This window comes from Clostridium sp. TF11-13AC, from assembly GCF_003481065.1.
In the GTDB taxonomy this organism is placed as follows: Bacteria; Bacillota; Clostridia; order Lachnospirales; family Lachnospiraceae; genus Otoolea; species Otoolea fessa.
The window spans coordinates 415-58085 of record NZ_QUKJ01000005.1; the positions used below are offsets into that span (position 1 = coordinate 415).

Sequence of the window (57671 nt, forward strand, 5' to 3'; positions counted from 1 at the left end):
GCGGCAACTTTTATAGTTTATCAAAAGTTTTTGCTTTTGTCAACATTTTTTTATTTTTTTTACAAATCCACGTTTTTTTGAAATTTTTCTGAGCTTATCAAGAATCTTCAAATCATTTCTTTCGTTTCGTGTTTTGTTTTTGTCCTTGTCTCAAGGACGTATGTTATGATACCAGAGCATTCCCAGAAAGTCAAGCATTTTTCTAAATTTGCTATTTTATATATTTTTTTGTGATTTTTAAGAATATTCTGGCATCATTTAAACAGAGCTTTTTCTATATTGCTGCTCTTTCTTCTACAATTTTATCTTCTCATCAGCAACCGGAACTGTTCTGACAGGTTCTGCAATCGCGTGCTGTCTGGTTCTATTGATTTTCATTGCTTTCCCGGGTTTTCTTAGCAATGTGTTCCTTCTTTCCCATCCGTTCCGCTATCTTTCTGGCACTCTCGGTCACTGCCAGACCGCCTTCACTTGTCTCGCGTAAAGCAGCCGGAAGCGCATTGCCGATCCGACGCATGGAATCTATGACCTCGTCTGCCGGGATTGCACTCTTGATTCCCGCCATTGCCATCTGCGCACTGACCGCCGCATTGACGGCGCCGGCGGAATTCCGCTTGATACACGGAACTTCAACTAGACCACAGACCGGATCACAGGTCAATCCCAACATATTTTTGAGGGCAAATGCCGCTGCATTCGCGATACACTCCGCGTCGCCCCCCTGCAGATATGCCAGCCCCCCTGCTGCCATCGCACTCGCCGAACCAATCTCCGCCTGACATCCACCCGATGCACCGGCGATGCTCGCATTTTCTGCAATAACCGCACCGATTCCTGCACTGACAAAGAGCGCCTCGACCATCCGGTTCTCCGTTTCCTTACAATATTCCTCATACGACAAAAACACCGCCGGAATCACCCCGCATGCGCCCGCCGTCGGAGCCGCCACGATTCGTTTCATACAGGCGTTGGACTCTCCCATTTTCACCGCTTTTTCCATCACAAGCCCCATGTATCCGCCCGCCAGGCTGCGACCGGAGGCATTGTATGCGTGCAGTTTTTCTCCGTCGCCGCCAGCCATTCCACTCGCCGAGACAATCGAGCCATCGTATCCCTGATCTGCCTGGCGCATCGCCTGATACATCTGCCGCATTGTTTCAAACGATTCTTCCACCGTCACCTGGCGTTCCTGCACATCCGCCAGAAGAACCACCTTCCAAAGCGGAATCTGATATTCGTTCGCTAAGCGGATCAGATCATTCACTGAATGATATAACATTTCCATTTTCCCGTTCCATTCCTTTTCTTATATGAACTCTTCCTATCGAAGACTTAAATACGTTACCTTCCTGATGCCCTCCTGGCGGCGCAGCCACACAAGCCCTTCTTCCGGAATCTCTTGATCACACTCAATAACCATCACTGCCATGCCGCCGCGCGCCGCACGGTAGAGCTGCATCGTCGCAATGTTGATCGATTTGTGCGCCAGCATCGCCGTCACATCCGCCACATGTCCCGGCTGATCGTCATTGTGGACAACCAAGGTTGGATAACTGCCGGAAAAATTGGCATCGATCCCATCAACCTTCGCAATATTAATCCGTGAGCCACCCAGGGATTCACCTACTACCGTCAGGCTGCGCCCAGAAACGCCCTCAAGCTCCAGTTCCGCCGAATTTGGATGCGCCTCTTTTAAATTGGCTTCATCAAAGGAAAACTCAATCCCCTTCTCCTCTGCCAGGTGGAAGCTGTCCGGAATCCGCATGTCATCCGGCGCCATCCCTAAAAGTCCCGCAATCAGTGCTTTCTGGGTTCCGTGTCCGGTTCCCGTTGCCAGAAATGAGCCATACAGACCAATCCTTGCCCGCTTAACCGGTTCCCCAAGAAGCTTCTGCGCCACAAATCCAATCCGAACCGCGCCCGCTGTGTGGGAACTGGACGGTCCGACCATCACCGGACCTACTATATCAAATAGATTCATATTTCTTTCCTTTTCTCTCGTTTACTTCGCCAGATAGCCGCCATCCACCGGGATTACCGCTCCCGTTATATATTCTGCCGCGTCACTCGCTAAAAACACGGTAATTCCTGCCAGATCCTCCGCCTTTCCCCAGCGGTGCATCGGGATCCGCGCCGTTACCTCTTCATACTGACCCGGATTTTTGGCTTTCATATCCAATGTGAGCTTTGTCTCCATATAACCAGGTGCGATCGCATTGACGGTCACACCACGCGACGACCATTCATTAGAGCAGGCTTTCGTGAGCTGCGCCACGCCACCCTTACTTGCCGCGTATGCCGGTATCATCACACTTCCGAAAAAGGATGTCATCGATGCCACATTAATAATTCTGCCGTATCCACGCTGCAGCATATCCCGCGCCGCCAGCTGAGACATCTGGAACATAGCACCTAAATTTACTCGCAGAACCCGATTCCACTCTTCCATCGGAAAATCTTCTGCCACGCACCGGTGCTGAACTCCCGCACAGTTTACCAATATATCCGCCTGACCGTCAAGGCTTTCCACCAGGTGCTTATAGATATCCGGAACCTCCTCTTCTCTTACCAGATCTCCCACTATTCCGTGAACCACCGCCCCGGTTATCCGTGCAAGCGCATCTGCGCTCTCCCGCACCTTCTCACTTGTTCCCAAAATGGCAACCTCCGCCCCCGCTCTGCACAGTCCCTCTGCCATGCCATAGCCGAGCCCTCTGGTCCCGCCCGTGACGATCGCTTTTTTCCCTTTTAAGCTAAATAAATCCATAAAATCGCGCATCTTTCATTTCCCCTTTCAAAAGCCCCCATCTGTAAACAGTCCCTCTGCTGCTGATCGCGAACTATCGATATATTTGTTTTCTATTTTCCATATATAAAAGCTGCCGCGAAACAAGAATTTCATCCTTTTCACAGCAGCTTTTTTACTTTTATTCAATGCACTTTCTTCCGCTGCCTGACTGGCTGCATCGAGCGATCCGCTTATGCCAGCTTTTCGCCGGTCAGCATCTCATAGCTCTGAAGATATTTTTCAATGGTCTTGTCTACGATCTCCTGCGGGAGTGTCCAGTCATTGCCCGGATGAGCGGTCAGCCAATCGCGTGCAAACTGCTTGTCGAAAGACGGCTGAGAATGTCCTGCCTCGTAGCCCTGTGCCGGCCAAAAACGGGAGCTGTCCGGAGTCAGCATCTCGTCACCAAGAACGATGTTGCCACTCTCATCCAGACCAAACTCAAACTTGGTATCTGCGATGATAATACCTTTTTCCAGTGCGTACTCCGCACATTTTTTGTAAAGTGCAATCGTGTATTCACGCAGCTTATCTGCATACTCTTTTCCCTTGCCCGGGAAGTATTTTTCCAGATGATCTACGCTCTGCTCGTAGGAGATGTTTTCATCATGATCGCCAATCTCTGCCTTAGTGGACGGTGTGTAGATCGGCTCTGGCAATTTGTCAGACTCTTTTAAGCCTTCCGGCAATTCAATCCCACAAACTTTTCCGGTCTTCTGGTAACTTGCCCAACCGCTTCCTGTGATATAACCGCGGACGATGCACTCAATCGGAAGCATCTCAAGCTTACGGCACATCATGCTCTTTCCTTCGAATTTCTCCTGCTGGAAGAATTCCGGCATATCTTTTACATCTACAGAAATCATGTGATTCGGGATAATATCTTTCGTAAGGTCAAACCAGAACTTGGACATCTGTGTCAGTACCTTGCCTTTGTTTGTCACTTCATTATGTAAGATAACATCAAAGCAACTGATACGATCCGTTGCAACCATAATCAGACTGTCTCCATTGTCATAGATTTCACGGACTTTTCCTTCTTTAATCGGTTTCATCTCCTGCATTTTTCGCACCTCATTCTTAAATTTTATGGTGGAATCCAGAGCCCCCCTATATCACAAATGTACAGCTCTGTATCCTTCTATCTGATAAATTACCACTTATCCGCCCTTATTGTCAAGACTCGCCTCCCCGTTTCCCCCTTAAATCCCAACAATTCAGCATTTTACCCTGTAAAAGGCAGTTTGGCATGAATTTTTCTACGCCGTTTTCTTCCAAAATGGAATAGCAAAAATGCAGCGTCATCTGCCGTTCTTTCCTGCTTTAAAGAAGAGTTTGCAGATGACACCGCATTTTATCAATTCATTATTTATTATGTATATGTCTCGGATTCTCAGACCGACACACTCTTACTTATTTCAGAGCTGCAAATCCACGCTCCAGATCCTCGATGATATCGTCGATATGCTCGGTACCGATGGACAGACGGATGGTGTTCTGCTTGATGCCCTGATCTGCCAGCTCCTCATCGGTCAGCTGGGAATGGGTTGTGGTTGCCGGATGAATAACCAGGCTCTTTACATCTGCTACGTTTGCTAACAGGGAGAAGAGCTGCAGGTTGTCGATGAACTTATGAGCTTCTGCCTGTCCGCCCTTGATCTCAAAGGTGAATATAGAAGCGCCGCCGTTCGGGAAATATTTCTCATACAGTGCGTGATCCGGATGATTCGGCAGAGACGGATGATTAACGTGCTCTACTAACGGATGTTTGGACAGGTACTCAACAACCTTCTTGGTATTTTCTACATGACGGTCGATACGCAGAGACAGTGTCTCAGTTCCCTGAAGAAGCAGGAATGCGTTGAACGGGGAAATCGTAGCGCCCATATCACGCAGAAGGATAGCACGAATGTAGGTGACGAATGCTGCCGGACCTGCTGCCTCTACGAAAGATACGCCGTGGTAGCTCGGATTCGGATCTGCGATTGCCGGATATTTGCCGCTTGCTTTCCAGTCAAATTTACCGGAATCTACGATGATGCCGCCCAGAGTGGTTCCGTGTCCGCCGATGAACTTGGTAGCGGAATGTACGACAATGTCTGCACCATGCTCGATCGGGCGAATCAGGTACGGTGTACCAAATGTATTGTCAATGACTAACGGAAGTCCGTGTTTGTGTGCAATCTCAGCGATCGCGTCGATGTCCGGGATATCACTATTCGGATTTCCGAGAGTCTCCAGATAGATAGCACGGGTATTTTCCTGAATTGCACTTTCTACCGCTTCCAGATTATGAGCGTCTACGAAAGTTGTAGATACACCGAAATGGGAAAGTGTATGCTCTAAAAGGTTGTAGCTGCCGCCGTAGATGGTCTTCTGTGCTACAATGTGACCGCCGTCCGCTGCCAGTGCCTCGATTGTATATGTAATAGCAGCTGCGCCGGATGCGGTTGCCAGTGCTGCAACGCCGCCCTCCAGTGCTGCGATCCTCTTCTCAAAAACATCCTGTGTAGAGTTAGTCAGACGTCCGTAAATGTTACCGGCATCTGCCAGACCAAAACGTGCTGCCGCATGTGCGGAATTTTTAAATACATAAGAAGTGGTCTGATAAATCGGAACGGCTCTGGAATCGGTTGCCGGATCCGGCTGCTCCTGACCTACGTGTAACTGAAGAGTCTCAAATCTATAGTTTCCCATCTCAAAATACCTCTCTTTCTATTGCTGGAAGTTTATTTCCTAGTATGTAAATTCGTTTTTATTTTATATTCATTTTTTTATTTGAGCAAGCGTTTTTCCATTTGTTTTCAAGTTTTATATAAAATAATTGTTTTTTTCGCAATATTATATTTGCTTATGCAAATGTATATTTAGCTTTTTGGGTAAATAAAAAGCCGGACCGCTTAATCTTCTTTAAGCTCCCGGGCAAATAGCTTGCATCTTAAATCGTTGTCATTCTCTTAAATGGCAGATATGCAAATTTACCTGACCATATAAAATGCCCGGGAATTACACATTCGACAACAACACATCAGATTTCCGTTCCATAAAATATTCTGTCTTGCCATTGTATCTGCCTCCTTTTTATTTTCATGTTCTTTCTGAACTTGATGGCTTAATGATACTCTTATAAACCAACTTTGTCAATAGGTATTAGGAAAAACTTTTTTTCTTTGTTTTCCATGCTTTTCTCCTTGAAAGTCCTATTACCTTGCGTTATAATTGGTTAATAGTAAGGAGGTTACCGAATGATATCGACAAAAGGAAGATACGCCCTGCGCGTTATGATCGATCTGGCGGAACAAAATTCTGCTGGATATATACCACTGAATGAAATTGCCACCCGTCAGCAGATTTCTGAAAAGTATCTGGAAATCATCTTGAAGGTTCTGGTCAAAAATAAATTACTGGAAGGACAGCGCGGCAAAGGCGGCGGTTACCGTCTAACCCGTCCGATTAATGAATATACCGCCGGAGAGATTCTGGAACTGACCGAAGGCTCTCTCTCTTCCGTTGCCTGCCTTGCACCGGATGCGCCGCCGTGCGAACGTCAGACAAGCTGCGTGACCCTGCCGATGTGGAAACGCTTTGATCAGGTTGTACACAATTTCTTCTATAATATTACTTTAGAAGATCTGGTAAAAGAAAGTCAGTCTTTGCCGAAAAGTACGAATTAGCATTTATAAATGAACGAAGGCATTCCATTTTGACCGAATGCCTTTTTATATATAGATTTTTCTATTTATTTCAGATTGAAGGTATCTCAAACGTTATTTTTTGATGCCTTTCCGCTCTTTTGCCCGCTCGAGCAGTTTCCCCGCCTCTTCCAGCGCTCCCGGAAGATACGCTTCCGTCCACTCTTTTCCGGCTTTTTCCTGCTTCTTGATTGCATCCCAATCTGTGATCGGTTCCCCCTGTTCGGACAGCATAGGCTTACCAAACACGTGCGGATGGCGGCGGATCATCTTTTCGCTGGCGCCATCCATGACCTCGCGTATCGTAAACAGTCCTTCTTCCTCCGCGATCTGCGCGTGAAGAAGAATCTGCAGCATTAAATCCCCCAGTTCTTCTTTCAGGTTCTCCGCATCGCCGGTCACCTCCCAGATATTGATACCGCCAATCACCTCTGCCGCTTCTTCAATGCAGTACGGTTTCAGCGATGTATGCGTCTGCGCCCGATCCCACGGACAGCCGTCCTCGGCACGGAGATGGCGGACTACCTCGCAGAAGCGCATGAACGATGCGGCGCGGTCATTTTCTTTTTTTATCTCATTTGATTCTCGTTTCATTCTCTCTATCCATTTTCTTGTCTGCTTTTATTTCTGAGCTTGTTTATATGCCTATTTTGTAGCTGTTCAGTACCTTCACAGCCACAAGCAAAAATCCATTAAAAATTGCCTACGGCAATGGGATTTTTGCCTGCTGACCCATATTTTCGTACGGTCAGCGCAGTAAATGCGCTGACCTACTGAACAGTTACCCCATTTTTTTATTATATTCCAAATTTTGCTTTCTGTCAGCCGTAAAATAAATTTGGAATTGACAGTCTGATATTTTTCATTTACAATATAATTATAACAAAACAGATTCTTTTATTTATCGGGACTCCTGCCCGGATGCTCCCTTCGTAAATAAGAGCCATGAATCTTACAGGATACGTGGGTCTTTTTTTATTGCACATGATTCCGATACAGCTACCATACCGGACTGCTTCCAATCTTTTTTGATTTGGAAATTATCCAGTAAATAAGCGCTCGGATCATCCAGATAGAAAATCCCCTGTCAATTTCTGCACAATGCAGTATACCTGGAGGATTGATACCATGACTTTTTATGAAACTTTAGATTCAATTATGAAACAGGATTTTGGCGGTCGCGGACTTTTAGCATCTCTGCCTGCTTCCCCACTTGCGGCCGTGTCTGCTTCTCTCGCCCATGCGAAAAGAGCCGTTCTTCTGACCGGTTTCCCGGTTCGAATGCCAGACGGTTCTATTACCGGCGAGACGGATGGACCTTCCGGAACTGCCAACCTCGCAGCAGCGCTGACGGCAGCTGGCTGCGGCGTGTCAGTCGTAACCGACTGGTCTTCTTATCCGCATCTGGAAGCGGCTCTCCGCTTCCGCGCTCCGCAGGCAACCTTGATCCGTCTGCCGGAACAGAATACGGATAACTTTATCCGCACCTTTATCCGTGATGCAAAACCGACCCATCTGATCAGCCTGGAGCGCCCAGGTAAAGCTGAAAACGGACATTATCACAGCATGCGCGGTGAACAGCTCGACGACATGATCACGGATTCGGCTCTTTTCCTGTCTGCTGCCAGAGAAGCTGGTGCCACGGTCATTTCCATCGGAGATGGCGGCAACGAGATGGGAATGGGGACCTTCCGCCGTGAAATTCTCGCAGGTGTTCCACACGGCGAACTTATCTGCACCGCAGAAGCAGCAGACCTGACGCTGGCAAGCGGCGTTTCCAACTGGTGGGGCTGGGGCATTGCCTCCCTGCTCTCCCTGGAATTGGGACGGAATCTTCTCCCCTCTGACCGCACCGAGACAGAATTGCTCCGCCGGGTTGTGGCAGCAGGCGGTGTGGATGGATGCACGAAAAAAGCGGAACTGACCGTTGATGCACTCCCTCTGGAGACGCATCTGAGGATTTTGCAGTCTGTCCGCAAATTGACCGATGAAACACTTAAAAAGCAGACAGCAAAGAGAGAAACTCCTTATTTTTACAGAGAGCGGAAGGTAATGGCAGCTGTTTAGGGTCCTTTGGTTTTTTTATTTGTTTTCATTTTCATAAAAAAGACCTGCTTATGTATTTCACTACATAAGCAGGTCTTTTTTGAATGATTGTTTAATGCTCGCTTTTTACGCTTACAATTACCTTTTATCTTCTCTTTATTTGCTCTTACTTTTCTTCTGCAGCCCGATATGCCTGTGTCACATTTTTCGTGATCGCTTCCGCTTTCCGGTCAGCCGCCACAACCACATGACTCAATGCAAGTAATGCCAAAACGTTCGGAATAACCATCAGCGCGTTGAAGAAATCTGCCAGAGCCCATACTAAATTTACCTTTAACATAGAACCAATGACAATACAAATCACAACGATGAAGGAATAAACCTTTGCCGCGCCCTCGCCGAACAGATATTTCGCATTCGTCAGACCAAAGAAATGCCATCCCAGAATCGTCGAAAATGCGAAGAACAGCAGGCAGATCGCAATAAAAATAGAACCAAAGTTTCCAAAACTCTGCATGAATGCCGCCTGTGTCAGCGCTGTACCATCCTTGCCGGAGCTCATCGCATCCGTTGTCAGGACTGCAAATACGGTCAGATTTAAAATAACAAATGTATCAATAAAGACACTGATCATCGCACAAAGCCCCTGATGATGCGGGCTTTCTGCTTTCGCACGTGCGTGAGCATGCGGTGTGGAACCCATACCTGCCTCATTGGAGAAAAGTCCTCTCGCTACACCAAAACGGATTGCTTCGCGGACGGTGATACCAGCACCAGCACCCATTACCGCTTTCGGATCAAACGCGCCCTTGATGATCATCATAAATGCTGTCGGCACGTGATTGATATGAAGACCAATCAGAATCAGGCTTCCTACAATGTAAACGCCTGCCATAACTGGCACAACCTTCTCTACCACAGCTGCCAGACGTTTGGTTCCACCAATGAAAATGAATCCTGCCAGTACTGCCAGCACAAGACCGATCGTGATCGGCGGAATATTGATTCCATATACCTGAAATACCTCTGTAAACGCAGCACCGATCGAGTTGGACTGTACCATATTGCCCATAAACCCAAGTGCTAAAACAATAAAGATAGCAAACAGAGTGGATAATACCTTTCCAAAATTACCTTTAAATGCCGCCTTGATGTAGTAGACAGGTCCGCCTGTCACCTCACCATTTACCTCTGTTTTGTAGGTCTGTGCCAGAACCGCCTCGGAGTAGATGGTCGCCATTCCGAAGAACGCGCTCAGCCACATCCAGAAGATTGCACCCGGACCGCCGCCAAACAGCGCTGTCGCCGCACCTGCCAGGTTACCAGTACCAACCTGTGCTGCGATCGCCGTCATGATCGACTGAAACGGGCTCATTTCCCCTTTTTCATGTTTTTCTCCGTTCAGGCTGAAATGTCCAAACACATGCTTGCAGCCCTCGCCAAATTTTCTTACCTGGATGAATTTGAGACGAATCGTGTAATAGATGCCCGTTCCACACAGCAGAATCAGCAGAAGAAAACTCCACAGAAAATCATTGCCTTTGTTTACCAGTGTCAAAATCGTGTCCATTTTTTATCCTCCTCTATGTTTTCGTTACGATTCCGGCTCTTTTGTAAATCCGGGATCGAGTAATAAAATAAGAGCTGATACAAATCAGCTCTCCAAAGAGTAGAACATATGCATACAATAGAACTCATCCCCTGGTTCCATTGTGATTGGTTGTATGCCCTGTCCTTTTGCCTGAGAGATCAACGAATACCATGGACGTGCATCCGTCTTACACCTTCGGCGCTCCTTCTTGGAGACTCTCCAGAGTGTCCCTGCCTGACTGACCTTCGATCACTCGTCAGGACGGTTCAGTAAACAGGAACGAACTTATGTGAGGTATGCTATCACATTTCTTCTGCTTTTTCAACTGATTTTTATAAATTATACGAAAATCCTCAAAATATTACGGTTCGCGACACGTTTTCCCCCTTTTCATTAAACTGCTCATACTTTTCCCCAATCAAAAGAGAATCCATCTGCGGGTATGCACCATCTTTTAAAATATACGATGGAATTTCCCCTTCTGGCTGCCATCCCGGCTTTTTCCCTCCCCATTCTTCCCGGTTTTGAGCTGCCTCTGCCTCCGTCACTTTCCTCCATGCCGATTCTGCTGCCTGACCACGCTTTCCCTGCTTTGTCAGAGGAATCACTTTAAAATGATATACGCCCGCAGTCTGCATCAACGGTACAAAATCGTACTGTTCAGCACTCGTCCGATGCGGATGTCCGACACGCTTCGCATCCCGGTAAAGCATCACCAAATATGCCGAAGCCCCCGGCGCTTTCTTCCACCTGCCAATTCCTCTTTTCTCCCAGTCTGCTGCATCCACCGTTCCTATTATCTCTCCGGCATCCTGTAATTCGATCGTCAAAAGCAACGTAGTGCCATTATCTTTCCGAACTGCCTTGCTGCATACCGCGCCAAGCCCTGAAAACTGGATGTCCTCCTGGCGAAGGACGGAAAAAGAATCATCTGCGTCGGATTCCAGTTCTATTTCGTATAGAATTTCCGGAGCAGGTTCTTCTGCATGGATTTCTTCTATCTTTCGTTCTTCTAAAGAAACTTCTTTGGTACCTATATTTTCAGAGTCGGCTTGTATGCTCCCTTTATATTGTTCATTTTCTTTTTTTCCCACCTCTGCCCCATCCATCGCCGGTCCGCTTGCCGGATCACCGGAGATTCGTTCCACACCAGTGACGCTATATGCCCTGTCCCGGCTTTCCGCCTCCAAAACAGACATTCCCATTTCATCCAGCTCTTCTGCTGCCAGCCGAATCCTGACCCGATCGATGGATGCTGCGGCAGCGGAGAAACATCCCGCAGCCGTCTGGCTCAGTACGGCTGCTCCGAAGAGCAGCCCTTTCGCCATCTGATTCATAAAATTCCTCCTCTCCCACTTTATGTGCTCTCGAAATCTTTCTGTGCTTGATTTTGTAAAATGTTTTTTGTTAGCCGCAAAAGCAAGTGCAGAAAAGACTCCGAGAGTACATCTTTCTTCTGTTCATTTTTCTCTTATTTTTTTACTCCTCCTTGCCCTTATCATTCCTCTCCATATTCTTTTTTATATTTTCCTCCTTTCTTAGCCGCTCTACGAGCGCCAGTCCAGCCCCAGCGCTCATACATATCAGTCCAATCACCAGTTTCCACTTCCAAATCAGTGAAATCACTTCATTCAGACGCTCTTTTTCGTCCTCAACCTGATAAGCACCTTCTACTTCCCAGGTGGCTGATTCTCCATATCCCATCTTCGGAAGCGGCTTCATCTGTCTGCCGTCGAGAACAATTTTCCCATCTCCACAGATCGACTCTGGCACATGAACTGTTAAATAGCCCTCTTTCAGCTCTTCTATCACTTTCTTTGGATGTTCCGGCTGACCGTGTCCCGGTCGCCCCGGATTCTCCGGCTTCAAGCAGTCATACATCCGCACAACCATCACCGTTCCGCCTTCTGAAACCGTAAATGAAACTGGTTCGGCTTTTTCGTAGCCCTCCGGCGCTTCCAGCTCTTCCAGAATATAGCGGCAGCCCTCCTTTAAAATGCCCTGTATGCATTTCTCCTTTTCTTCAGAAATCCATTCCAATATTACCTTTCCAGTCTCATCAGAAATCCTCAGGCGGGCACCTTTTACAAATTCGCTATCTCCTTTCTGCTCCCTCCATTTCCGCTTCTCCACCTGCACTTCCGTCGGTCTGTCATACATCTTCACCTGATCGACTCGGCCATCCAGTGATACCGTAAATGTCACTTTTTCTGCTTTCCAGTATCCATCCGGCGCTGTTTTTTCTACCAGCACATAGTTTATTCCAGCGTTTAACTTTCCTTTTATCACATGGGCGCCCCGATCAGATACCCACGAATCAACCAAGGTTCCGCCTTCCTTCTCCTCCCAGAGTTCCATCCGCGCCCCCGGCAGTTCCTTTTCTCCCGTCACACTGTATTTTGTGATTTCCACGTGCGTCGGCTTATCCTGCATGGAAATCCGCTCGACCGTTCCATCCTCGGAAACAGTAAACGGAATCTCTTCCGCATACGCAAATCCATCCGGCGCTCCCGTCTCGCGCATTATATAACTCTTTCCCGGTGTCAACGTTCCAATTATCTCATGAGGATGATCCGCAGAAATCCATGATTCGATTACATTTCCAGACTGATCCAGAATCTCTATCTGAGCACCCGGAAGCTCCGTTCCGCCCAGATCTGTCTTTGAAAAGACCAGCTTTGTCGGGGAATCTATCATTCCAATTCCATCTATCTGTGCATCGTCCCACAGAGAAAAAATCATCTGATTCGACTCCACCTCTTCCGTTTTTCCACCGTCCAGTTCCAGCAGTTCAACCAGGCGGTATCTATTCCCACGTTTGAGCACTTCGCGCACCGACCGATCATTCTGATGAAATTCCCAGAGCGCTGTATTTCCCTGCCGAGAGGTTCGTCCCGTGCTTCCTGTACTCTTCCACTCGATCGGCAGTCCATCCGGAGTCTGTGCCGGAACTTGTGCCCGAACCTCATAGTTTGTTTCCCACGGCATTCCTGTCAAAACAACCGATTCGCCACAAGAAAGCGTCAGGCTTCCTCCACTTCGCAGCGTTCCCGATTTAGAACCTGTGTACGAAATCAAGCCTGGAAGCTCTTTTCCCTCCGCATTCTTTAAGTATAATGTATATGTTATATCTACCTGCCTTAACAACGCCGCGGCAGTTCCCGTCACCCGTCCGGCGATAGCAATTGCGCCTGGAGATAGAATTGGATGGAAGGATTCATAGCTTTTGCCCGTTTTTCCCCATATCGTTGCCGTTACCGTCATACCAGAATGATTTTCCTGTCCGTTTTCATTTATATGCTCTCCAACCAGAACAGTCACCCGCAAAATGCCTCCTGATCCGGCTGCCACATTCTCTATATTCCAATACCAGGATTCGCCTATTTGTTCCGCTCCGCCCATCGAAGCCGCTGTCATTAGTTCACACCCAGCTGGAATTTCCAGTCCAATCTTCATATTTTCTTTTTTATCTGACTGGTTCCGATATGTAATTTCATATACAATTACACTTCCCGGCAGCACCGCTGCTCCGTCTTTTCCAATCGGGGAAACGGCGCGGATGCCACATGGGTCGCTGTATTCCGGATTTCGTATTTCATGGATATATCCCAGGCCATCTCTGTTTTCCGGGATCCAGCTTTCCACTTCCCTGCCATCTGTCTCTTTCTGATGATATTCTTCCAGACGATACCTCGTTCCTTTTAATGTTCGAAGCGTCAGCGGATAATGTCCGTTCTCATCCCAATTCAGGCGGAATGTATTTTTTCCTATCGTCCGGCGGCTGCCGTCACTGAACTCAATGATCTCCCGCAGTTCGAAACGATGTCCTTCCGCCACCCCCTCTTTTTCACATTTTTCTCGCTCCAGATAAGGCACAGAAGCTTCCATCAGTGAAGAAAGTACAAATTCTTCCCCACTGTCCAAATCCCACAGTGTTCTCACCAGACGAAGTGCTTTTCTTCCCTGCACCCGCAGAGACGTTATGCTGTCAAATAAACCGTCTGCTGTCTCTGTCTCCAGCGCATTTGCACCATCTCTGGCTGCATTAATCCCCCTGCCTGTATCTGACACCGTGAAAATCATCGGTTTCTGCACAGTGTATCCATCCGGCGCTTCCAGTTCTTTCAGAAGATACGTGTGCCCGGCAATCAGCTTTCCTTCTATCACGTGTGTTTTCCCATCGCAGATCCAGGTTTCCAATGCCTCACCCGCTTCAGTGTACACACCATCCAAAAATCCGGCTTCATACACTGCCAGCTTTGCTCCTGACACAAAGAGACCCGTATCGAAATCCAGCTTGGAAATTTTGATTTTCGTTGTTTCATTCGGCACCGTCAGATCATACGTTAGCACCTCGCATTCCTTCTGATCTTCTATCAGCACCTCGTACACGCGCGGAATAAGTTGATATCCATCCGGCGGCATCGTCTCACGGACTTCGTAATGGTACGGAATCCAGCCTCCATTCTCCCCTATCGTTCCGATTGGCAGAAACGGACTTTCCGCCTGACCGCTCTCGTCTGTCTCCATCTGAACCCTTTCTCCCGTCTCTCTGTTTTTCACTTCAAACACCGCACCTGCCAGTTTTTCCTCTGGCTTTCTCTCATCCACCTTTTCAACCCGAACTCGCCCCTGTTTCAGCGTATTAACCGCTTCGATTGTCTCCTCCGAAGCAGCAGCCACAATAAATTTCCTAGGTTCCATGGGCCGATAACCTGCCGGTGCCGAAAATTCCACCAAATAATAAGCTCCATAGGCAATCGGAGAAATCCGATGCGGCTTCCAGTCCCCTGCCTTCCAGCCTGCCGGAATCTCCTGTTTTTCTGCTTCTTCCTCTGTAAACTTTCCATCCGATCCAGAAATCCAACGTTCCACTAAATATTCTTTTTCCTGCACCAGGCTTCCATCCTGTGCCGCCCGGAAAACAGCAAGCTCTGCGCCTGCCAGATAAATTGCCTCTTCGGATATCTCCCCTGATCTTCCCAGCTTGGAAATATAGACAGACTTTGCCCTGTTTTCCAGCCCGTAAAGCTGAATTTCAGCAGTTTCTTCGACAATTACCGGCTTCGGTGCTGCTTTCTGATAGCCGCTTGGTGTTTTCGTCTCCACAAGAACGTAATAGCCTTTCTTTCTGTTCGAAGCCAAATCATTTTTCGTCGGATTCAGCGGTAAATAATCAATTCGGTGAATCCCATCGGAGGTATCATAACTGACCAGAGTTCCCTCCGCCTGGTAATTCCATCGGAAATCATAGCTGTAGCCTGCTTTTCCATCTAGCTGCAAATTTTTCGTCACCTGAACAAGCACCTGTGAACCATTTCCCAGATTCCAGAGCTGACGCACTGATTCGCCCTGTTCTGTCGCCGTTTCTTCCTGTTTTTCAGCGGTATATCCACACCATGTAACCGTGTTAAACCTTGTATGATATTCTGCATACAGCTTCTGATAGCGGGCTGCAAAGCTGTCGCTTCCTTGGCTGTAGGCTTTCGCATCTTCGGTCTTCCAGCTCGTCACCCGTTTTTCCCGGTCATAGCGCGGTGTTCCATCCGCTTCCATGACAATTCCATTTTCATCTGTCACTGCCTCGTACAGGGTCAGCTCCGCCGCATATGCATTCGGCAGACATTCTTTTTTTCCATCCTTCTCCTCATATTTGAAAAAGGCAGTTTTTATATGATCTTCCTGCATCGTGATGAGCTGCAGCTTAGAAGTTTCCCGGATTTCCACCTCCATTTGATTTGTCAGATATCCCGGAGGCGTCTCTATCTCCCCGAGAATATAATCGCCTGCCGGAATCCCCTCCCATGCCATTGGCGTCTTTCCGACGGTCCATTTGGCAGTCACTGTCTTTTTCTGGTTTCTCTCATCTAGTACCGTCCAGTTCGCCGGAAGTTCCCCTTTCTTTTCCAGATAATACCCGGACGGATGTGCTTCCAAATCATCACTCGCAATTCTTTTTGCTGGATAGAGCGCTAACACGGCTCCTTCCACACTTGAAAACGTATAACCTCCTTTTCCTTCCTCCCAGGTCTTAGAATCCGATTCGTTCAAAATGCGATCATAGTCCCGGACTGGCTGCTGATATTGTTCTGGCTCGTCGATCTTTTCAATCTGCACCGTGATCGGGCGGTTAGTAAGGCGCAGCTCCTGTACTTCACAGGTTTCCTCTACCGTAAGACCTGTCGGCATCCGTTTCGCATAGCCGGATGGGGCACGCGTCTCCTCTAAAATATACACTCCCACCGGAACGCGTTTTAAAACGTCCACCTGCCCATCTCTGATCCGTGTATGGAACGGATCGTTTGGCGTTTCATCCCCGGTTATCCAGCTGTTTTCCATCAGATACGCCTCCCCCTGACGGTGGTACAGCGGTCGATCGTCTTCCCGGTTTTCCGGATCATTTCCAATATCATAGAGCGCTGCCTTCAACTGCAGATCCCATGCATTGGCATTGTAAGCTCTGAGAAGATCGCTGTATCGGTAACGCACATAATCGCCATCCCGATCATAAACGGGATATCCTTTGATATAGGTCTGAGCGGAACGCTGGTAATAAACCGGCAGCCCATTTTCATTCAAAACCGGATTGACATGGGGCTGCAGCAGACCTCCGTCATATGTTCCAATCGTGTACTCCTGTTCCGTATCAGCATACATCGTTGCCACGCGGCCGGTCTTTACCTTATCCCTGGCAATCACATTTCCATAGTGATCCTTAGATACCTGGATCACCCACACCAATGTTTTACCGGTTTTCTCCTCCGTCACATATGCCATTCCCGTGTACGGTTCTACCTCGCTGTCCCGGCTTCCGTCTGATGCCAGATGATAGAATTTCGTCCCGGACGGAACGTATTCAAACCGCCTTTCTTTCCGGCTGTACGCCAGTTCTTCATAGCTTGGGCTTACAATTTCCAGAAATGGAACGCCATCTTTCATCGCATAGATCGGTTCGCTGTCTTTTGGACGCACTGGTTCGCCTTTTTCGTTATAGGCATACCGCACGCCCCGGAGTGTCGTAAATACCTCCAGAGCCCCGAGATCGTAATATAAAATGTCTGTATCTTCGCGTTCAACCCGCTTGAGAATCCATCTGCCTTTTCCCTGGTCGTTGAACCGGTCATCCTGCGTATATCGTGTATAATTGTTATTTTCTCCTTCGCTATCTTCCCCCTCTTGATCTTTATCCCTCACATACAGAAGCCGGTTTCCCGCATAGCCTTTCTGCACATACATCCGGGTCACATTTCCAAACGAATCGCGCACCACATTGACACCGGCATACGCCCGGTCCTCACTGTCCCCGTTCTTCTTTACCTCGATCGCATCATACAGGCGCATTGATGCACCTGGAAGATATCGGTTGAATGCGTGCGCTGTATCTGGAACCCGATGCCAGATCGCCTTTCCAGTAAAAACCTGATCCTCATAAATCAGGTCAATCCACTCCCCGGCTTCCTGTTTTGCCCTCAGACTGTCCAGCCAGCCTTTTGACCACCCGTACCCAAGGAACGTTCCCGACGCATTGTACGCCAATTCCAGATTTTCAAGACCATAACGGTTCGAAAGCTCGGTCAATGTTCCCTCTCGCCGATCATTCAACTCAAACAAAATCTCCGTTTCATCCTGTTTTACCTTCGCAATTTCCAGCCGGATCGGCGTATTTCCTACATAAATCCGCGCTACATCGCCCCAATCCTGCGGCTTATTGCCATTTGGCTCCGTTCCATCCGGGTTCTGGACTGCTTCTCCGTTGCTGCTTATCCGGGTTACCATTTCTCTATACACGGCAGCTGCCACCCGCTGACCGCGCTCTCCGTCCCGATAATACGTCACTTCATCCGAATACACTTCCACCGCTATCGGTTTCGTTCTCACGTATCCTTCCGGTACAGATAATTCACACAACACATAGGCTCCTGCTCCCAGCGGCTGCGGCGTGATCAGATATCCTGTATTCTGGTTGGACGGCAGAGTTTCCCCCAAACCACCAAAATCCTGCAGCGTCGAATAAACCCGGAATGTGCCCGTCCGCGTCCCAAAGGCATCCTGCATCACCACCTGATCGGTTTCACTGCAAATCGGAGTTCCTGCCGGGATTATGCCTGTATATTTTCCTGTATAAGGTGCTTTCCAGGGGTATTTTGACGGAATTAGCGTTTTCAAATCAACCGGCGCGATTTTCTTTGCCCCCATTGCCTCCAAAAATTCCCGGCTGGCTGTCACCTGTGTATCTTTTTCATAAAACTGCACCTCCCCCTCGCTGTACTTCGACGTGTCCCGGCTGGCGGCATAAATAGCGAACACCGCATCATCATGCAGAATATTCTCTCCCGTCTCCGAATCTAGTTTTTCAATCCGAAGCTTTGCAGCATAAAACGTATTCCGGTATTTTCCATCCGCGTAGCCGGTAAATCCCAACGCATCATAGGCGGACTCCACCGCCGGTTCTGTCACACTGTAAGGCACCAATCCCTGAAAATACCGCCCGTCAAACCCGGTCAGCGCCCCGGTGATTGTCCTGACATGATCTTTCAGATAAAATCCAGCCGGATTGTTATCATCCGTCTTCTCTCCATACGGATATTCCACTGAATCTGCCCACCCTGCCTGCTCTGAGATCGAACCATAACGGTAATAGCTTTCTACCTTCTCGTTGATCCGGTACCGGCTGTTTGCATTTTCAGACCGATAAATGTCCTTGTACGGCGCCATTTCCCTCTGAGCGGGCGAAAATCCGCTGTAGTCATAGCTTCCGCCTGGATAGGAGATCGTTCCCTGCCGTTTATCCGCATCCAGACCATACTTATAAATCTCATAATTTCCATCCTGTCCATGTGCGCGGATCACATATTTCCTCAAATCCGCCTGATTTGTATCTCCCCACTCTTCATTCATCCGGATCTGATAGTTCGCCGCCAGCGTTTCCGGCGATGCCGAGGCGTCATATTGATAATCCGCTGACTTTTTTTCCGGAGATACGAGGTTTCCACCTGCCTCATAAACCGACGGGACTTCTATTTCTTTCGGCTGGTCGATCCGATAATGCTGGTTTTTGAAATCTTCCAGTGCTCCCGAATACGGCTGCTGCTCGACTGCCACATAGGTTCCGTAAGGAAGGTATTTCGAAACGCCATAATAATAACTTTCCTCGGATTTTTTTAATTTTTCTGCTGACAACGTTGTTTTGTCCCGATCGGAACCTCCATTTTCCGCGCTGTCCCACTCAATCGCGTATAAATCGTCCAAATCATAGGAGAAAAACGGCTTCAAATATTCCTCTGCTTTTAAAATTGCCTGATATAATGCTTCATCATAGATATAATCCGGATAGCTTTCCTGTTCTCCCGATGCTTGAATGTTCTGCTTCTTTACCTCATTCTTCAAATACCAGTCAATCGCAAACTGACGGACAGCATCCGACCGTTTTGCATTTTCTACGGCTGCTTCTGACGCACGGCTCTGATTCTGTATCGCCGCATTGTTATGATGCACCGGATCTTTTGTTTCTCCGCCGCTGCTTCCAAAAATACCCGTACGGATCCATGCAAACGGCTTAAAGGATGTATCTGCTGCATCTGCCCGCTGCCATTTATCCCGGTTCGCCACCGCCATCGCATCGAAAAATTTCTCATACTGATAGCCTGGAACTTCCCGTACCGCTCCCGCTCCATCTTCCTTGATCCGCATGACTGTCTCAAGAAGTCTTGTATATCCCTGATTGACCTCTTTCGAATCCGCGATCTGCCCGTCTTTTCCATATTCGTACAGACGATCATTTGCCGTCACTGCGCTGTCCCAGACATTGTTATTGACGGAACCAGCCGTCTGGGAATCTTTTTTATGAGTTACCTGCGTGAAAATTTTCTGAACCGGAGCAAAGGATTCTCTAAGCAGCGGAAAATTCTTTTTTACCTCCGGCAACGAGACAACTTCTCCATCCCGATTCATCCACACGATTTCGCCATCCGTATTCCGGTACAGACGTTCCAGATTGGATTTCAAATAGAGCTTAAAACGGAAATTTGGCAGTGCCGAAGCGACATTTTCCTTCCCTCCCTCTTTTTCCGTAAACAGATCGGTATGTCCACTTTCCGCATAAGTGTTATGTGCATAGGTGGTCTCCGGTGTCGTCGCTATATCTTTGATGATTTTTATCTTTTGGCGGATCACACGCTCCAGTACACCCAGCGGTTCTTTTCTTGTCCCGGCATCCTGATAGGTGGTCTCCTGCCCAGGGTATGCCAGTGCCACCGGGACCACATAAGAATCATCCCCTATCAAGCCGGAACGTCCAGAATCGATATATGCCTTTGCCCGCGCCTGTTTTACCCACGTGTAATAGCTGGAACTGTTCATCTGGTGGCCGGCAAAGAAACCATTTCCCAGCATTGCGGCTTCTTCCTCGTTCAGTGTAACCTTCTTCTCTTTCAATACCGCCTTAAATCCCAGCTCTTCCAGCACACCTGCATTTGTTTTTTTTACACCAAAACTATCGGTAAAATTCGCGTTGATCTGCAGTATGTATTTTCCGTCTGCATTCCGGTCTGCTGCCTGATGAACCCATTTTGTCTCCGTCACCTCCCGCTGCTGTGTTTCTGTCTTTTCCTGGTAAATAAATACCCGGATCGGCTGCCCATCCGCATCGTACGGAATTTCCCCGGTTTTGTAATAGACATTTACCTCATTTTCCTTCGGAACAATCGTACCATCTCCCTCAATCACAGCATCGGTCTGCAAAAGTGCCGACGCCATCACCTGATTTCCAGCAGTTGTTTCCCTGTAATCGGTATACGTTCCAAATGCGTCCCGCTCGCGATTATTTGAATATGGTATATACACATAACGCGGACACATTTCCATATTATCCGGCAGCCACTCTGCCCGGTGAAAAATCAAGCTGTCTTTCTCCGGATCACTTCCCAGTACCATAAAATTTTCCGGTATTCCTAAAATTCCTGCATATACCGTAAATTCAAACGAATCCGAATACTCATGCACCGCGTCCAGACCGCCATAGCTGATATATGGATGGGTCTGATAAAAATCCAGAATGGAAGTGATCGCGTCTCCCACTGTCATTGAGATTCCATCTTTTGTTTTCGGCACCGCAATCGTCTGAACCGGAGAACCATACACTGTTTTTTCTGCCTTTTCTCCCGGCGTCACACCGCTGACGCCGTACACGTCCCGCTCTCCTTCCCGGACACCCCGGTCAAATACGCCGGTATAGATACTGGAATATGCATTTCCTCCTGCTCCCGGTATTCTCGGCGTTGTTTTCGCATGTCTACGGAGTACCCGCTCAGCTTTCCCTTTCAGATAACAAAAGTCATCCACATCAAATGTCTTTACCAGCTTGTCCGCATTTTCTTCCTCTGTCATTCCCGTTTCTGCCTGCAAAAGAACTGCTTCCACTGTCTCCGGCACAAGTTCCTGCACCCGGACCTGGCGCATCCACCCCGCCGCATAATCAATCGGAACCTTTTTACTCATCGGCGTGCCATCCGCATTGTACTTTGGATACTGATAGTCGTTCTCTGCCGCTGCCAGTTCCCCGGTATAAACTTTTTCATACTCACCTGTCCCGGCTTCCACCGAAACCGTACCTTTTCCCTCATCTTTTCGATAAAAGCTCACGCCCTCCGGCAGCCCTGACACCACAATCTCATAAACTCCATCTTTCGTGTTCTTCGACTCTGCCGAAAAGAAAATTTCATTCGTATCAGCGCCGCCATCGCCTGCCTGCTCTTCCCCGTACATCTGCATGGAAATATGGGCATATCCTTCTCCCGGTTCCAGGGCCGCTGCCTCCAGATCCTGTCCCAGGTTTGTAACTGCGTGAAGTTTATTTCCAATCGAAAGTTCAAAGCCCTCGGATCGGCTTAATTCCTTGACATAATATTCCCCCATCAGAAGCGGGCGTCCAATCCAGGCATTTCCATTCTTTGACGTATTGTTATAATAAATCCGCTCCCAGGCTTTATCTGCCGTATAATCATCGATCGCCGCATCTTGTGTATACAGATTTCCCGGCGCTTTCTTTCGCCATCCATCCGCTGCATCCGCAATTGTCCCCTTCGAATAATCATAGGTTCGCCCCGGCGCCTCTGTACATGCCAGAAACGAGGCATCGCCATTTTTGTCTGTCGTCGCCACCGCCACCAGATGATTGGCCCGGTAAACTACCCCTGTTTTCCCGTCCGGATGCAGCAGATCTTCTGCTGCAAACAAGCCATACACTGCACCTTCCAGCGTTGCATCCCCCTGTGAGTCCCCAAGCGCATTGTAAGACTCATTTTCGCCCTTTTTCAGATCCAGATCCTTTTTATTGATATGTACCTCGCCCTCTGTCCGGTGATCGTAGATCCTCCAGGCATCTTTCTCGCCGTCTGCCCCATTGCAATGGCTGAAATTGCCAGCACTTCCCGGCTCTATCGCTGAACCCACACTCGCGGAAACAAGCGCCGATTCATAGGCTGGGAAAAATAGAGACTCTGCTGCCGCACCCGCCAGTGTTTCCGTTCTTTGTGACAACTGCGGATTTTGATACAACGAAGAAGGTGAATGCCAGCTTGTATAAAAACCTGCCTCGGTTGTCAATAAATCTGAGCCGGTTGCCATATATCGCCGAATACTTGCACGTTCCGCTTTTTCTGCTTCTTCTAAATCATCATCCGCTTCATCAATAAACACAAAACCTTTCTGGACGCGATTTACCAGACGCTCCGAAATAGAGACTTTCATCTCCGAGGCAGTTGCTTCCTTCTTCTCCTGTGTCAATTTTCTGCCTTTTTCATTTATGTCCTGTTTGTTTTCACTTGTCTTACTCCTATTTCTCCCCGCTTTGCTTCCTGTATCTTGCGGTTTTTCTCCTATCTCCGCCTCCGACGGTGTCCCTTTCCCCAGAAGCGCTGCATCCAATGCCGTAAACAGAACCACCCTCTGCGGCAAAACACGCATTTTTAACGGCCCTGGAAATGCAGGACTCTCCCCCAGAAAAGCCGCTAAATTTTCCCGGATCGTCCAGCCAGACGCACTTCGACGATCCCAGCCATTTTTTTCAGAAATTCCTGCCTTCCCCGCACTTTCTCCATTCTGATTTTCGGAAGCCTCTCCGATGCCCTGACTCTTTCTCACACTCTTCGTTCCCAGCACCACATCACGCGAATATCCGCCTCCAAAGGCTGCATTTGCCCCATGCTCAGATGCATCGGTTGTGATAATCTCAATCGGCAGGTCATCTGCATGTCCATCATGCAGAATATATCCATCCCGCGCTTTAAATTCTTTCCAAGTATAACTGTACTTCATGGAAATGAACTTCTCATACGTCTGCCCACAGTCCTCCTGGCAGCCAGACTTTGCATACGAAGTTTCCCCGTCTGCCCCTGTCGTCGGTCCCGCATCGGGTGTTTCTCCCTCGGAGCCGCCGTCTGACGCGATACCTTCTATCTCCCCTGCATCGACCTCCTCCATTATCCAGTGGAAATGGACGCCCTCAAAGTCTCCGCCCGCCTTTCCTTCACATTCCTCTTCACACAAAAGCCAGCTATTTGCCAGGCGGATATTTTCTGCCTGCGCCGCCTCAATCTCATCCTCATTGATGACTTCTCCCTCTTCGTCCTCCTCTTCCTCTGGAACAGGTACAAAGGCCGGTGCCGGATGACCGTCACAGAACGTCTTATCATAGTGATAACCGTGTTCCACTGTCTGGGAGGCGTAGCCATCGCCATCTGTTACCACCGAACCCGCTTGTCTGAAACCATCCCAGAGAACCGGCTCATCCTGATAATGACTGGCATATGGTTCTCCGCCCTCATACAATTCGGCAGCTCCGTCCCGCTCAGTATTTACCCTGTTTTTATCGTCAAAGCGCTCAAAGAAGCCAAACCGCGCCCCTTTCAGCGCTTTCCCTGTCTCATGATCGTATTTATACATCTGCAGATTATAGGTGGAAGTAAAATCCTCTTCATGCCTAAATACCTCAAATCGAATGCCTCCCTGCTCCGGTACCGGGGTTGGATCGCCCGCCAATGCAGCAAAATAATTGACCGGAACCATTCCGAGCTCCATCCATGCCATCCGCTGATGAATCCACGGATCACTTTTGGCAGGCGTTCCGCCTCCGTGTGTCCCCGAACAGGTCACACACTCCCAGATTTGAAGCGACTGGTCAATCGCCTCCTCCGCCGAAGCATATCCCCCGCCGCCCGAAGCGTATGGGGTTCCTTCCACCCGGAAACGAATCAGGGCTTTCGACGGTTTTGGATTTGGATTTTTAAATACAATCTGCGAGTCGGTTTTTGTATACGTCCATCCATCGGTCGGAACCGGACTGAATGAAACACCGTTATTGTTTGAAAATTCAAGCGGTACAGAACGGATAAAATCCCAATCCGAGCCATCCGGCGCAAACGACAGCGTCAGAGTCGCCGCATCTACCTGTTTTGCCGTTCCCAGCGAGGTGCTGGAAGCTATCACATTTGGAATCTTTCCGCCGCCGACACCGGTATTTTCCTTTCCGCTGCCTCCGCCAGACAGCATTCCTCCCATTTGCATGTACGCCTCACTATTTGACGCAGCTGCCTCCAGCCACGGATATTTTGCCCGCACAGCTGGAACATAGAGGATTGTTTTCAGATCTTCCTCGGACACCATCTTGATAATTTCCGGTTTTCCCTGCGCTTTTGCTGCCACATTGATCGCCCGGATAAATGTATTTGCCTTTTCATCCCCCAGCGCTGCTCTGAGCGAGAGCATCGCCCAAAATACATATTTCTGTTCCTGACTGCTCAGCGGAACGGATGCCTGGGAGGGACGGTGTGCTTCATAGAGATCCCCTTTTTCTGCAATTCCCCAGATCGCATAACCGCCCTTATCGATACAATAAAGCTTGTGTCCCAGCAGCGTATCGCCATGGGCTGTCGTCAGTGTTGTCTGCTGACCGCTCGCAGGTGCCGCTTTCGCCGGAAAAACCGGGAATCCTGGCAAAAAAGCCATTCCTCCCAATATAATTGCCAGTACAAACGCCATCCCCCGTTTCACATTCTCTCTGTACCGATACTCCCCCATAAACTTCCTCCTCGTTTTTACTGCCCGCGCCCCTTAACACCGGCAGTCCCTCGTTTTCTTTATTTTTCAGTTCCCCAAACTGATTTCAGCAGCGAGATAATCCCCGTTTCATACTCCTGTCTTGGTATTTCCTGTCGTCCCCACTTTTCTTCTATCTGCCCCATCGGTGCCTGTATTTTCTCCCAGGCAGCCTCGGAAATCGTCCCCTCTCCCCGCATACTCAAGGTCAGCGCCAGCACATTGGCAAGACTGTCTGGATCCGCTTCATAGTCCTTTCTTCTCTGCTCCCGCTCCTTATTTTCATAGCGGTAAAACTCCGTCTCAAAGTCAACCGGGTACGTTTTCGCATTTGAAAATAGCGGCAGACTGGAGGTCGGATCCGTCGCATACCACTGTGTGCCGATCCGCACCAGGCACGCATCATGGAGATATTCCGGCGTGTAGGTCACACACTCCAGCCCTACGATCCGGCATAGGAACTGAAATTCTTCCGCGAAATCCCGGCAGACGCCAACGCCTCCTTCCAAAACCGGGAAATCCTTTGCCTCTTCCGGCGAACCGTAATGATTCTGGTTAAAACCTCCCTCTCCGTTTGCAATCCGGTTATGCACATACAGAAGACGCGTTTTTTCATCCAAATGAATCCAGTCAAAACTATTGACAAATTTCTGCAGTTCTTCGACCGAAGCCCAGCTATAATTTGCTTTCGGTTCTCCCTTCGTATTCCACCCTGGATTTGCTTCCCCCGGATAACGGACTGCCTCTTTCAGGTAATATTCCGGATCGCTGATCTCTGGGTGCTGCTCTGAAAAAATACTTCCATTTCCATAAAAACTCATCTCTCCATTCTGCCACTCCCATCTCAGACTCTCTGTGTCCTTCCATTCACCGCCATGCGTCCCCTGATTGCCTGCATAAGCGCTGAAACCTCCGGCTGCGATCATGGCTGCTGCCAGTACGGCTGTACATCCCGATTTATTGGTTGTTTTCTTATCCTGTTTCATTTTTTTATACCCCCATTTTTTATTCTTTCCGTGTCATTCCACTTCATTTTCCTGTTTGTCTCTGTTTTCTTCTATCCTCCTCTCTCAGCTTCTCGTCTGTACTATTCCGTCCAGCACCCAGGAACCATCCGCATTGACTAAATTCCCATCGGGGGTGTGCGTATTTCGATACAAACGTCCCCTCATTCCATCAGATTTTTCCTGAAAATAGTAACAATGAAACACTCCATCGCTTCCCGGCAGCCAGTTCCAGCCAGTCAGCATACGCCCCTGTGTTCCATCCATTTCCGTCCAGAGATAATATGTGTTTCCATCCACATCCGTATACCAGCCGTTCACCATCCTGCCATCTGCATCAAATCGGAACCAGTCAAACGTACTCTGCCCCTTTGCCGGATCGGCATATGGATTGTAGACAGCCGCCCATTCAGAAGCATAGCTTCTACCGCCCGCTTCAAACTGCCAGCTTCCATCTGCATTCTTCCGCCAGTTTCCAGCTACTACATATTCCGGTATGGCTGCCGCATCCGCATTCTGCCCGGGGCCTGCCTGTCCTTCTGTCAGATTTCCAATACCCGCTCCTGTCAAATCACTGAACCCCGATGCCGGTCCGGTTGCATTCGCTGCACTGCTTCCTGCCGCTGCCCCCTTTCCAGAAGAAGAGCCTCCACCCAAGCCGCCGCCCGAATGAGAACCTCCGCCCGAATGGGAACCTCCGCTGTATGTCTGATCGACCGCCTCATACTGAATTGTAACTGCCGCCCGGTCCGTGAAGCCACCATCCTCGGTTTTCACGGTCACATATGCCGTATGGCTGCCTGATTTTAAGTATTGACGGTCAAGCTCCTGTATCCAGGAAGCCGTCGTATTGACCGTCACGGTTCCATCCGATGATACATACAGCGAATCATCACTTGCCTGATATGTCACTTTTTGGTTAAACGCCTGCGCCGGAAATACCGACGCTGCCAGCTTTTTCGCACCGGTTCCCGTCCATGCCTCCACCGGACGATAACCCGCCCCCGTCCGGGTGCGTTTGATCTCGTATTGCAGCGTTTTCGGTATAAGGCTGATGCCTTCCACACAAATCTTCGATTCGTCCACTGTCCGGAAATCCACCTGTACTCTGCACGATGCCGTCTGCCGGTTTCCAAGCATATCATCGCCGATCACTGTCACCTTCGTCGTGCGGCTGCCGGAAGCTGTCTGTATTTCATATGGTGTATTCACATGTCTGCCCTGATCTGCCGCGATCAGATCCCGGATCCATTTTGCATCCTTTTTCGCCTGCACACCGGCCGACTTGTCCTCGCCGTCCACCGAAATCAGTGCTGCGTCACCGACAGTCCACGATATATCTTTCCGGTCAAAATAATCGGGTGTGAAAGACGCACTCAAAACCTGCGGTGCCGTAACCTGGATCGTTTCATCTGGATGTTTCCGATTTCCGTTTAATGTCCGCACCACCTCAAATTTCAACTGATCCTGATTTAGTGCCGCACCTTCATTGGCTACATAGGTCTGATCCTTGATCTGGAACGTAACCTCAATCCGCGCATTTCCCCGGCACGGCTTCCCATCAAAGCTCGCCGCCGGTTTCGTCTCTGCCGTCAGCACCGCTACGCCGCCGTTCTGATACCCTGCTCCGTATATGTCGCTTCCGATCGCATACTGGTATCCGCGGTCTGCCTGCTCTTTTTCCAGTTTCCGGACTATATCAGTGATAAACGAACTATTTAAATTTACCTGGACTGACGCGCTCTTTTTCGTATAACCACTTTCCTCATCGTCATTTGGAAGTAACGTAATCAAATCTGAATCATCGATACTCCAGCGCACCGATGCATCCGCCACATCATTATTCCGATCCACAATCGCCCGCACCGTCACCGGCTGCACCTGTGTTCCCGCCTGCAGATTTCCATGGATGTACGTCGCAATTAATTTTCCATTTCCATCCATCACGCGTGTGACTTTCGTCGGATGTTTCCGGTTTCCGGTCCGCTCCTGCACCACCTGGAATTTCGTCACGCCCGGCGTCAGACCGACCGAAACTGCCACCTTTTTATAAACCGCCGACACCTGCGTATTTTCCTCCGGCATCGTAAAACAATACTCGCCGCCATTTACATAAGTAGTATCTTTCCGGCTCTTCCCACGCGTGTACGTCGGAACTCCCTCCATCTGAAAGCATGCTTTTTCCGCCTGCTTTGCCGAGGTGCTGACCGTCACCGTCTTTCCCGGTGCCACCGCACCGCGGTGTTCTTTATCGAGTGTCCGGTAATACGCGCCATTTCCCCGTGCTTCCAGCACTGCCACATCGTAATAATTCGTTCCATTGGAGACGGTATCGACCTGCGGAATTGTAATCAGATAACCACGGACCGGGCGTCCCGCATCATTTGGTGCAAAATGGTCAAGATCATACCCCACCGACTCCGCATCCATCTCCCCGCCCAGCTCTTCATCCACAATCGAGAGAATCCCCTGTTCCAGTTCTTCATAAAAATATCGCTCGTCCACATCCCGCGTGACACCGCCGGATACCAGCGTGAAGAAATTGTCCTTCGCGTGGGAATATCCGATGTGCGCCGCATATGTATACTGGTTATCATCTGAAATGCCGCTTCCACAGACATTGTTTGCGATTTTCGCCTCCGTATCCGCAAACAGGTACGCGATGTCATCCCCATATTTAAAATAATTAGCTGGTGCGCGGTATCCGATGAAGGTTCCTCTGTGTCCGGCAGCCCCGGTTCCCGACTGACCGATCGTTCCCTCAAACCGCCCCACTTTCAAGTCTCCGCTGATTCGTTCTCCAACGAGTCCTCCGACATTCTGGCTGCCAGAACCGCCGATCGTGCCATTTACATAGGTATTGTAGAGAGCCGCCCCATTCTGAAGCCCCACGATTCCGCCGACGGTCGCATCCGTTCCCTGAATCCGCGAGGTACTGTTATCCCCGGTGCGGACCTGGCAGTCAATGATACGAGAATCATCCGCCGCTTCCCCGGCGATTCCGCCCGCAAGCGCCTGCGCTCCGGCTGCACGTCCCGTCGTTCGGACCGTTACCTGTGCCGTTCCATTTTCCACCGTGCTGCCTTCCATGTGCCCGATCATTCCACCGACCGCTCCGGTTCCTTCCACATCGCCTTTTACCTGACAATTAAAAATCTTGGAATTCTTCGCATTTCCTGCCAAAATTCCCACCTGACGCACTCCTTTGACCGGCTTTCCTGGTTCCAGCATCAGATTTCGGATCTCCGCCCCATCCAGCGCACCAAAGAATCCAACATTCGGCGAACTGCCTCCTGCAAACCGGAAATTTGAAATCTTATAACCGTTTCCATCCAGATTTGCCGTAAACGGGTGCGTCACCTCCCCTGAAAATTCTGAATCATCCCGGTAATAACCGATCGGATTCCAGTCCATTCCTCCCAGATCGATGTTCGCCGTCAGCTCAAACCATGCGCCCCGGTAATCCCCCACGATCTCTTCTTCCACCTCGCCGTAATCCGGCTGCATGCCAAACGCCGCCAGGAAGCTAAGTCCCATCAGCTGATGTTTCGTGCGTATCTGATACGGTTTTTGTTTCGTTCCAAGTCCATGTGTTCCATCCAGAAAGCTCAAATCCACCACATCCCAGTTTTCCCAGAGATTTCCGAGGCTGGCGCTGACGCTAACGCGCGGCATGATTAATTGTGAAGGAGTTGCCTCTATGACTTTGGAAGAACGTAATTCAGAGGGAGTTGCCCTCACATCCGCATTCATAAGCTCACTGGACGATGCAGCCCGTTTCTGCCATTCTTTCCGCCTTTTTATGGCATCGTCTGTATCATCCAACTTTTCCTTCCTTTCCGAAATAATCCCCAAATCCCAATCCTCAAACACAAACCCGCTCGCCGCAAACGCCGGCAGCGTCGCCGACAAAAGCATCGTCGTCATCACCGCAAATGGAATCACTTTTTTCATCTTCTTTTTCCCCATACACGTTCCCCTCTTTCCCCAAACATTAGATTGATTTTCCCTTATCCAATCTTTTCTCCTAATCAAACTGCCAAACAGCTTCACTCCCGCTTTCCAAGCTCAACAAGTATTCTTTTTTACATCTGTGACAGTGCAAATGCCGGACGTACTCCATATGTCTCACTGTCCGTCCTCACCGGACGCAGACAGCCATTTACCAGATCAACGCCATAAATCTGCTGATTATAAATGAATTTCCCGTTTTCATCCTGCAAATAAAAAGGCGTCCGCAGATAATATCCCTGTGAATAGGCACTGACCTGACTTTGTGGGTTATCATCCCCGGAATCAAACCGCCATAGATATTCCCGGTACGCAAGTGCCTCTTCCAGTGACAGGCAGAAAAGCTGGTCGTTCATAAGCTGAAAACCAATATCATGACGCGCCAGTTCCCGCCCGGACGTCTGCGAAAATGCACCAGCCGCCGTGCTTCCCATGTACGCGGTCTGGATTCCCGTATGGATCGGTTCCAGACAGAAGCTGCTGTTCTGACTGTTTTTCTGCAGCCATGCGCGCACCTGCGAAGTTTTATAATTATTGTCTTTGCCAAACGAGAAAATGTTCATCTTTTTTCCCGGTGCCGTGTCCACATCCGCCCGGATCACGCGGTCACAGAGAAACAGCGCTGCTTTCCGGTGTTCATTCTGCCAGTCATGGTAATCGTCGTCGATACAGGTAAATGACAAAATCTCTCCGCCCACCTCGCGCAGCTGGACATCGCCCTCCTTCCAGATCACTTTTTCGGGCATTTCACTTTCACTCCAATCCACGCTTCCACAGCGGTCACAGATTTGATCCCCGTTTTCATCCAGGTGCCCCAGCGCCGGAAGGCGCTCTATCTTTTCTTTCTGACATCGTCCGCAGACATACACTGCCCGCCCATTCTTTAAGCAATCATTTTCCTCCCACTCCCATTGGCTCCACTGATGCGTACAAGTACGGTCATCCCAGTTTCTCCGCACCCGGATGCGCGTGATGATATATTCCTTTCCATCCACCGAAAAGGAATCCTCTTCCACCTCAGAATAAACCGCGTCGTATTCCACCCCGATTGTTTTTGCCGATGGTGTAAAATCCTGACCAATCAGATAAAATTCATGCCACGCTGCATCCCCAATCGCAGATACCAGATTCCGGATCCTGGCATCATTTTCCGACTGATTTTGAACGGTCAGACCGGAATCGCTGCCCGATACCGCCGCATCCTCGCGCCCAAATATGGCGCACTCTGCCTCCCATGCCCTCTGTTTCCATCGTTCCAGGCGTTTCCGAAGCGCCAGCATGGCGGCATCCTCCTCTGCTCCCATTTCTGGGACCTTGCCGCCTCTTTCATATTTGATATAAATTTTTTCAGTTCCTGTTCCATACAGTTCAAATATTTGCGGTGACTGTACCGCTGATTTCCAGATATGCCCGTCGCTCCCTATGATTTGCTCTGGGAAAGATACATTCAGAGAAGTTCCTTCCAAAACTTTGCCCGTTTGCGTATGAAATATAAGATGATTTGCATTCTCAGCATCTATAAATGAGACGCTGTAGCCGACTATGACAGCTGTTTCTGCCTGTTTCACTGCATTTTCAGCTGCCAGCGCCATTCTACCGGATGAAAATATCAATATCAGTGATATTCCCAAAATGGTACCATTCCGGCAGCGACGCCCTTTATGAGCCCCCATGTTTATTTTTAACAACTCAAACCTCCCCCCTCAAACCTTTTTCACATCTCTTTTCTTATCCTCTTTCGCAAGTTATATAAGTTCTAATTTATATCAAATTTCTATTCTCTATTTTCATTCTTCTAATTCAAAACACATCCTCACTCTGAGTTAAACAACGGTTCTTTCCGTCTATAAAAAGCTTTCATTTTACATTGCATATATCATATAATATATTGCACATTTTTTATAACGATACAGTTATCCGATTCTCCCAAATTTTCCTAAATCATCGAATTCTGTGCGAAACGCACCTCACAAATTACCAGAATAAAAAGATAAATTAGAACGAAACCACCTGCGACCGCAGTTCATTTCGATAAGATATATTGAGTCTAACACATCTATTCTCTAAATGCAAGAACTCTTTTGGAATTTTCACAACGAAAAACGCCCGCCCCAGAAAATAAAATTCATATCCCAAATTTCATTTTCCAGAGCAGGCACTTTCCCACTAACTCATATATAAATTCCTATTTATTTTATCTCAGCCACATTCTCCCAAGGGTATCCCACATCAATGCCGATGCATCGAGAACGACGACATATCATACGCCTTCAGGTTCTCATGTACTTCTCTTGCATCTGCCTCGGCGATGAGTTTGTCTCTCGACTTCTTCGCCTCCAGCTCGGCTTTGTGCTTGCTCGGTCCGCCGACACAGCCGCCGACGCACGCCATACCCTCGATGAAGTCCTCCGGCAGACGTCCCACTTTCAGAAGAAGAAGGGCTTTCTTACACTCAGCCGCACCGTTGCAGCGCGCTACCTTGATATCGGTATTCTCACCAGACTCCTTCAGACATTCTAATACCGCCGCTGTTACGCCGCCGCCGTTGCCGAAGCGTTTTCCAAATACACTGGCTTCCTGCATACTGTTCTCTTCCGGCTCCAGATTTACGTCTTTCGCCCGCATCATCGCACGGATCTCTCCGTAAGTCATCGCATAGTCCGCATTGCCCTGGATATTCAGATCCAGCGTCTCGCTCTTCTTCGCGATACACGGTCCGATAAAGACAGTGACAACCTCCGGATCCTGCGCCTTCAGCATACGGGAGACCGCACACATCGGGGAAACCGTCGTGGACATATTGTCAAGCAGCTGTGGGAAATGCTGTTTGATCATGTTGACAAATGCCGGACAGCAGGAGGTCGTCATCTTCTTGCCCTCTTTGTAAGCTTCCGCCCACTCTTCTGCCTCGGCTGCCGCGGTCATATCGCCGCCCAGACCAACCTCGATCATATCTGCAAATCCAATCTTCTTTAAAGCTGTTTTCCAACTTGCAAACGTGATGTCCGGTCCAAACTGGCCTTCGGTCGCCGGTGCCAGCATCGCTACGACCTTTTTGCCTGCGTTGATCAGGCGGATCACATCGACCATGAAGGTCTTGGAACCGATCGCACCGAACGGGCAGGAATGGATGCAGGCGCCACACTGGATACATTTTTTCTCATCGATCACACATACACCATACTCATCGTAGGTAATCGCATCCACTGGGCAGACCTTCTTACACGGGCGCTCCAGATGGGCAATCGCATTGTATGGGCATGCCTGGGAACACTTTCCGCACTCGCGGCATTTATCCGGGTCGATGTGCGCCTTGGTATTTCCCATGCTGATCGCTCCAAACGGACAGGAGTTCTGGCAGGCTTTACCCATACATTTACGGCAGTTATCGGTGACTGTGTAGGACGCAATCGGGCACTCCTCACAGGCTGCATTGATAACCTGTACGACGTTGTTTGTATTGCGGTCAGACGGACATTTACCTTCTGCCAGACGGATTCTCTGGCGGACAATCTCTCTCTCCTTGTATACACAGCAGCGGTACTGTGCCTGCGGACCAGGGCTGATTTTGTACGGAATATCGTCTCTTCCGTCCTCTAACTGATCATTCCAGGCAAGCTTTGCTACCTCATAAAGTATCTCATGTTTGATGCGCAGAATTGTCGCGTCATTCGTTACCATGTTTTATCCTCCTTATTAATAATACGTTACCGTAACTTTCTTTCCCATACCTTCGACTGCTTCTTTTAGCTGTTTGACCAGGTTCTGGCGGATTCCCAGATCAAACGCCAGCCCTGGATTCTGGTAGGCGCTGTTCGCCGCCGTTCCCACAAACATATGTAATTCCGTGCAGTCTTCTATCAAAATCTTCGCGATCATGGACGCACCATTTTTCTTGTCCAACTCGCTGAAAAACTCAGAACTTAAATCGCATTCGATCAGATAGCGTTTCAGAAGTTCGATCGCTTTCCGCAGCGTCAGAACTCCCTCCGTCACCAGATCGATGCCTTCCATAAAAGCGATCGGCGGAATATCCGGGTCGCTGTAATCCATTGATACCCGCAGCGGTCGTCCCAGCTCCCGCGACAGGATCGTCGCGCTGGTTCCGCCCGATACAATGTGCTTTGCCGACTCATCTTTCATAAAATCCGCCGTGATCGTCTCATCGTCGTTGCGGTCGAGCGGCGGTCCCGTCATCAGGTTGACCGGTTTCCGGTCAATGATCCGAGCTACCACAACCGTCGTATCATCGCCCGGTTTTCCCTCGTAAATCTGGCTGCATTCCGCACAGAGTGCCGCCGCCATACGTGCCGACGAAAGAGAGGTCAGGCATTGTTCCGAAACAAACTCTGCCACCGACTCCCACGGCCAGCCAAATTTATATTTGCCGCTCTTTCCGACTCCCGCGTGCGTCACGCCGTCGCTGACAAGTACCAGCGCATCACCCTTCTGAACCTGGAACCGGCACTCGCTGATCTCCTTGTCCTTGACAAGTCGCTTGTATTTCTGCAGCTCCACCACATGACCACAGCGCAAAAAAATGCATCGCGGGTTATCATATTCAACTAAATATACCTCGCCGTTGTTGAAAATCTGGAGAATCGAGAACGTCGCATACGCCACCTGTCTCGTCTGACAGATCGGAAGCGTCTGCACAATCGTCTCCACACATTCCTCCAGCGTGGCTCCATTTAAAAACATCGTACCCAGAATCTTTGCCGTAAGCGTCGAAAGAATATTCGCCTTGACGCCGCTTCCCATGCCGTCCGCCAGAATGATAACGTCCGAATCTTCCGTTTTCAGGCACTCTACCGTATCGCCGCACAGGATCTCTGAATACTTATTCAGACTTTTAAACGTGACATCTACGGTTACTCCCATTTATCGGACCTCACTTTCGCTCTCATCGTCAATCAGGGAACAAAGCTTCATCAGGGTTGTCTTCGTCTCCGCCGTCGTCTCACCCAGGAGTCCGGCAATATTCTGTGCAACCATCATCTGTTTGTAAATGACATTCTGTGCCAGATCAATGGTCGCCTTTTTCTTGGCATATTCCTGTTTTGCCTGTTTTTCCTCGCGCGTCACATCAATGATCGTGGCAATGACAAAATTGCCGTCATCGATATACGCAATGTTTTGAAGCGTCACAAGATTCCGATCCGGATAGATCACCTTCCGGCTGTGGACGCTTGTGTGCGTCCGGAATACCTCGCGTACATCCTCGGCGTTGATAAAGTCCTCCAGCGGTTTTCCCTTGATCGCCTCCGGTTTGACGCCGAAATACATTTCTGCCGCCACCGAACACTCTCGGATCCGCATATCATCGTCGATGATCATGATCAGGTTCGGGGATGTATCCATCACCAGATGGGACAGCGACTGCGCCCGGTCATGCAGGTACGGAATACACATATCGACCTCCGCCTTTTTCTGGAAAACAGCGATCGCCTTCTCCCGGCAGGTCGGATAACCGCACGCACCGCAGTTTAATTCCTGCTCCGGCGTCATCTTGCCCGTCTTTTTCAAGATCTCCCGGATCTCTTCCTCGGTCGGAATCGGCTCCTTCTGGGAACGATCCGCAAACGTCCGGTGAACCTCCACCTGGCGCGCCGCCTCATGCATCAGGGATAGATCTGCCGGTTCCTTCGGAAGCATCGCTTCCAGATCCAGCTTAACTTTAAAACTCGACACTGAGGTCGCCGTGGATGGTCCATTGACACAGCCTCCATGACAGGCATTCATCTCGATGAAACAGCCAGCCACCTCGCCGGTTTTCATCGCCTCACAGACATCCAGGCAGTCCTTCACGCCGCTGACGTAGAACTTGCGATACTTGTCCGGTTTCTTCTGAGTCGCCGTCACCGCCGTGAGCAGTCCGCCGCTGACCGGATAACGCAGGTTCGCGCCCGGTTCACGATCCTCGAACGGTTCTTCCTCACATGCTTCGATCTCGATCTGTTCCTCTGACAGCCACTGTTTTAAATCCTCAAATGTGAGGACTGCATCCGGCTTCACAACCCTGTTTTTCTCTTTTTCCGCGATACACGGTCCGATCACGACTACCTTCGCCGCCTCGCCAAACTCCGCATACAGCATGCGCGTATGGATCCCCGACGGAATCAGCACCGGTGCCAGATATTTGATGAGTTCCGGATAATGAATCTCAATCAGGTTCACGATACTCGGACAGGCAGTTGTGATGATATTTTTCATCTCGCCCTGCTCTAATAAACGGACATACTCTTCCGTCGCCAGCGCGGCGCCCTCCGCCGCATCACAAACATTCGTAAATCCCAGCTTTTTTAATGCTGACTTGACCTGCCCCCGCTTTTTATACGGCAGAACCCCCATATAGGAAGACGACAGCGATGCAATGACCGGTGCGCCGCTCTCAATCAGCTTTTTGACCTTGGAAAGTTCGCTCGGAACACGTTTTGCCGACTGCGGGCAGTTCAAAAGGCACTGCCCACAGAGAATACAGCGATTTGGCATGATATATGCATGACCATCCCGGATCATGATTGATTTCACTTCGCAGCCCCGCACACATTTATAACAATGCTTACACATCGTCGCCTTAAAATCAATAATCGGCATAGACTCTCCCTCTCTTTTTGCCGTTATATGTAAACGATTACGCGTTCAGGCGTCCCAGAATCTCCTTCTGGAAAAATTCTTCGGTTGTCTCCGGTTTTACGGAATACAGTTCTCCGTCTATCGTCACACAGACACCTTTACGGCAGTTGCCGCTGCAGAAATCTCCATTTAAATCTACCTCACTGTCCAGATGATTCTCTGAAACCAGCTTCTGCAGCTTCTGGATTACCTCACGGGATCCTTTCAGATGACAGGCACTTCCGATACAAATCGATACTCTCATATAATGACCTCCTCACTATCCGTTATAAAACAGACGCAGCCTTTCACCGGAGATTCCCGGTCAAAAAACTGCCTGTTCACATGCATCTTCCAGGGGAATTTACTAAAAATGCATCTTTCCCCATTCTTCTTCATTATCTCATATTGTGATATTATTATCAATCAAATTTCTTGCTGATTTTGTATTTTTTTTAGACCATAAGTGCCTGATTCCAAAACCTTTTCACTTTCTTTTCATCAGCTTATGACTCTCCCGGTGTTTTTTAGGAAAATAATCTTTTTATCGGCCACCTTGCACTGCTTTTCTATAATATTTCCATCTCCTCCATGTACGCCCGCAGCCTCTCCACATTCCCGTCCGCAAAACAGTAACCATCCATGCCGCAGCCCTTCGCGCTATCGATGTTATCCTGACGGTCATCGATGAAAAAGCATTCTTCCGCTTTGAGATGAAATTTTTCAAACAATCTCTCATAGATCGCCGGATTCGGCTTCGCCAGCTTCTCCTCCGCTGAGACAAGCGTGCCATCAAAATATTCAATGCCCGGAATCTCATACTCGAACACACGCAGGCGCACGGAACAATTCGAGCAGAGGTAGATGCCGCAGCCCTTTTCTTTCAGTTCCTTCACCAGCTCTCCCATCCCCGGCTTTGCCCAGATGTTGTACTCATGCCAGTGTTCCAGACTTTCCTTCGCCAGCCAGCGCAGATGTTCATTTGGCAGGCGTTTCTGCACCCGCTCCAGCGCCTGTGCATCCGTCAGCGTTCCCTCGTCTAAAAGCGACCACTCCTTCGAATCAAACAATTCGCGGCGCATCCACTCCACATCCTCCGGATTATCTGTGTACTCCCAGCACACCTTGACCGGATCATACTCCAGTAAAACCATTCCCATATCAAATACTATATTTCGAATCATACTTCTGCCTTTCTCTCATCCCGCAAATCTGCCGCCATTCCTGCGGCAGATGGAATTTTCAGTCCAAAAAATTCTCACCTGCAAGCAATCATAATCATTTATATTTTAACATAAATTTCTCATTTTTTTATTTCCATTTTCATAAATTAATGGTACAATAATAGAAAATTTTTCAGGAGGTACCGCTTATGAAAATGATTATCGCAATCATTGGCAGTGAGGACGCCGATGATTTAGTATATGAATTAAACCAGCACTCCTTCTTTGTCACCAAGCTTTCCACGATGGGCGGCTTTCTGAAAAAGAAAAGTACAACCCTGATGCTCGGTGTCGAAGATGAACGCGTCGAGGACGCCATCTCCATCATCAAAAAAATGTCCGGTGCCCGCGAGCAGCTTGTATACACGCCGCCGACCATGGCCGGAAACTGCTGCCCGACCGTTAATATGACCGTTCCGATGAACATGAAAGTCGGCGGAGCAACCGTATTTGTAATAAATGTAGAAGAATTTCAGAAATTCTAATTTTTTGATTTATATTACAAATTCGAATTACAAAAGGGGCTTTCGCTTGCGCGTCTGCCCCTTTTTGATTCCTTGTATAGAAAAAGAAAAACTCCCGGAGAAATCATCTCTGGGAGTTCCACGCTGCACTCAGGTTCTGCAGCTAATCATGCAGAAGAAGGGACTTGAACCCTCATGATGTTGCCATCACACGGACCTGAACCGTGCGCGTCTGCCAATTCCGCCACTTCTGCGTAATTTCTAGTGCGGGCAACAGGACTTGAACCTGCACACTCTCGTACCAGAACCTAAATCTGGCGCGTCTGCCAATTCCGCCATGCCCGCTTGCTTGTCTTTCTGACTCACAAGTGAGTTTATTATAACATAGGGTAGTTCAAAATGGAAGAGTTTTTTTTATTTTTTTGAATTTTTTCGAAAGTTCTTTTTTAAAAAATGTGCGGCAAATTCATCGATACTGAAAGTCCATGTGATCTTTCGTGTGATCCTTGTACCGAAAAGTTTGTACCTATAACGGAATATTTTGTTCCGCTTGAAATCTTAAAAACACAAAAAAGCCTTGAAAACAAAGGAAAAACCAGTGTTTTCAAGGCTTTCTCTATCATGGAGACAACGGGATTCGAACCCGCGACCTTTGCGTTGCGAACGCAACGCTCTCCCAGCTGAGCTATGTCCCCGTCCAAACTGTTATCATTATAGCACAACTGGAATGAATTGCAAGTAGAGAATAAAAAAACGGAAACCCTTGTAAATCAAAGGCTTCCGTTCTTTTCTAGCAGAGCTGCTGACGGGAATCGGACCCGTGACCTCCGCACTACCAATGCGACGCACTACCGACTGTGCTACAGCAGCATCTTTTTGTTTTCGGCTCATCTCTAAGCCTCGATTAGTTTATCATGATACAATCGTTTTGTCAACGGTTTTTTTGAATTTTTTTTATTTTTTTAAATTTCCCGTTTTTTTCATCGGATGCCTCCGTTTTCATTCGCAGACATCCGATTCTCATTTCCTATCTTTTCATATTTTTATATGATTCCAACGGGGAGGGGAGTAGCGGAATCGGTTGCCCGATACCTTTCACTTACCCTACATCATTCTCTGACGCACAATCTCATATGCCAGCACACCAGCTGCCACCGATGCGTTCAGGGAGTCGATATCTCCCTTCATCGGGATCGATGCGATGAAATCACATTTTTCCCGCACCAGACGGCTGACACCTTCGCCCTCATTGCCAATCACCAGACCGATCGGTCCTTTTAAGTCGAGGCGGTACATGCTCTCTCCGCCCATATCGGCGCAAACAAACCAGAGTCCTCTCTCTTTCAGCTCCTCGATCGTGGCTGAAATATTGGTTACCTTCGCCACCGGCGTATAATTCAGCGCTCCCGCCGAGGTCTTAGCAACCGTCGATGTCAGTCCCACTGCGCGGCGTTTCGGGATGATCACGCCATGTGCGCCTGCCAGATTGGCAGTACGGATGATCGCACCCAGATTGTGCGGATCCTCAATGCCATCCAGAATAAAGAGAAACGGCGGCTCGCCTTTCTCTTCTGCCAGCTTTAGCATATCTTCCACCTCTGCATAGCGGTATGCCGCTGCCTGTGCAATCACGCCCTGATGCTTGCCGGTCTCAGAAAGCTGGTCGAGTCTCTCCTTCGCCACATAGTGGATGATCGTATTCTGCTTTTTTGCCTCTCTCGTGATCGTCTTGACCGGTCCATCCTGGCAGCCATCCAGCACAAACAGCTTATCCACCGTCTTGCCCGAACGGAATGCCTCTAAAACGGCGTTTCTGCCTTCGATCATCGTCTCTTCAAATCTATTTTCCTGCTTATTTTCCTGTTCCATCTATCTTCCTCATCATGATTTATAACGATATTAATTCTCCCATCTGTTCCAGCCCTTTTCCCAGAAGTTCTGCCATCCTGTCAAACTGCTCGGTCAGATAGAGATAACCCATCAGCGCCTCAAATCCGGTCGCCATCCGGTAATCCTTCATCGTCGCGTGCTTCGGCATCGTAAAAGATTTCGCATTGCGTCCGCGTCGGTATGCCGTCTTCTCCGCATCCGTCAGCTCTTCCTCCAGTAGCAAATAAAAACGTGCCTGTGCGTCCGCCTTGACCAGGTTCGCCGTCTTCTTGTGCATCTTGTTGACCTGCATATTGCCGCGGTTCATGACAAGGGTACGGATCGCCAGCTCATAGACCGCATCTCCGATATACGCCAGCGCCAGCGGGGAATACTCCCCCGCCTCAACATGTTTTAAATGCAGCGCTTCCTTAAACGCATTTAAGCCCGTTTCCATTTGACGCCCTCTCTCGTATCTTCCAGAATAATTCCCATATCGAGAAGCTGTCCACGGATCTCATCCGCCAGTGCGAAATTCTTGTCTTTTCTCGCCTGCTGGCGTTTTGCGATCAAGTCTTCTACTTCGCTGTCCAGAATCTCTTCCTTCTTCTCCGTGATAATACCGAGCACATCGCAGAGTTTGTCCATCGTCTCTTTGACATAGGAAACGTATGCCTTCGTCGATGCTTCCGAAATAGTGGAGTTGCTCAGGCGTACAATCTCAAAAATAGCTGAAATCGCATCTGCGGTGTTGAAATCATCGTCCATCGCCGTCTCGAACTTCTGAACCAACTCCTCGACTGCTGCCTGATTCTGCTTCTCCTCCGCCGTCATCTCGCCCTCTTTCGCTGCTTTCAGGCAGTCTGCCTGATGCTCTGCCGCAGTGCGGATGCGCTCTAAGCTGTTTTTCGAAGCTTCCATCAAATCCGCGCTGAAATTGAGCGGGCTGCGGTACTGGGCGCTCAGCATGAAGAGACGCAGAACCTGCAAATCGTATTTCTCACTGATCTCACGCACGGTAAAGAAGTTTCCAAGAGATTTGGACATCTTGCGGTTATCGATATTTAAGAATGCGTTGTGCATCCAGTAGTTGGCAAAAGTCTTGCCGTTCGCGCACTCGCTCTGCGCGATCTCATTTTCATGGTGCGGGAAGATCAGATCCTCTCCGCCTGCATGGATATCGATGGACTCGCCAAGGTATTTCTTGGACATCTCGGAGCACTCGATATGCCAGCCTGGACGGCCCTGGCACCACGGAGACTCCCAGAACGGCTCTCCTTCTTTTTTCGGTTTCCAGAGAACGAAATCGGTCGGATCTTCCTTGCCTTCCTCGCCGGTTACCTTGATCTCACGGAAGCCGGACTGCAGATCGTCCAGATTTTTATGGGACAGTTTTCCGTACTCTTTAAAGGATTTGGTGCGGAAATAAACCGTGCCGTCAGCTGCCACATACGCATGTCCTTTTTCGATCAGCGTATTGATCATCTCGATCATACCGCCGATCTCCTGAGTCGCCTGCGGATTCTTCGTCGCCGGTTTGACGTTCATCATCTCCATATCTTTTTTGCACTCTGCGATATAGCGCTTGGAGATCGTCTCCGCATCCACGCCCTCCTCGATGGCTTTCCTGATGATCTTGTCATCCACATCAGTAAAGTTAGATACATAGTTTACTTCGTATCCTTTGTACTCAAAATACCGGCGGACCGTATCAAATACGATCATCGGTCTTGCATTTCCAATATGAATAAAATTGTAAACGGTCGGTCCGCACACATACATCTTAACCTTGCCCGGTTCGATCGGCACAAACTCCTCTTTTCTGCGGGACAATGTGTTGAAAATTTTCATAACCTCATTACTCCTCTTCTATTTTAAATCTGCTTCCGGTGCTGCCTGACAGCCGCCACAGCCGCCGCATCCACCGCAAGCCGCTGCCTGCGTCATCATTTCACTATCATAACAGTAATTCTCCACTTCCGTCAACAGGGTAATCGCCTGTGAGGAAATGCCCTCGCCGCTGCCTGTAAAACCAAGCCCTTCCTCGGTCGTCGCCTTGACACTCACGCGGCTGACCGGAAGCCCCAGCGCATCTGCAATATTTTCTGCCATCTGTGGGCGGTATGCAGCCAGCTTCGGGCGCTGCGCAATGATCGTGGCATCGATATTTTCAATCACATAGCCGCGTTCCTGCAGAAGTTTCCCTACCTTTTTCAGAAGCTCGATGCTCGACGCACCCTCATATTCCGGATCCGTGTCCGGAAAATGCTGTCCGATGTCGCCCAGTGCCGCCGCCCCTAAGAGCGCATCCATCACCGCATGCACCAGCACATCCGCATCCGAATGTCCTAACAGCCCCTTCTCATACGGGATCGTCACGCCGCCTAAAATCAGTTCCCGATCCGGAACAAGTTTATGCACATCATATCCCTGTCCTATTCTCATCGTATTCCAGTTCCTTTCTTGGTCATTTTGTAACTGTCCGGACTGCCCGCAGTTACTTTATTTGATAAATTATTTTATACTTTTGAAAAATATACACTTATCCAACAATTTTTAATTTACGCTCAATACAGCGGACTTCCAGATTGCTCTGGTACTGACAGCCCTCGCCGTCCACGTGAACTGCCATCGGGCGTTCCGTGTAGATCTGGACCTCCCGGCAGCTGAAGCACCGAAGCCCCCGGTTGTGGGAGCGCCGGAACAACGCCCGGAGCAGGGTTCCAAGCACCTGCCGCTTCGAGGCATGGCTGACAATGCAGACCTCCAGGTTGCCGTCGCTGCTGTCCGCCTTCGGCGCAAACCAGAATCCGCCGCCCTCGCAGGGTTGAATCTGTGCACTGATAAAATAAATATAATTAAATTCCACCCGGCGCGTTCCATCGAGCAAAATATACCCCCGGATCGGTTTCGCCTTCAAATACTGTATAAATCCCAGTATCCGGTACGACAATCGCCGCAGATGAATCCGGTTGCAGATATTTTTGATCGCCGAACGCTGCATATGCTGGCACACTTCCGCATCCAGCCCGATCCCCGCGCTGACGATAAAACGCCGATGTCGGAGCACATCATCGCCGTATGCAATCACACCATAATCGATCTGCCGGATCCGCCGCGCCTTAAAAATCCGGCGCAGTCCGCGCATCGGTCTTCTCGAAAGCCGGAGCCCGCGCGCCAGATCACTGCCTGTCCCCACCGGAATATAGCCCAGCGTCACCATGTCGCAGGAAACGATTCCGTCCACGACCTCATTCATCGTCCCGTCACCGCCCACGACCACAATCACCCGTGCCTCCTTGCAGTGGGACGTCAGCTTCTTTGCATACTCTGTCGCCTGCCCCGCATATTCTGTCAAATATGCCTGATACTCAACCCCGTCCCGCACAAGCCGCTGTTCTATTTTCTTCCATATCTTATAGCCGCGGCCACTCTGTGAAGCGGGATTAATAATGAAATAATACATTACTCCATCCTCATATTTTGCCATAACGTCCCCTGCTTTCCGAAAATACAGAAACTCCCCTGCTGGGGCGTTATATTTTATCTTTTACCCTGCCAGAATACCTGTCACAGGATACAGCGCCATTACAATTTTGCATGAGATAAGTATACCATACTTCCTTTTAAATGATAAGAAAATTTCTATAAATTATTTTCTCAAAAGTGTTGACAATCTTGAAAATTTATATTATACTTGCAAAGCAGTCGTGATTTGTGCGAGTGTCAGCGGGATCTTAGCTCAGCTGGGAGAGCATCTGCCTTACAAGCAGAGGGTCACAGGTTCGAGCCCTGTAGGTCCCACTTTTCTAAATTTAATATGGCGAGATAGCTCAGTTGGCTAGAGCACGCGGTTCATACCCGCGGTGTCGAGGGTTCGAATCCCCCTCTCGCTATTTTATCTGGGATCTTAGCTCAGCTGGGAGAGCATCTGCCTTACAAGCAGAGGGTCACAGGTTCGAGCCCTGTAGGTCCCACTTTTTAAAATTTAATATGGCGAGATAGCTCAGTTGGCTAGAGCACGCGGTTCATACCCGCGGTGTCGAGGGTTCGAATCCCCCTCTCGCTATTGATAAAGCAGCTTGCAGTTGAGCAAGCTGTTTTTATTTTGCCTAAATTCACTCTAAAACTAACTTCCTATGTGAAAGGCGATAGCGCATATACCCTCACGGTTGACACATATATACAGCCGCATAAAATATATAAATCCAAAGTCCCTGTCCATCCATAAAATTTTTGTTTAACAAATTTCACATTCCATAACCTTTTTCTTAATATTTATAACAATCCCTATTTAGCCTTGAAGTTGGCGGGTGAGTGTGCTATAATCAGACGAACTTGGAGAGATGTTAAAATAATGTTAATTTATTTATGATAAAAAGAAAATCGAGGTTGATTGATATGAAACATTTTCTGAAGGAACTCCTGAAGAAATACGGGCATATATGGATTCTGGGATACGGATTTATCTATCTTCCGTGGTTTATGCATCTGGAAAAAACCGTGACCTCCAATTACCATATCATGCACTCATCGCTGGATGATATGATTCCGTTTAATGAATACTTCGTCATCCCATATTTACTGTGGTTCGCCTATGTGACCGCTGCGATTGCATACCTGTTCTTCAAGAACAAGGAAGAATATTACCGGTTATGTGCATTTTTATTTACCGGCATGACGCTGTCACTCTTAATCTGCACCCTGTTTCCGAATGGAACTGACCTGCGGACCGCCGTAGACCCGGACAAGAACCTCTGTTCCCGTCTGGTCTATATGCTCCACCAGGCTGACACGAACACGAATGTATTTCCAAGCATCCACGTGTACAATTCCATCGGAACCCACATCGCGGTCATGAAGAGTGAGTCTCTGAAAAAGCACAAAGTAATCCGGATTCTTTCCGGTATCCTGATGGCCGCTATCTGCATGGCAACTGTCTCGCTGAAGCAGCACTCGGTTTTGGACGTCGCAGGCGCGATTCTTTTAAGCGCAGCTATCTATCCGTTAGTATATGCGGGAAGCACGCAGGAAGAGACAGAGAACGAACCGGAATATATTCGCTAAAGGATTTCTCAAGACAAGTAAACATAAGCTGGCGCCAAAGTATGACAGGTGCCAGCTTTTTATCTGCGATAAATCCCCCCCTGCCGCAGCCATTACGAAAACTAGGTCTCTAACATTCATCACGTGGTAATCCCTTATCGAATCATATCTAATGATTGACAAAGAATCAGAAAATCCGACCATCTGGAAACACTCCATTTTCCAGACGATCGGATTTTTAATTTGCATTTTTTGACAGATTTGATTTTCTTTTCTAATCCGCCCTATTTTTAGTTAAACCCATAAAACTTCTGCGAAATCTTATAGCAGGCGATCGACACCTTCCGTCCGCCTTTTCCCGGCAGGTTTACGCCCTGTCCGAGGAAGCCCCAGCGCAGGCGCATATACAGCGTGAAATTCTGCTGTTTCAGATACTGCCACAGTTCTTTTTTCTTCTTCAGATTTTCCTCTGTCTCCGAGCGGATCGCCAGAATTGAAGTAACTGTCATCATGATCTCCAGATAGCGGACCATGTAGTGGCGCAGCTTTGGATTCTTGATCTTGGTCACATCGTAATATCCCAGCATCAGCTTCGTGACGAGTATCTGCTGATCAATACGGCTGATCATGACTTTTTCATTGACCGACTGATCGTCGCGTCCGATGAAATAACGGTAGAAATTCACATCCAGATAGTACATGGATTTTACGTGTGGAAGCGGCTGATATACAAAAATATTATCCACGTAGAACGTATGCTTTGGCAGTTCCAAGCCGCAGTTCCGAAGCATTTCCACACGGTAAATGACCGAATGCATCAGGATATACTGTCCCAGGCGGAAGCCTCTTGCACCGTTCCAGTCGATGAGCTGGCGTTTTGGGAGCGCCATGTTGTAGTTCATGACCTTTTTGTGTTTTGCGCCCTGTTTCTCATAAACGAAGTTGGTAATCAGCATATCCAGCGTCACATTGTCATGGACAAATTTGCGCAGCGTATCCAGAACCTCCATATACGCCTCTTCGTTGACCCAGTCATCGCTGTCCACGACCTTATAATAGACGCCCGTCGCATTGCGCAGTCCCGCATTGACAGCCTCGCCGTGACCACCGTTTTCCTGATGAATCGCCCGGCAAATCCCCGGATAGTTTTTCTCATACTCATCCGCAATCTCCGCCGTATTATCTTTTGTGGAACCGTCATCCACGATCAGGATCTCCACCTCATCGCCGCCCGGCAGCAGGGATTCGATGCAGTTACGCATATATGCCGCCGAATTGTAGCACGGAATCGCTACCGACAACAGTTTCATTGGTTTATTTTCTCTCAAAACTCCAGTTCCTCCATCTCTTTGTTGACCCGATCCTCACAGGAGCGCATGGCGAGAATCGTCTGTTCCATCAGTTTGTCTAATTCCCAGCCAAGCTGATCAGCCCCGCGGCGGATCACATCTCTGGAACATCCAGCCGCAAATTTCTTGTCCTTAAATTTCTTCTTAAGACTTGAAAGCTCCATGTCCTTGGTGCTCTTGGACGGGCGCATCTTCGCCGCCGCCCAGATAAGCCCTGTCAGCTCATCGGCTGCAAACAACACCTTTTCCATCTCATGTTCCGGAGCCACATCCACCCGTATGCCGTAGCCGTGGCTGACAACCGCATGGACTAAATCTTCCTCTGCGCCTCCGTCGCGCAGAAGCTCCGGTGCCCGCTCGCAGTGTTCTTCCGGATAAAGTTCAAAATCAATGTCATGCAGCAGTCCTGCCATGCCCCAGAATGCTTTTTCGTCCCCGTATCCCAGCTGCTCGGCATACCACTCCATGACGCCCTCCACGGTCAGTCCATGTAAAATATGAAATGGTTCTTTATTATACTTGCGAAGGAGCGCAAGCCCCTGTTCCCTGCTCAGTGATGTCTGTTTCATCCTCCGTGCCTCTCTTTCTCTTTCCACGTTTCCGTGTCCGGATCCTTGATTCTCAGTAATTCACACTATCTATAGTTATAACAAAATTAACCAGCAAAATAAAGCAGATTTTTGTAAAAGTATTGTGAACAAGTCGTTGCTGTTCACGGGTAGGCACTTTTGGAACCGAAAGTGCCGTAAGAAAACGTGGTGGCAGCAGGAATTTGCCATATTGATCTGAATTCTGTTTCAAAATACGAAATGCACCGTCTTAAACACCACCCATAATCAATCTTCTCCACTGTTTCTGCCGCATAGATCGGATAAGCAGCCACCTGCTCGTCATTAATATAATAGGATGCCTGCCCGACCTCCTGTCCTTCATGAACCGGTGCTTCCAGCTCGGTCGGGTACTCATAACGGATGTCTGGCTTCTCGTCCGCGCGCAGAAGCATCAGAAACATCTGTTTTTCCGATGGCAGATTCAGTGTGAGCGCCGTCGTTCCTTTCACGCCCCGCCTCACCTCCACCTCCGGAAATGTTTTCTCCCGGTCAAATATATCATACCAGTTATATGTATCAAATGCATACTGATCGAGTTTCCGCATATCCGCCCATTTGTACGTCTTGTGCGGCGGCCACCCGCAGCCGAGAAGCGCCACCGTAAATGCTTTTCCCTCTTTTTTTAACGCCGCCACATAACAGTACCCGGCTTTCCCGGTAAATCCTGTCTTGCCCGACAGCACCTCCGCGCACTGGCTTAAAAGCGCGTTGTGGTTTGCCAGGTAAAATGAACGGTTTCCCGACTCATCCTGAATCGTCCGTGATGCCGTACGGGTAATTTCCAGAAATGTTTCGCGGCACGGCGACTGGAACGCACAGTAGCGCATGATCCGCGCCATATCCGCCGCAGAAGCGCTGTGTTCGTTTCCATCCTCATCCGCAACGTCCAGACCGTTCGGTGTCACGAAACAAACATTCTTACATCCTATCTCCCGCGCTTTCCGGTTCATTTTCTCCGCAAATCCTTCCACACTTCCCCCGATGTGCTCCGCCACCGCCACAGCGCTGTCGTTGTGGGATTCCAGCATCAGGGAATAGAGTAGATCCGATAGGCGGTACCGCTCCCCCGCCCGCATATTGAGCTGGACATCCGGCATAGAGGCCGCTTTCTCTGATACCTCGACCCAGTCATCTGGATTTCCCTGTTCCAGTGCGAGAATGCAGGTCAGAATCTTCGTCGTGCTTGCCATCGGATAAGCGGTATCCGCATCTTTCCCCGCCAGAATACGCCCACTGTCCGCATCCATGAGAACCCAGGCGCGGGCGTGAAGGGTCTGTTGTAGAGAAGTCTCTTTCTCTCCCAGAATCTCTTTATTTTCTATGTTTTCACGAACAAAAACCGCCCCGCCGGCCGGAACCAACTGAATCATCGCCAGTATACTTCCTGCCAGCAGAACGGCTATCCATTTTCTGATTCTATCTCCCATCCGGCTGCTCCGGAATCCCTTTTCAGGAGATTATATGAGAATAAACCTGTTTTCTATGACTTTTTCTTTTTATTTTTCCAGCGGCTCATTCAGCTTCTCCGTCCCCGGCAGCGCAAACCGTCCGCCCGCGATGATCTTTACACTCGTTCCATCTGGATGAATCGCCTCGATCGTATCCAGCTCGGAGTACGGGATTGTAATGTCTGTATGGCAGCCAAAATATGCCTCCTGCGGGTTTTCTTTGCGTTTTGCTGAAATCTCATTCTCACGCGCCACCATCTCGCGTCCATCCGGGTTGAAGACCGGGCAGTCCTCCATCCAGCTGTAGCAGGTATCGCCTACCGCAAAGTGCGGTCCCATCTTCTCGGCAATCAGAATCGGGAATTTGTCGAGAATGCCGTAGCGCAGCGCTACCTCATACGCAGTTGTGTTGGTGCCAATCGCAAACTCGCCCATCGGCAGCGTCTCATGGTTTTTGAGGATCATCTGTTTCACTAACGCCTTATTTTCCTCTTCCGTCTCAAAGTTTTTGCAGGTATAGGAGACAGCGATACCATTTTCAAACCGGATTTCCAGATCTTTGAACTGAAATTCCCCGATATAGACGCTGCCGACATGCAGAAGCCCGTTTGTCCCAGCAAGCTGCGGGGAGGTAAAGACTTCTCCAACCGGAATATTTACATCCGCTACGCAGTTTTCGAAATTCGACTGTTTCGTCGGCTCAGCAAGCGTGTGAAGCTGTACGGTCAGATCGGTGCGGTTGCCGCCGCGTCCGCTGATGTGGACTTGCGATGCCTGATCCAGTTCGTTGATCATGATCTGCTGGATGTCGCGGTACAGCTCATAGTCCAGCGTATTGATGCGGATCGTCTCCTTAAAAATCGCCTCAAACTCCGCTCCGATCTCCGGAAGCGGGAATGCAATGATTGTGAAGCTCGTCTCCGTTCCCGGAATATACGCGTCCACAATCTGCATCGCCTCATTGCTGTAGGATAACAGCAGTTTCTCCTGTTTTTCACTTAAAGAAAAGGCTGCTGCTGCATTGACCGGCTCAAATCCGGCCTCGCCGAAGGTTTCCACAACTGCCGGACCGGCATATACCGACGCCAGATCCTTGTATGTCTCATATGCCACCTTCAAAATAGACAGTTTCCGCTCACGAAAGGCCTTGTCCAGGTAAACCGCATTGTCGTAGCGGTGATCATACTCGTACTGGCGGTTCGCCGGTGTGCCATAGTAACCGTTCGTGCGCGCCGCCATCCGGTTCACCGTGCCGATGGAGGCGCGGGCAATGATCGGCTCCAGACCGAGTTCGCGGAAATTTTCCACTGCCATCCGGATCATGCGCTCAAATCCGATGTGGTAACGGATCTGCACCGTTTTCTTGCCCTCATAGCTGCGTCCGGTCGCCGCAAATCCCTTGCGGTAGCCTTCTGTGTAGGTATCTGCCATCCGGCGTACCGTCTCCTCCGGCAGCTCATTCATAAAACGTGCCGTCGCAAGCTCTGTCTCCGAGATATATTCGCCAAACCGGTACAGATAACGCAGATCGTTTAAATCACTGTCCATGATGATCGATTTTCCAAAATCCAGCGACGGATCCAGCGTCTCACGCACCCGCCACGGAAGCATCCTGTCGCAATAATCACTGACAAAATAGTAGAGCGGCTCGCGAAGCTCCGCCACCTCCGGAGTACCGCCCTCAAACAGGTTGTAAACCTCAATAAACAGTTCCTCCAACACCGTCACATCCACCAGACGGCTCTCATAGGCATAAACGATCGCGCTGCGGATCTCCGTATAGAGAAATGACAGCCACGGACCATAGTTCTCTCCCAGCTCTTTTGCCGCATAGTCCGGGTTCGCAAAGCTCTTCCCATACGCCCCTGGAAGTATATCCGCATAAAGTGTCCGGTTAAATTCTGCTGCCTCTTTCTGGCTCATCGCCGCCAGCGTCCCATCCATCTGTTTCTGGAAGGTTTCTTCTATCAGCTCGATAAACTGGACGGTGCGCTCAAAAAATGCCCGGTATGGCTCGCCAACCGTCGCTTCTTCTTTCATATGGCCGATGCGCTCCATCGCGAGCTCATGGCGCTCCGCAACCGCCTCATTTTCTTCTTTCAAAAGTTCCCAATATTTCATGTTCAGATATTTCCCTCCTTCTGCCATCGCCAAATTTCACTTTCAAACCACGCCCGCCGCAAAGGCTCTTACCGGCGTTCCATTGGTCCGGCATTACAGGCAAGCCACGCATAAAAACCATTCATTCTTAGCCCCGGATGCCAATCAAAATCGTCACAATCCACCAGATGACCAGAAGCCCCGACAAAATCGTACCAATTTTCGCGAATATATAATTTTTTTCTTCTTCTTTAAAAGATTTCCATCCGTACATCAGCGACGCCACGGAAAATAATATGCTCGAAAAGCACATCGACAGCGCGCCGACCGGCGTATTGCCCTGACTGCGGACACTGAATGCCATCCCTGCCACGCACAGCAGCAGACCGACTCCCGCCAGTCCCAGGCAGAGATAGCCGTGTTCCGCCATCGGCTTGCGGATATAAGAAATCCGGTTATCTGTTTGACGTCCCATGCAGACACCTCCCAATTGCACGTGTAATCCACTGGCAGAGGTAGCCAGCAATTCCACCTAACGTATTTAAAAACATATCATCCACATCAAAACTTCCCACCTTGAATACGAGCTGAATCGTCTCGATGCTCAAAGTCAGAAGGAAGCTCAGAATCAACATCAGGTACCATTTTCCAAATCTCGGACTGATGATCGGCAGGAAAAATCCAAACGGCATGAAGCACACCACGTTTCCAGCCGTATTTAACAGGAACGCTTCCGTCCCCACTATATCACGATAAATATAAAACCGTTTGATTTCCTTAAATAAAACGAGATTATAGGCATACTCCACATGCGGCGCGCGCCCGAATCCGTCCGAAAAAAACATAAAATATATAAGAAGCACCAGGTATGCGACAAAGAATATCCAGCACACCTTCTGATGCGTTTTTGTCCGTTTCCACATAATTCCCCACATAAACTGCCAGAAATGAGAAAAACCGTACACCGTCCCCGGTCATACGGTTTTTCTCTTTCGACTGGGCATATCTGCCCTGTTTCAAATCCAATTTTTAGAATGTAATATCTGATTTGCGTTTCAGTAAAAACGCACCGCTGACGATCGCCATCACACCGGCTGCCAGCCCTACCGTGATGATCACGCTTCCAATCACGATATTAATCACACCGGTTCCCTGCATCGTTTTGTAGATCTTTTCCATATCGATCCGCTCCTTCTTACACTCCGTCGCATGGCATTTCCCATTTCAAGCATGCCGCTCCGTGAACCAAATCTCTATTTTGCACCGTACTGCTCATAGTATGCGTCGATCGCTGCTTTCAGTGTATCATCGATCACGACCTTGCCCTGGCACTCCTTGTTGTACAGGCACTCTACGACATCTGACATCGATACGATCGCTGCGGTTGGGAAGCCGTACAGTTCCTTGATCTCATCCAGCGCACACTTTTCTCCCTTGCCGCGCTCCATACGGTTTAAAGATACCATCAGGCCTTTGATCTCCACATCTGCCTGGGATTTGAGGATCGGGAAGGTCTCCTCGATGGATTTACCGGAAGTGGTTACATCCTCGATGATAACGACGCGGTCGCCGTCCTTTAACTTGCTTCCCAGAAGGATGCCGGTATCGCCGTGATCCTTGACCTCTTTCCGGTTGGAGCAGTAACGTACTTCTTTGCCGTACAGCTCACTGATCGCCATCGAGGTGGCAACTGCCAGCGGGATTCCCTTGTAAGCCGGTCCAAACAGGACATCGAAATCCAGACCATAGTTGTCATGAATCGCCTTTGCGTAATACTCGCCCAGACGGCGCAGCTGCGTACCGGTTACATATGCACCCGCGTTCATGAAGAACGGAGATTTACGTCCGCTCTTTAAGGTAAATTCGCCAAACTTGAGCACTTCGCTCTCTACCATGAAATTGATAAATTCCTGCTTATACTGTTCCATCATACTCTCCTATCTTACCGAACCGCACCAATCAGTTCATGTATATCTTCAATGCCATATTTTGCCATATAGGCGTCGATGCCCTTCACGATCTCCTCCGTCGCATACGGATTATGGAAATTCGCCGTACCGACTGCCACCGCGCTTGCGCCTGCCAGAATAAATTCGATCGCATCGTCCGCATTCATGATACCGCCCATGCCGATGATCGGAAGCTTGACCGCCTGCGCCACCTGGTAAACCATGCGGACTGCCACTGGTTTCACTGCCGGGCCGGACAGACCGCCGGTACGGTTGGCTACCGCAAAAGTTCTCCGGTTGATATCGATCTTCATGCCAGTCAGTGTGTTGATCAGGGACAGCACATCCGCACCGCCTGCCTCGGCTGCCTTCGCCATCTCCGTGATGTCGGTAACATTCGGACTGAGCTTCATGATAATCGGCTGTTTCGCATGGCGTTTTACCTCGCGGGTGATCGCCTCCACTGCTTTCGGATCCTGTCCAAATGCGATGCCGCCCTCCTTGACGTTCGGGCAGGAAATGTTGATCTCCAGCATATCGACCGGCTGGCTCGCCAGTTTTTCCACTACATCGACGTAATCTTCCGTCGTTTTTCCACATACATTGACGATAATCTTCGTATCATACTGACGTAAAAACGGGATATCCCTCGATGCAAATAAATCATACCCCGGATTCTGTAAGCCGATCGCGTTGATCATGCCGCCGTACACCTCCGCAATACGCGGGGTCGGATTGCCTGGCCACGGCACATTTGCCACACCCTTGGTCACAACCGCGCCGAGCTTGTTCAGATCGACCATCTCGCCGTACTCTGCCCCTGAACCAAAGGTTCCGGATGCCGTCATGACCGGGTTTTTAAGCTCTACACCCGCAAGATTGACTGCCATCTGTCTCATAATTCTACCTCCTCGGCTAAAAATACGGGACCATCCTTGCAGATCCGCTTGTTGTGTACATTGCTGTGGTGGTCTACATCCTTCGACTGGCAGACACATGCCAGACAGGCGCCGATTCCACATGCCATCTTCTCCTCCAGGGAAATATAGCACTTGATTCCCTTTTCTGCCGCATACTCCTTGATGGCGCGCAGCATCGGGGTCGGTCCGCAGGCGTAGATCACATCCGCCGTCAGGTTCTGCTCCCGGATCGCGTCCAGGACATTGCCCTTCGTGCCGACGCTTCCGTCCTCGGTTGCCACAAAGACTTCTCCATATGCCTCAAATTCATCCCGGAGGAAGAGATTTTCATCCCGGTATCCTAAAATGATCTGTTTTTCGCAGTTTAACTGTTTCGCCATCTCAAGCATCGGCGGAACACCGATACCGCCGCCGATCAGAAATACATTTTCGCCCTCCTGCGGGAAACCATTTCCCAGAGGTCCCATGATGTCGATCGGGTCTCCGGAAACATATTTGGAAAATTCATCCGTTCCTTTACCGGCAATCCGGTATACGATCCGCAGGCGTCCTTCATCCGGATCTGCCTCGCAGATACTGATCGGGCGCGGAAGAAGTCTGGAACCGTCCTGGCTGTAGACCGAGATAAACTGCCCCGGTCTTGCCTCGTCCGCTATGTCCGTCACGATCCACATACTGAAAATGCCAGGTGCCAGTTCTTCCTGACTATATACAACTGCTGTCTCTTTCTTCTGTGCCATGAGCTCCTCCTTACAGTACGCGTCCAATGTCCGCAATCATATCAATGACAGCCTGTCTCGATGCGTCCGCAAAATGCTCCGGACCGAATTTGGCGTATGCGTCTTTCTTGTATGCTGCGATGATACCGCGGGAAGAATTGACGATCGCGCCCAGTCCATCCTCGTTGAAGCAGTATTTTAAGTCTTCTGCCGTACCGCCCTGTGCGCCATAACCCGGAACCAGAAAGTAAGTCTTCGGCATCAGCTTACGCAGAATCTTGCTCATCTCCGGGTAAGTTGCGCCCACAACTGCGCCTACATTACTGTAGTCGCCATCCATGGAAGCCTCCCCCCACTCAACGACCTTCTCCGCTACCAGCTCATAAAGCGGGCGGCCGTCCACCAGACGATCCTGGAACTCGCCACTGGATGGGTTAGAAGTCTTTACCAGTACAAAGATACCGCGGTCGGATGCGTTGCACTCGTCCACAAATGGTTTCACGCCGTCGGTTCCCAGATACGGATTGACCGTCACATACTCGGTATTGAACGCGGAACAGGTCGTATTTCCAACCTTCACGCTGCCGAGATGACCGGTTGCGTAGGCAGCCGATGTGGAACCGATGTCGCCGCGCTTGATGTCTCCGATGACAATTAAGCCCTTCTGCTGGCAGTATTTGACAGTCCGGTCATACGCTTTCAGGCCTTCGATGCCAAACTGCTCATACATCGCAATCTGCGGTTTGACCGCCGGAATCAGATCAGCCGTCGCATCCACGATCGCACAGTTAAACTGCCAGATCGCCTCTGCCGCTCCTTCCAGGGTCTCTCCGAACTCCGCAAATGCTTTTTCCTTCACGTGCTCCGGAATATATCCAAGCATCGGATCCAGTCCTACACAGATCGGTGCCTTTGTCTTCTGAATCTTCTCAATCAATTTACTAACCATCACGTTCTCCTCCAGAGTATCTCTCATAAATAATCAACTTATTTTATCATAAGTGGAGGGCGCTTTCAAGGGCACGGAGCAAGGAAAAAAGGGTTTTTGCTTATGCCCTTTTGATTGCCCCGAAAGAAGCGCGCCAGCTGTCACGGCATCGGACGGCTGGCGCGCTTCTTTCTTGAGTGTATCGTTTCTTTGAATAATTGGTTTTAAAATTGCAAAATTAGTTTTTCTTGCTCAAATATAAACTATTTCAACATTTAATACAATGAATCAATGCATCTAATGCAGCGTCAACGTCGCCACATAATCTCCATTTTTGTAACTTTTAGCCGCAAAATGTTCCTCCGTCTCCGTCTGAAGTTCCATCCAGAGTTCTTCGGCGGCGAGCATAATGTGGGAGAGCATGATGCCGATGCTGAATTCGCGCATCGCATGGAAGCTCTTGCCCGGAAAGCGGGTTTTTAGGGCGAACACATAGATTCGGTCGGAATAGACGATGAAGCGCCACGGCTGGGTGTTCATCGCGGACGGTGCGAGACGCGCCGCACGGAGAATCGTCTTCATCTGCTCTCCGGCTTCTTCCTTGAAAATACAGAGTTCATTGAGCGGGAGGCGCTTTGCCAGCGGGCTTTCACGGTAGAGCTTGCCCTCCGGGTAGCCGAATGCGACCATCATCAGGCAGCGTTTGCCGCCGCGCACCTTCTGCGCCGGCTGCACGCTGCCCAAATAGCAGGTTCCAAGCCCTTTTGCCGTCATATAGAGCACCATCTGCTCCATCAGATAACCGGCATTGCGCTCGCAGCCTTCCTCCTGGTCCGAATAGATCGCCAGATAGTAGGGAGCATCCACCTTCCAGAGTCCGTGGACATCGGCTTTTTTCTTTGTATTGTCGAATATCACTGCCTCAACCCGGATCCGGTCATTTAACCGGGAGGTCTTATCAAAATAGGACAGGATCTGCCCACGCAGCTTCTCCGTGACCTCCCGATCGGTGTATTTTCGAACTGAATGGCGACATCCTATCGCCTCATACAAATTCATCATACCTGCTCCCCTCCTATCTTTTTGCTGCCGTTATCATGCGCATGACCCGCAGTATCTTTTTCTCTGCCTCTCTACGTGCATTCCAATTTCTATACAAATTCTGACCGTTTCAGCACCACCTTTAAATCAGTCCCGACATCAGTGGTACTACCACTACGGTCAAAAGACCGGCGACCGCAATTGACAAGCTGCTCATCGCACCCTCGATCTCGCCTAATTCCAGCGCCTTTGCCGTTCCAATCGCATGAGCTGCTGTTCCAAGTGCCAGACCCTTCGCGATTGGCTCTTCAATTTTAAATATCTGAAACAGCCAGTCGGCTATAATATTTCCCAAAATTCCTGTAATTATAATGCTGATAACCGTCAGCGTCACGATACCTCCCGCTTCCTCGCTGACGCCCATGCCAATCGCCGTCGTAATGGACTTCGGAAGCAATGTCACATAGTGCGTATGCTCCAGTTGAAAGAAACGGCACATCACATAGATACTGCCGACACTTCCCGCTACCCCTGCCACAATTGCAGAAGCAACCGCAATCAGGTGCTGGCGCAAAAGCTCCAGCTGCTTATACAGCGGAATCGCCAGACAGACCGTTGCCGGTGTCAAGAAATAGCCCAGATACACCGCACCGCGGTTATACTCCTTATATTCTATATGAAAAACAGATAAAAATGCAATCACAACTATAATTGCAACCAGCAGCGGATTTAAAATCGCCCAGCCGGTCTTCTTTTTCAGCCAGACGCCCAACATATACGCGCCAACGCTGACCAGCATTCCAAAATAAAGAGAAGAATGAATCAGTCCATTCATGCTTTCGCACCTCCTTTATTCTTTCTGCGGATGATGCTCTGCGCCACGCACCCGGTCGCAACCATAACAAATACCGTCGAAATCACGGTAATCACTGTCAGCGGCACCAGGATGGACTCCGCCTCCTGCACGCTGTCAAGCAGACCTACACCTGCCGGTATAAACATAATCGGCATCGTATCCAGGAAGAAATCTCCCACTTCCGCCACATCTTCTGTATGTAATGCACCTGTGCAAAGCAGAAGCAGAAGAATGAACAATCCGTATACGCCGGACGGAACCGGAAACGGAAGCAGATAGTTCAAAAACTCTCCCAGCATTGTGATGCC

General features: G+C 49.4%; 40 protein-coding genes, 8 tRNA genes and 1 riboswitch (1 of these 49 running past the window's edge). Of the genes, 8 read left to right on the forward strand and 40 right to left on the reverse strand.

Annotation, left to right across the window (positions count from 1 at the left end):
- Positions 1–364 precede the first annotated feature (364 nt).
- The 5 genes from sdaAA to DXD12_RS10835 form a co-directional block, all read right to left on the reverse strand.
- Complete coding sequence (gene sdaAA, locus DXD12_RS10815; protein ID WP_118570203.1) at positions 365–1279, reverse strand: L-serine ammonia-lyase, iron-sulfur-dependent, subunit alpha; 915 nt, start codon at positions 1277–1279, stop codon at positions 365–367.
- 42 nt (positions 1280–1321) lie between these two features.
- Complete coding sequence (sdaAB, locus tag DXD12_RS10820; RefSeq protein ID WP_118570158.1) at positions 1322–1981, reverse strand: L-serine ammonia-lyase, iron-sulfur-dependent subunit beta; 660 nt, start codon at positions 1979–1981, stop codon at positions 1322–1324.
- Between the two features lie 21 nt (positions 1982–2002).
- Positions 2003–2779, reverse strand: coding sequence for an SDR family oxidoreductase (locus DXD12_RS10825; RefSeq protein WP_118638359.1), 777 nt, complete (start codon positions 2777–2779; stop codon positions 2003–2005).
- Positions 2780–2979: 200 nt separating this feature from the next.
- Positions 2980–3852, reverse strand: coding sequence for a phosphoribosylaminoimidazolesuccinocarboxamide synthase (locus tag DXD12_RS10830; protein WP_118570160.1), 873 nt, complete (start codon positions 3850–3852; stop codon positions 2980–2982).
- A 349-nt stretch (positions 3853–4201) separates the two neighbouring features.
- Positions 4202–5485 carry an O-acetylhomoserine aminocarboxypropyltransferase/cysteine synthase family protein gene (locus DXD12_RS10835; RefSeq protein ID WP_118468107.1) on the reverse strand — a complete coding sequence of 428 codons (1284 nt, stop codon included), beginning with the start codon at positions 5483–5485 and terminating at the stop codon, positions 4202–4204.
- A gap of 548 nt (positions 5486–6033) precedes the next feature.
- Here DXD12_RS10835 and DXD12_RS10840 point away from each other — a divergent pair.
- A complete protein-coding gene (locus DXD12_RS10840; RefSeq protein WP_022359441.1) occupies positions 6034–6462 on the forward strand; it encodes an Rrf2 family transcriptional regulator in 429 nt (142 codons plus the stop codon).
- Between the two features lie 93 nt (positions 6463–6555).
- On the opposite strand, the gene DXD12_RS10845 is transcribed toward DXD12_RS10840, so the two are convergent.
- On the reverse strand, positions 6556–7074 hold the full coding sequence (locus DXD12_RS10845) for a MazG nucleotide pyrophosphohydrolase domain-containing protein (protein WP_207665268.1): 519 nt from the start codon (positions 7072–7074) through the stop codon (positions 6556–6558).
- A 534-nt stretch (positions 7075–7608) separates the two neighbouring features.
- Here DXD12_RS10845 and DXD12_RS10850 point away from each other — a divergent pair.
- Positions 7609–8547 carry a DUF4392 domain-containing protein gene (locus tag DXD12_RS10850; RefSeq protein ID WP_118570162.1) on the forward strand — a complete coding sequence of 313 codons (939 nt, stop codon included), beginning with the start codon at positions 7609–7611 and terminating at the stop codon, positions 8545–8547.
- Positions 8548–8692: 145 nt separating this feature from the next.
- Here DXD12_RS10850 and DXD12_RS10855 read toward each other — a convergent pair whose 3' ends face one another.
- The 11 genes from DXD12_RS10855 to DXD12_RS10905 all read right to left on the reverse strand — a co-directional run bounded on the left by DXD12_RS10855 (position 8693) and on the right by DXD12_RS10905 (position 38024).
- The gene (locus DXD12_RS10855; RefSeq protein WP_022359445.1) at positions 8693–10096 is read right to left on the reverse strand and encodes a sodium:alanine symporter family protein; all 1404 of its coding nucleotides are present in this window, start codon (positions 10094–10096) and stop codon (positions 8693–8695) included.
- A 149-nt stretch (positions 10097–10245) separates the two neighbouring features.
- Positions 10246–10350: riboswitch (glycine riboswitch) on the reverse strand.
- A gap of 120 nt (positions 10351–10470) precedes the next feature.
- On the reverse strand, positions 10471–11454 hold the full coding sequence (locus tag DXD12_RS10860; RefSeq protein ID WP_118638360.1) for a hypothetical protein: 984 nt from the start codon (positions 11452–11454) through the stop codon (positions 10471–10473).
- Between the two features lie 142 nt (positions 11455–11596).
- Entirely contained in the window at positions 11597–25192 is a 13596-nt protein-coding gene (locus DXD12_RS10865) for a SpaA isopeptide-forming pilin-related protein (protein WP_118638361.1), read from the reverse strand.
- Positions 25193–25251: 59 nt separating this feature from the next.
- Positions 25252–26196, reverse strand: coding sequence for a hypothetical protein (locus DXD12_RS10870; RefSeq protein WP_118570168.1), 945 nt, complete (start codon positions 26194–26196; stop codon positions 25252–25254).
- 84 nt (positions 26197–26280) lie between these two features.
- Positions 26281–30183, reverse strand: a complete 3903-nt coding sequence (locus tag DXD12_RS10875; protein WP_118638362.1) for a peptidase A26 — start codon at positions 30181–30183, stop codon at positions 26281–26283.
- Positions 30184–30299: 116 nt separating this feature from the next.
- Positions 30300–31529 carry a DUF6273 domain-containing protein gene (locus DXD12_RS10880; protein WP_146143909.1) on the reverse strand — a complete coding sequence of 410 codons (1230 nt, stop codon included), beginning with the start codon at positions 31527–31529 and terminating at the stop codon, positions 30300–30302.
- Between the two features lie 925 nt (positions 31530–32454).
- Entirely contained in the window at positions 32455–33906 is a 1452-nt protein-coding gene (locus tag DXD12_RS10885) for a 4Fe-4S dicluster domain-containing protein (protein WP_107000472.1), read from the reverse strand.
- A 15-nt stretch (positions 33907–33921) separates the two neighbouring features.
- Positions 33922–35106: a SpoIIE family protein phosphatase gene (locus DXD12_RS10890; protein ID WP_107000473.1), complete on the reverse strand. Its 1185-nt coding sequence runs from the start codon at positions 35104–35106 to the stop codon at positions 33922–33924.
- Positions 35107–36822 (reverse strand): [Fe-Fe] hydrogenase large subunit C-terminal domain-containing protein, encoded by a 1716-nt coding sequence (locus tag DXD12_RS10895; protein ID WP_118468124.1) that lies wholly within the window; start codon positions 36820–36822, stop codon positions 35107–35109.
- A gap of 37 nt (positions 36823–36859) precedes the next feature.
- Positions 36860–37105, reverse strand: a complete 246-nt coding sequence (locus DXD12_RS10900; RefSeq protein ID WP_107000475.1) for an NAD(P)H-dependent oxidoreductase subunit E — start codon at positions 37103–37105, stop codon at positions 36860–36862.
- Positions 37106–37409: 304 nt separating this feature from the next.
- The gene (locus tag DXD12_RS10905; protein WP_118468125.1) at positions 37410–38024 is read right to left on the reverse strand and encodes an HAD family phosphatase; all 615 of its coding nucleotides are present in this window, start codon (positions 38022–38024) and stop codon (positions 37410–37412) included.
- A 188-nt stretch (positions 38025–38212) separates the two neighbouring features.
- On the opposite strand from DXD12_RS10905, the gene DXD12_RS10910 reads away from it, so the two are divergent.
- A complete protein-coding gene (locus DXD12_RS10910) occupies positions 38213–38548 on the forward strand; it encodes a cyclic-di-AMP receptor (RefSeq protein ID WP_022358984.1) in 336 nt (111 codons plus the stop codon).
- 149 nt (positions 38549–38697) lie between these two features.
- On the opposite strand, the gene DXD12_RS10915 is transcribed toward DXD12_RS10910, so the two are convergent.
- The 9 genes from DXD12_RS10915 to DXD12_RS10955 all read right to left on the reverse strand — a co-directional run bounded on the left by DXD12_RS10915 (position 38698) and on the right by DXD12_RS10955 (position 43886).
- Positions 38698–38781, reverse strand: a tRNA-Leu gene (locus DXD12_RS10915).
- 11 nt (positions 38782–38792) lie between these two features.
- Positions 38793–38872 (reverse strand) — tRNA-Leu (locus tag DXD12_RS10920).
- Between the two features lie 277 nt (positions 38873–39149).
- A tRNA-Ala gene (locus tag DXD12_RS10925) sits at positions 39150–39222 on the reverse strand.
- Between the two features lie 102 nt (positions 39223–39324).
- Positions 39325–39397 (reverse strand) — tRNA-Thr (locus tag DXD12_RS10930).
- Positions 39398–39631: 234 nt separating this feature from the next.
- Complete coding sequence (gene rlmB / locus DXD12_RS10935; protein ID WP_022358985.1) at positions 39632–40396, reverse strand: 23S rRNA (guanosine(2251)-2'-O)-methyltransferase RlmB; 765 nt, start codon at positions 40394–40396, stop codon at positions 39632–39634.
- A gap of 19 nt (positions 40397–40415) precedes the next feature.
- A complete protein-coding gene (locus DXD12_RS10940) occupies positions 40416–40853 on the reverse strand; it encodes a ribonuclease III domain-containing protein (RefSeq protein WP_117796158.1) in 438 nt (145 codons plus the stop codon).
- Positions 40838–42247 carry a cysteine--tRNA ligase gene (gene cysS, locus DXD12_RS10945; protein WP_107000478.1) on the reverse strand — a complete coding sequence of 470 codons (1410 nt, stop codon included), beginning with the start codon at positions 42245–42247 and terminating at the stop codon, positions 40838–40840. Before cysS ends, DXD12_RS10940 begins: the two co-directional genes overlap by 16 nt.
- An 18-nt stretch (positions 42248–42265) precedes the next feature.
- The gene (ispF, locus tag DXD12_RS10950) at positions 42266–42841 is read right to left on the reverse strand and encodes a 2-C-methyl-D-erythritol 2,4-cyclodiphosphate synthase (protein ID WP_107000479.1); all 576 of its coding nucleotides are present in this window, start codon (positions 42839–42841) and stop codon (positions 42266–42268) included.
- Positions 42842–42938: 97 nt separating this feature from the next.
- On the reverse strand, positions 42939–43886 hold the full coding sequence (locus DXD12_RS10955) for a YegS/Rv2252/BmrU family lipid kinase (protein ID WP_243105385.1): 948 nt from the start codon (positions 43884–43886) through the stop codon (positions 42939–42941).
- Positions 43887–44127: 241 nt separating this feature from the next.
- Between DXD12_RS10955 and DXD12_RS10960 the strand changes: the two genes are divergently transcribed.
- The 5 genes from DXD12_RS10960 (at position 44128) to DXD12_RS10980 (ending at position 45463) form a co-directional block, all read left to right on the forward strand.
- Positions 44128–44200, forward strand: a tRNA-Val gene (locus DXD12_RS10960).
- 18 nt (positions 44201–44218) lie between these two features.
- A tRNA-Met gene (locus tag DXD12_RS10965) sits at positions 44219–44292 on the forward strand.
- An 8-nt stretch (positions 44293–44300) separates the two neighbouring features.
- Positions 44301–44373 (forward strand) — tRNA-Val (locus DXD12_RS10970).
- 18 nt (positions 44374–44391) lie between these two features.
- Positions 44392–44465 (forward strand) — tRNA-Met (locus tag DXD12_RS10975).
- A 332-nt stretch (positions 44466–44797) separates the two neighbouring features.
- Entirely contained in the window at positions 44798–45463 is a 666-nt protein-coding gene (locus tag DXD12_RS10980; RefSeq protein WP_118570205.1) for a phosphatase PAP2 family protein, read from the forward strand.
- Between the two features lie 269 nt (positions 45464–45732).
- Here DXD12_RS10980 and DXD12_RS10985 read toward each other — a convergent pair whose 3' ends face one another.
- The 14 genes from DXD12_RS10985 to DXD12_RS11045 all read right to left on the reverse strand — a co-directional run.
- The gene (locus DXD12_RS10985; protein WP_118524552.1) at positions 45733–46752 is read right to left on the reverse strand and encodes a glycosyltransferase family 2 protein; all 1020 of its coding nucleotides are present in this window, start codon (positions 46750–46752) and stop codon (positions 45733–45735) included.
- Positions 46753–46766: 14 nt separating this feature from the next.
- Positions 46767–47360: a hypothetical protein gene (locus tag DXD12_RS10990; protein ID WP_022359370.1), complete on the reverse strand. Its 594-nt coding sequence runs from the start codon at positions 47358–47360 to the stop codon at positions 46767–46769.
- Between the two features lie 143 nt (positions 47361–47503).
- Complete coding sequence (locus DXD12_RS10995) at positions 47504–48829, reverse strand: D-alanyl-D-alanine carboxypeptidase family protein (protein ID WP_118638363.1); 1326 nt, start codon at positions 48827–48829, stop codon at positions 47504–47506.
- A gap of 69 nt (positions 48830–48898) precedes the next feature.
- Positions 48899–50971 carry an aminopeptidase gene (locus DXD12_RS11000; RefSeq protein WP_118638364.1) on the reverse strand — a complete coding sequence of 691 codons (2073 nt, stop codon included), beginning with the start codon at positions 50969–50971 and terminating at the stop codon, positions 48899–48901.
- Between the two features lie 127 nt (positions 50972–51098).
- The gene (locus tag DXD12_RS11005) at positions 51099–51425 is read right to left on the reverse strand and encodes a hypothetical protein (RefSeq protein ID WP_107000483.1); all 327 of its coding nucleotides are present in this window, start codon (positions 51423–51425) and stop codon (positions 51099–51101) included.
- Complete coding sequence (locus DXD12_RS11010; protein ID WP_107000974.1) at positions 51406–51873, reverse strand: VanZ family protein; 468 nt, start codon at positions 51871–51873, stop codon at positions 51406–51408. The genes DXD12_RS11005 and DXD12_RS11010 overlap by 20 nt, the downstream gene beginning before the upstream one ends.
- A gap of 106 nt (positions 51874–51979) precedes the next feature.
- Positions 51980–52129, reverse strand: coding sequence for a hypothetical protein (locus DXD12_RS15370; protein WP_022359365.1), 150 nt, complete (start codon positions 52127–52129; stop codon positions 51980–51982).
- Positions 52130–52203: 74 nt separating this feature from the next.
- Positions 52204–52878, reverse strand: coding sequence for an orotate phosphoribosyltransferase (gene pyrE, locus DXD12_RS11015; protein ID WP_107000484.1), 675 nt, complete (start codon positions 52876–52878; stop codon positions 52204–52206).
- Between the two features lie 14 nt (positions 52879–52892).
- The gene (locus DXD12_RS11020) at positions 52893–53798 is read right to left on the reverse strand and encodes a dihydroorotate dehydrogenase (protein ID WP_118293471.1); all 906 of its coding nucleotides are present in this window, start codon (positions 53796–53798) and stop codon (positions 52893–52895) included.
- Complete coding sequence (locus tag DXD12_RS11025; protein WP_107000486.1) at positions 53795–54559, reverse strand: dihydroorotate dehydrogenase electron transfer subunit; 765 nt, start codon at positions 54557–54559, stop codon at positions 53795–53797. The genes DXD12_RS11020 and DXD12_RS11025 overlap by 4 nt, the downstream gene beginning before the upstream one ends.
- A gap of 10 nt (positions 54560–54569) precedes the next feature.
- Positions 54570–55487: an orotidine-5'-phosphate decarboxylase gene (gene pyrF / locus DXD12_RS11030; RefSeq protein ID WP_022359361.1), complete on the reverse strand. Its 918-nt coding sequence runs from the start codon at positions 55485–55487 to the stop codon at positions 54570–54572.
- Between the two features lie 276 nt (positions 55488–55763).
- Positions 55764–56528, reverse strand: a complete 765-nt coding sequence (locus DXD12_RS11035) for a nitroreductase family protein (RefSeq protein ID WP_333489839.1) — start codon at positions 56526–56528, stop codon at positions 55764–55766.
- Positions 56529–56649: 121 nt separating this feature from the next.
- Complete coding sequence (locus tag DXD12_RS11040; RefSeq protein WP_107000487.1) at positions 56650–57342, reverse strand: LrgB family protein; 693 nt, start codon at positions 57340–57342, stop codon at positions 56650–56652.
- Positions 57339–57671, reverse strand: partial view of a CidA/LrgA family protein gene (locus DXD12_RS11045; protein ID WP_107000488.1) — the 3' portion only. 33 nt of this gene lie beyond the right edge of the window; the window shows 333 of its 366 coding nt (coding positions 34–366); its start codon lies beyond the right edge, outside the window — the gene reads right to left on this strand; the stop codon is at positions 57339–57341. Before DXD12_RS11045 ends, DXD12_RS11040 begins: the two co-directional genes overlap by 4 nt.

Coding starts and splice junctions, on each gene's coding strand:
- sdaAA (WP_118570203.1), bottom strand. CDS start 1,279: ATGTTATATCATTCAGTGAATGATCTGATCCGCTTAGCGAACGAATAT.
- sdaAB (WP_118570158.1), bottom strand. CDS start 1,981: ATGAATCTATTTGATATAGTAGGTCCGGTGATGGTCGGACCGTCCAGT.
- DXD12_RS10825 (WP_118638359.1), bottom strand. CDS start 2,779: ATGCGCGATTTTATGGATTTATTTAGCTTAAAAGGGAAAAAAGCGATC.
- DXD12_RS10830 (WP_118570160.1), bottom strand. CDS start 3,852: ATGCAGGAGATGAAACCGATTAAAGAAGGAAAAGTCCGTGAAATCTAT.
- DXD12_RS10835 (WP_118468107.1), bottom strand. CDS start 5,485: ATGGGAAACTATAGATTTGAGACTCTTCAGTTACACGTAGGTCAGGAG.
- DXD12_RS10840 (WP_022359441.1), top strand. CDS start 6,034: ATGATATCGACAAAAGGAAGATACGCCCTGCGCGTTATGATCGATCTG.
- DXD12_RS10845 (WP_207665268.1), bottom strand. CDS start 7,074: ATGAAACGAGAATCAAATGAGATAAAAAAAGAAAATGACCGCGCCGCA.
- DXD12_RS10850 (WP_118570162.1), top strand. CDS start 7,609: ATGACTTTTTATGAAACTTTAGATTCAATTATGAAACAGGATTTTGGC.
- DXD12_RS10855 (WP_022359445.1), bottom strand. CDS start 10,096: ATGGACACGATTTTGACACTGGTAAACAAAGGCAATGATTTTCTGTGG.
- DXD12_RS10860 (WP_118638360.1), bottom strand. CDS start 11,454: ATGAATCAGATGGCGAAAGGGCTGCTCTTCGGAGCAGCCGTACTGAGC.
- DXD12_RS10865 (WP_118638361.1), bottom strand. CDS start 25,192: ATGGGGGAGTATCGGTACAGAGAGAATGTGAAACGGGGGATGGCGTTT.
- DXD12_RS10870 (WP_118570168.1), bottom strand. CDS start 26,196: ATGAAACAGGATAAGAAAACAACCAATAAATCGGGATGTACAGCCGTA.
- DXD12_RS10875 (WP_118638362.1), bottom strand. CDS start 30,183: ATGGGGAAAAAGAAGATGAAAAAAGTGATTCCATTTGCGGTGATGACG.
- DXD12_RS10880 (WP_146143909.1), bottom strand. CDS start 31,529: ATGGGAGCAGAGGAGGATGCCGCCATGCTGGCGCTTCGGAAACGCCTG.
- DXD12_RS10885 (WP_107000472.1), bottom strand. CDS start 33,906: ATGGTAACGAATGACGCGACAATTCTGCGCATCAAACATGAGATACTT.
- DXD12_RS10890 (WP_107000473.1), bottom strand. CDS start 35,106: ATGGGAGTAACCGTAGATGTCACGTTTAAAAGTCTGAATAAGTATTCA.
- DXD12_RS10895 (WP_118468124.1), bottom strand. CDS start 36,822: ATGCCGATTATTGATTTTAAGGCGACGATGTGTAAGCATTGTTATAAA.
- DXD12_RS10900 (WP_107000475.1), bottom strand. CDS start 37,105: ATGAGAGTATCGATTTGTATCGGAAGTGCCTGTCATCTGAAAGGATCC.
- DXD12_RS10905 (WP_118468125.1), bottom strand. CDS start 38,024: ATGATTCGAAATATAGTATTTGATATGGGAATGGTTTTACTGGAGTAT.
- DXD12_RS10910 (WP_022358984.1), top strand. CDS start 38,213: ATGAAAATGATTATCGCAATCATTGGCAGTGAGGACGCCGATGATTTA.
- rlmB (WP_022358985.1), bottom strand. CDS start 40,396: ATGGAACAGGAAAATAAGCAGGAAAATAGATTTGAAGAGACGATGATC.
- DXD12_RS10940 (WP_117796158.1), bottom strand. CDS start 40,853: ATGGAAACGGGCTTAAATGCGTTTAAGGAAGCGCTGCATTTAAAACAT.
- cysS (WP_107000478.1), bottom strand. CDS start 42,247: ATGAAAATTTTCAACACATTGTCCCGCAGAAAAGAGGAGTTTGTGCCG.
- ispF (WP_107000479.1), bottom strand. CDS start 42,841: ATGAGAATAGGACAGGGATATGATGTGCATAAACTTGTTCCGGATCGG.
- DXD12_RS10955 (WP_243105385.1), bottom strand. CDS start 43,886: ATGGCAAAATATGAGGATGGAGTAATGTATTATTTCATTATTAATCCC.
- DXD12_RS10980 (WP_118570205.1), top strand. CDS start 44,798: ATGAAACATTTTCTGAAGGAACTCCTGAAGAAATACGGGCATATATGG.
- DXD12_RS10985 (WP_118524552.1), bottom strand. CDS start 46,752: ATGAAACTGTTGTCGGTAGCGATTCCGTGCTACAATTCGGCGGCATAT.
- DXD12_RS10990 (WP_022359370.1), bottom strand. CDS start 47,360: ATGAAACAGACATCACTGAGCAGGGAACAGGGGCTTGCGCTCCTTCGC.
- DXD12_RS10995 (WP_118638363.1), bottom strand. CDS start 48,829: ATGGGAGATAGAATCAGAAAATGGATAGCCGTTCTGCTGGCAGGAAGT.
- DXD12_RS11000 (WP_118638364.1), bottom strand. CDS start 50,971: ATGAAATATTGGGAACTTTTGAAAGAAGAAAATGAGGCGGTTGCGGAG.
- DXD12_RS11005 (WP_107000483.1), bottom strand. CDS start 51,425: ATGGGACGTCAAACAGATAACCGGATTTCTTATATCCGCAAGCCGATG.
- DXD12_RS11010 (WP_107000974.1), bottom strand. CDS start 51,873: ATGTGGAAACGGACAAAAACGCATCAGAAGGTGTGCTGGATATTCTTT.
- DXD12_RS15370 (WP_022359365.1), bottom strand. CDS start 52,129: ATGGAAAAGATCTACAAAACGATGCAGGGAACCGGTGTGATTAATATC.
- pyrE (WP_107000484.1), bottom strand. CDS start 52,878: ATGGAACAGTATAAGCAGGAATTTATCAATTTCATGGTAGAGAGCGAA.
- DXD12_RS11020 (WP_118293471.1), bottom strand. CDS start 53,798: ATGAGACAGATGGCAGTCAATCTTGCGGGTGTAGAGCTTAAAAACCCG.
- DXD12_RS11025 (WP_107000486.1), bottom strand. CDS start 54,559: ATGGCACAGAAGAAAGAGACAGCAGTTGTATATAGTCAGGAAGAACTG.
- pyrF (WP_022359361.1), bottom strand. CDS start 55,487: ATGGTTAGTAAATTGATTGAGAAGATTCAGAAGACAAAGGCACCGATC.
- DXD12_RS11035 (WP_333489839.1), bottom strand. CDS start 56,528: ATGATGAATTTGTATGAGGCGATAGGATGTCGCCATTCAGTTCGAAAA.
- DXD12_RS11040 (WP_107000487.1), bottom strand. CDS start 57,342: ATGAATGGACTGATTCATTCTTCTCTTTATTTTGGAATGCTGGTCAGC.